This window comes from Candidatus Pelagibacter sp. PS_10_02, assembly GCF_059418005.1.
In genome coordinates this window covers 690,446-746,161 of record NZ_CM182076.1, presented here as the reverse complement: position 1 = coordinate 746,161, position 55,716 = coordinate 690,446, and the positions used below count along the sequence as shown (strand labels likewise).

Sequence of the window (55,716 nt, the reverse complement as noted above, 5' to 3'; positions counted from 1 at the left end):
ATCTAAAAATTGGACAGGAATAGCTAAAAGAGCACGAATAATTTATTACTCTCCAGAGAGAGTAAGTGACAATGATCTTAATGGATTGACTTATGAAGGTCTTGCTGATCCTAAGTGGAAAGGTAGAATTGTTATAAGACAATCTAATAATATTTATAATCAATCTCTAGTAGCTTCATTAATAGATAATAATGGAAAAGAGAGAACTACTATTTGGGCAGAAAATTTGGTTAAGAATATGGCTAGAGACTCAAAGGGAAATGATAGAGCTCAGATTTTAGCTGTAGCAGCTGGCGAAGCTGATATTGCTGTTGCAAATACTTATTATTACGCACTTATGCTTTCTGGTAGTAAAGGTGCAGAGCAACAAGAGGCTGCAAAAAAAGTATTACCATTTTTCCCAAATCAGGGTGATAGAGGAACACATATGAATATTAGTGGAGGTGGAATATTAAAATATGCTCCAAATAAAGATAACGCAATTAAACTGTTAGAGTTTTTATTAACTAAAGATGCTCAACAACATATTGTTAATAATACGTATGAATATCCAATGATTGAAGGTGTTGAGCCTCATGGATTAATTACACAAATGGGGTTTAATTTTAAACAAGACCTTAAAACTAAAGTAGCTAATTACGGAAAAAATCAAGCTATCGCATTAGAGATAATGCTTAACGCGAAGTGGAAATAAAGAGGTTATAACACAGCGCGCTTTTAATATTAAGTTAATTACCCTGCTTGATGTTATTAGTGCGTTGTTAAAAAATGGGTAATAAGATTAACATTTGGTATTTTAGTTCTTTTGTCATATCCATAATTGTAGCTGTACCCATTATAACTGTATTCAGTAGTTTCTTTGAAACAACTGGAGGCTATGTAACAGTTTTAAAAAATACTTTTCTTTTAGATTATATTTATAATTCATTAATACTTTTGACAGGTGTTTTAACCTTAACTTTTATTATAGGAGTTGGTTGTGCTTATTTAGTTTCATTTTATAAATTTCCTGGTGTTAATTTCTTTAAATGGGCTTTAATCCTATCTTTTGCAGTACCAGCCTATATTTATGCATATTCATTAACTGCTTTTTTTGAAAACTATGGAACGGCTTTTTCAATTTTAAAAAACTTATTGGGCGAGGGAAATTACAACGCTCATATTCCAAAGTTTGATGGAATGTTAGGCGCAATAATTTCAATATCATTTTCGTTATTTGGTTATATTTACGTATTAACTAGAGCATCATTTCATTATCAGTCACAAAACTTAATAGAACTTGGTAAAAACCTTGGCTTTTCTAAGCAAAAATCATTTTTTAAGATAATCTTACCTTCAGCAAGACCTGCAATAGTTGCTGGCCTTTCGTTGGTTGCGATGGAGACCTTATCAGATTTTGGTTCTGTTTCATTTTTTGGAGTGTCGACTTTAACAACAGGTATTTATAATGCATGGATATCTTTTGACGATCTTACTTTAGCAAACAGGTTATCATCTTACTTGTTAATTTTTATACTTGGACTTTTTGTTATAGAAAATCTATCTAGAAAAAAAGCTCAATATCACACATCATCAAAAGGTGGCCATAGAACAAAAACATTAATAAAGCTTAATGGTTATAAATCCTTCTTGGCATTTATTTTTTGTTTTACTATTTTTTTAATCAGTTTTTTATTTCCAGTCACTCAAATGCTTTATTGGACAATTATTTTTCCACAACATCTTGAAAATCTAGATGTCTTTAAACTATTTTTAAACACTATTAATTTAGTAATTATATCTAGCTTTTTTTTAATTATACTAGCTTTTATATCTAACTATGGAAATAGAGTTTCTAAAAGTAAATTACTCCAAATATTAAATATTATATCTATATCTGGATATGCAATCCCAGGAATTATACTGGCAGTAGCTTTTATCACTTTTATTTCATGGATGGATAGCAACATTATTAATTATTTTGAAATGGGTTCAATTAAATCTTTTTTTATTGGATCTACTTTAGGATTAGTTTTAGTTTATTTTATTAGATTTTATTCTTTAGCAAATAATGGAATTAAATCTGGTTATGCCAAGATAAATTATTCTATTGATGAGGGAGCTTATTTATTAGGATATTCGAAATTTAAAACATTTAAAAATATTCATGTACCTTATTTAAAGAACTCAATTTTTCTAGTTTCAATTTTACTTACTATTGAAATTATTAAAGAACTACCAATTACACTTATTTTAAGACCATTTAACTTTGAAACTTTTGCAACTAAAGCCTATCTTTTTGCTTCCCAAGATTTATTGGAGGCTGCAGCTGCGCCTTCTTTAATACTGATAATTATTGCAAGTTTTTTTATTTTAATTACATCTAGGTATATTCTTAAAGAATAAAAATATGAAAAAAAATTTTTTAGAAATTAACAACGTAACTTTTTCAGCAAGTTCTCAAAATAAAATTAATAATGTTTCGTTAACAATTGAAAATCAAGGAGACATTGTTTGTTTACTAGGTCCATCAGGTATTGGAAAAACAACAATACTCAGAACTATTGCAGGTCTTGAAAAAAATAATTCTGGCACAATTACTCTTAAGGATAGAATTCTTTCCTCGAAGGAAATCCAAGTTGAACCAGAAGATAGAAATATAGCTATGGCATTTCAAGATAATTCACTTTTTCCGCATTATAGTGTTTTTGATAATATAAAATTTGGTGCGGAGAGAAATAAAAACAAGAAAAAAGGTTTAGAAATTAATGATATTATTAAGCTACTTCATATTGAAAATATAAAGGATAAGTATCCTCATCAAATTAGTTCTGGCGAAGCACAAAGAGCTTCACTTGCTCGATCGTTATTGTCAAATCCCGACCTATTACTTCTAGATGAACCACTTTCAAATGTTGATCAAAACTTTAAAGAAGAAATTCAAATTAGGTTAAAACAAATTCTTACAGAACAAAAAATCACTACAATTATTGTAACACACGACTCTTACGAGGCTTTTTATTTGGGAAATAAGTGTGGAATTATATTAGATGGTCATTTAAAGCAATATGATGATCCTTATAATATTTACCACTTTCCTAATTCAATTGAAGTTGTTAATTTTTTAAATAGAGGAACTTTGATTGAAGCAAAAGTTACAGGAGAAAATAGTTTAGAAAGTAATGATTTAGGAAAAATTACTGGTGATTTTATAAAACATTATCCAAAAGGTTCTAATGTTAAACTTTTATTACAACCAGAGGATCTTGAGCACGATGACCTAAGTGATTTAAAATTAAAAGTTGTTGATAGAAAATTTAGAGGAACAAACTTTATTTACACACTTAAAACTAGCAGTGATAAGTTAATTTCTGTATTTGTTCATTCCCACCATATTCACCAACACGAAATTGAAGAAAAATTTGGTATAAAGAGACCTATTCATATTGATCATATAGTCTGTTTCTAATACAAAATCCTAAATTAAAATGAATAATAGATTTAAAACATTATCTAAAGGGATTATCGATGTAAGTCCTTTAATGATACCCGTGGTTCCATTTGGAATTATATACGGTGTTATTGGTATGGAGTTGGGTCTGAGTGCGTATATGACATTCGGTATGTCTATTATAATTTTTGGTGGAGCTTCTCAAATTGTTTTATTACAATTATTTTCTGGCGGCGCATCATCATTCGTTACAATCACATCAGTTACTGCAGTAAACTCTAGACATTTACTATATGGTGCGGTTTTTTCTGAATACCTTTTTCACTTAAAACTTAGATGGAAAATTATACTATCCTATGTATTAATTGATCAAGCTTTTGCTGTCTCAAACATTTATTTTAAAAAAAATAAAGAAAATAAATTTAAACACTACCATTTATTAGGAGCTGGTTTTACCTGTTGGACTATTTGGCAGATATCAACAATTTTAGGTATAGTTCTTGGATCAGTAGTACCTGAAGAGTTAGGTTTAAGTTTTACTATTTCTTTAACATTTTTGGCTTTGTTAATTAATGATTTTAGAAAGTATAAAAATATAATTGTAATGTTAGTGTCAGGAATTGTTGCAACTATTGGGTACAATACAATACCATTTCAAGCTTATATTATTGTAGCAACACTATCAGCCTTATCGGTTGCCACCATAATAACATTAATTGAACAGAAGAAAAAATAATGCATTGGACAACAATTATTTATTGTGGAATTTTGACTTACTTAACAAGATTTTCTATGATTTTTTTCTTAAAGAAAGACATCTTAAATGAAAAGACAAAAAAAGTTTTAACTTACGTTCCATCAGCCATTTTTCCAGCAATAATATTTCCTCCTATATTTCTTGATGCCACAGGATCTATAGATATTGATAGTAATCCTAAGATACTGGCAGCTATAATTGCGATAATTATTGGATATTTTAGTAAAAGTATTATTGCAACCATTCTAGTTGGGCTTGCCTTTTATTGGTTCTTGATTTTTGTATATTACCAATAAAAAAGCATATAACTAGCGCTTAATGTTCTCAAAAATCAAAATGAATAATGAATTATTAGGCATATTTTATATGCTTTTATGCCAATTTTCTTTCGCAACTAATGATGCTTTTGTTAAGAATATTTATGAACACTACGATGAAATATTTGTTTTAAATCAAATTATTTTTATTAGAGGAATTTTTACATTGCTTTTTATTCTATTATTTCTTTATTTAAAGAAGCAACTAAATTTAGGTCTAATTTTTAGCTCTAAAGAATTAACAATTAGAGGTTTACTAGAGGCCTTTGCAGCATTATTTTTTTTTATTGGAGTTGCTTTATTGCCATTTGCTAAAGTTTATATTCTATTAAGTATGGCACCAATTTTACTTACAGCATTTGGTGCTATTTTTTTAAATGAAAGAGTTAGATGGAAGAGATGGAGTGCAGTCATCTTAGGCTTTATCGGTGTTGTTATTGTTATAAATCCTGGAAAATTAGAATTTGGATACTATTTTATTTTTCCAATACTAGCTGCAGTAATGCTTTCTATACGTGACATGTATACTAAACAATTTAAGAAAGATTATCATAGTCTACAAACTGCTTTCATGACTTGTTTTGTTGTTACAATTTTTTTTGGTCTTTTAAGTATTTATAAATTTTATGATTTTACTTTAAAAGATGTTTTTATATTATTTATTTCTGCTTTTTTTTTAGCAATGGGATATATTTTTTCAATAGCTACAATTAAAGTTGCACTTGTATCTGTTACATCAACTTTTAGATACTCAGTGATTATATGGGGTATAATTTATGGATATTTTTTATTTGATGAAATTCCATCTTCAAATAGCTATATTGGAGCATTCATAATAATAGTAAGTGGTTTAATTATAATCACTAGACAAAAACAAATTGGAGCTATTAAATAAAACAAATCTTGTTAATCAATTTTGCAAGATATATATTACAAATATGAAAAAAGTATTAATAATAATTTTTACCTTAATATCATTAAAAAGTTTTGCGGTTGATAACAGCACAACATTTAACAATGATATTTTTCAAAAAGCACAATTGGAGGGCAAGATTGTAGTTGTTAATTCTTGGAATGAATTTTGTACTACTTGTAAAGCTCAAATAAAAATATTAGATGAAGCTGAAAAAGAATTTAAGAACATTATTTTTTTAAGTTTTGAGCAAGAAAAAGATAAAGCTATAGCTAAACAACTTGGTATTGATTATTGGACTACAATTGTGATCTATCAAAACAACAAAGAAATCTACCGTAGCATCGGACAGACAAGCAAGGAAAAGATCTACTTAGCTATAAAATCTGCAAGCAACTCATAATAGCTTACAAAAAATACTCAATTTTTAATCATTTTATTATCTTGTAAATTCCTATTTTAGGAATAGATATGCGAACAATAGCCTTTGTTTAAGGTTAATTTACATTAAAAAATATGAAGAAAAAAACAACTAAGGATAATTACATCATTAGAACAAAGAAAAGAATTCTAAGAGATACAGCTGACTGTCAAAAAAAATATATTACAAATTTTAAAGATATTAGAAATTACTTTAAAATTTTCAATAAATCATTGTTCAAAAATGAATTAAACCCCTTTAATGACGTAAAGATTAAAAGAATAGTAAGAGGCTCAGGTCAATGTGTTGAATATATTTCATACAGAAAAGGGACAAATTTTTTTGTACTTGAGATGATGCCAAAGTATAAAAATAAAATGGAATTTCTAAATACTTTATCTCATGAAATGGTTCATTTGTGGCAACAAACGATAAAAAAAGATACTGGTAATCATAATAAATTATTTTTTAGTTTTCGAAATAAATTTAAAAGATTAAATTTGAAGTTGAGTTATTAATAATAATTTTATAATTCCAAACCCTCTTTTTTCCAATTTTTAAGCCCACCTATTAAATGAAAACAATTAGTAAATTGATAAGATTTAGATAGTTGAACAGCTAGTGTAGATCTGTGGCCATGAGCACAATAAAATAAAATTCTTTTATTCTTGAGCATATCTTTATTCTTATGAAGATATTCATTTATTTCTGGAAAGCGCACTACTAAACTATTTTTAATCATACCCTCTTTATCAATTTCATTTTGTTCTCTAAGATCAATTAGAACAGACCGTTCATCTTTTTTTATTTCATTAAATTTTTCAGGTTCAATACCATTGTTTACTTTTTGTTTATTAAAATTTATTCCTAATTCTAAATTACTGGGAACTGCCACATCCATCATACTAGGATTAGGTAAATTTAAATTATTCATAATTTCAATATATTGATCAGCAGAACTTACTTGCAGTCTTGGATTGAACTTTTTTTCTTCAATTATAGTGCTGACCATTTCTCCTTTATAATCATGAGCTGGATAAACCAATGTTTCGTCTGGAAGTTTTAAAAGCTTATTGAAAATTGAATTGTAAGAATCTCTTGGATTACCATTTTGAAAATCAGTTCTACCTGTGCCCCTAATTAATAAAGTATCACCAGTAAAGACTCTGTCATCCATTAAGAAGCTAAAACTTTCAATTGTGTGGCCAGGTGTGTAAATAGCTTGTAATTCCAAACCATCTATTTGAATTTTTTCTTCATCAGCTACCTGCATTGCAACAACATCAGCAGGAGTTTTGTCGCCCATTACGGTAACACAATTTGTTTTATCTCTTAGTTCTGCAATACCTGAGATATGGTCAGCATGGATGTGGGTATCGATTACTTTTACTAACTTTAAATTTAGTTCATTAAGAAGTTTAATGTATTGTTCAACATTTTCTAGTACAGGATCAATAATAAGTGCTTCCCTTCCTTTTGCGGAAGCAATCAGATACGTAAATGTGCTTGAGGTTTTATCAAATAGTTGTCTAAATAACATTAATCTATAATAGCATCTTATTAGAGCTAGTTGAATTTATTTCCCAGTACGAAATCTTAAATAAATTTTGTCTAGATAATAAAACAAAGATAAGGCCCTTAACACCATGAATAAACTTAAAGATATCCAGACACCCGTATTGCCCATTAACTTTGTTAAATATAAAGACATTAATAAATAAGAAAATACAGAAAAAACCATAGCATTTCGCAGTTCTTTTGTTTGTGATGCACCAATAAATATTCCATCAAACTGATAACAAAATGATGAAATTAAAGGCATAAATATAAGCCATATTGCATAAGATGAACTTAGATTTCTAATACTTTCAATATCAGACATTAATGTAATGACGTAATTGTTAATAAAAAAATAAATTATTGAAATAATTAATCCAGTAAGTGTACTTAAAATAAAAGAGTTTTTAACAATCTTTTTAAACAAGCTTAAATCTTTTTTACCCAAAGAATATCCAACCATACCTTCAGTTGAAAACGCGTAAGCATCAAGAATGAAAGCAGACAAAAAGACTAGGTTAATCAAGATGGCATTTGCAGCAATATAGTCTTCACCAATTTGACTGCCAAGATAAGTGAACCAAAAAAATGAAAAGGTCAACAATATAGTTCTAATAAATATGTTTAGATTAATGTTAAAAATATTTTTAAGTTTATTAAGATCTATTAATTTATTAATGTTAACATTAATTTTAGACATTTTATTTAGATACCAAAATGTATAACCTAGAAAAGTTGTAGATATTAAAAGTGCTGAAAATAAAGTCCCATAAGCAACCCCTTTGATATTTAAATCAAATACTGAAACTAAAATAATACTTAAAATTATATTTAGAATTGAAAAAAGACCAACGGCCAAACTCGAGGTTTTAGTCTTCTGTAATCCAACAAATAAACCAGTTATAATGTAAAGTGTTAATTCACCAGGTGCTGAATAAATTCTTATTTGAAAGTAATCCTGATAAAATTGCTTAGTTGTGTCTGATAAATTAAAAATACCTACACTTAGATTGAATATATGACTTTGTAATAAAATTAAGATCAATGAAATAAGTAAAACAAAAACTAAATTTCGAACAACAATATTAAATATTTCTGAGTAATCTCCTTGACCATAAGCTTGTGAAACTAAACCAACAGTTCCCATTCTTAAAAAACCGAAGCTCCAAAAAATCATCGAAAATAAATTAGCAGCCACTGAAGTTGCTGATAAATATGACAAGTTACCAAGATTACCCATTAAACCAGTATCAATAATGCCAACAAGTGGAATAGCTAAGTTTGCAAAAAAAATCGGTATAGATAACTTTAAAATATATTTAATTGAAGGGTTTTGCATTTAAGCAATAAATTTTAGTATAGATTTGGCAGGATTGGTTTTTTTAATCCAATCTTGAGGAATACCCTTTAAGCCTTTGTGAGCTGCAAAGTAAGCACCAACAAAATTAGCACGAGAACAATTACATCCACCGGCTTTAATTGTTTTAATAACCGCTGTTTTAAAATTTTTAGAAGTAATAATTGCATGTATTGAACCATTAAAAGTGCCTGGATAACTACATGCTTTACCAAATTTCTTTACAACAAAATTGTGAGGTTTTGACTTAATTCTTTTAACTTTTTTGATGTTTTCAATAACATTTTTAAAATATTTATTTTTTATATTTTTTCTTAAAAAACTATTAACTGGATCCCTGTCTCCTTTATCAGCTAAATCAATAATCTTAAGTTTTGCTAAAGCAAATCGCTCACTGATTTTGCCATTAGCAACTGTTCTTATAATTTGTTTTGTTTTTTGGTCAGAATTGTTTGAAAAATAAAAGGGTAGACTTGCACAATAACCATCTGACTCGTTAACTTTAGTCCCACCCGTGATTGTTTTTTTTAGTTTAATATTTTTGATAGTTTCTAAAATATTTTGATGGATCCATGGACCTTTCATGGCTGTTTTCCATTTAATCTTTTTATATTTTTTTCTTAAGGATAAATTTTTCCAATATCTTGAGCCTAGCCCAAAATTTTTGACAATGTTCTTCTTAAAAAGTTTAATGACTTCTTTGTGATTAGTAGTTTTTGTTAATGTTTTAAACATTACTTGACCTACATCGTTGTAACCAGAAACTTCTCCAGTTTTAATAGAATAGAATGGAGATCTATTTTGCCTAAAGAAGGCAATATTCTTTTTTCCATTAATATAAGATTTTAGTTTTTTTTCATCATAGACCCAATGCAAAGGTCGTGATGCTGCATCTGCAACAGTTGCGCCAAGAAATATATGTAACTTTTTAATCATGCCTAACTAATACGTTATTTAAATAAAAGTTAAAATGTTTTAAATTGAATGATGCTAAGGATTAAAAATTGGGACAACAAAACTTGGATTTCTTCTACAAAATATATTCAATCCTTTATTAATTTTTTATTAAAACAAAAGAAACTGACTAAACACTCAAAAATTCTAGATATTGGTTGTGGCCGGGGTAAGATAACGGGCTCATTGTCCTCTAAACTCAAATTAATAAACAAGCCCATTGGACTTGATATTGAAAATCACAAAGATTTTGACAAAAGAATTACTTTTAAAAAAACAAATGCAATTAAATACCTTAAAGATAATAAAAAGAAATTTGATTTAATATTAATTAAACAAACTATTCATTTTTTTAATTTGAAGGATATTAAGAAAGTCTTAACTTACTCATACTCTAGTTTAAAAGTTGGAGGAATTATTTTGATTTTAACTTTAGATACAAAAAATAATGAAATACCTACTTTTTTTTTAATGAAGCAAAAACTTAAGCAATCGTTTAAAAGAGATAATCTTATTTGGAAAAAACTACTTCAACTTGATATTAAAAAAAAGCTCACCAAATTTAATTTTAAGGTTAATATTAAAAAAAGCATTTACTTAAAGATGATAAAACAACGTTATATATCAACTTTATTAAAGTTTAGCTCATTTCAAATTTCCAATGGCATTAAGGAGGTTGATCTTAAATATAAAAAAAATATTTCATTTAACGATAAACTCAAATGTATAATATTTTCAAAAGTTTAAAGAATTCTCTTTAAAATATTTTCTTTTAAAAAAAATTTATGAAACAATACCGCTAAAATATGAAGACTTATTAATCCAATTAGAATGTAGTTTGCCAATATATGAATTGAATAAAACTGCTCAGAAAACTCATAATTATAAGTTAAATTAATTTCTTTAAAAAAAATAACTAAGCTTTCACCATTAAATAGTTTTTTTAAGATACCTGATATGGTTATTGTTAATAAAGCTAAGTATAAAAAAAAGTGGTTCAAATTTGCTAAAATTTTTTGACCAGGAAAAGCATTATCATTGAAATTTGGTGAAGGTGACAATAGTTTGAATGTCAGTCTTATCAGAGTTACATAAAAAATGATTAATCCAAATAATATATGATAATTTTCTATATCAATTCTAGTTTGATCAAAATCTAAATCTACCAAATAAAAGCCTAGTGGTATCTGAACTATTAATCCTGCGGCAGTTAGCCAATGGAATAATTTGCTGAGTAATCCATATTTTGATTTATTATTTAATAAAGACATGATTAAATTAAACATATTATGACAATAATTAAAAATACTTTATTTTTTATCTTTATATTATTTTATAGTTTTAATGCTTTTTCTGAACAAACAGTTGAAGAGATTATTAAAGAAAGAAAATCTATTTTTAGTAAAAATTACAAAACTGCCAAAAGAGTCCAAGGTCTTGCATCTAATGGAAATTTAGATGAAGCAAAAAAACTAATGATTGAAATGAGTGATAATTATACAAGATTATTAGATCTTTTTCCTGAAAACTCAAAAGTAGGATTTAAAACAGAAGCTTTGCCAGCTATTTGGGAAAATAAAGATGAATTTAATTTATTAATGACAAAGGCTTCAAGCAATATGATTGAGTTAACGTTTGCTATTGATGAAGCGGAAGATGTGAAAGCAACACTTGGAAAATATATGTGGAGTAGTTGTAAATCTTGTCACTCTAAATTTAGAGCCGAACATTAACATTTAGTTGTTTGTATTTAAAAATTTTAATATTGTTTAAATATAAATGTCTGCTTTATTACCAAAATCATCAAAAGTAGTTGTTATTGGAGGAGGGATTGCAGGTTGTTCGGTCGCCTACCATCTCGCAAAATACGGTTGGAAAGACACTATATTATTAGAAAGAGATCAGTTAACCTCAGGAACTACTTGGCATGCAGCAGGACTTGTGGGTCAATTAGGGGCATCAGCTACCATTACACGGCTTAGAAAATATTCCTTAAATCTTTATAAAGAATTAGAAAAAAAAACTGGATTATCAACTGGATTAAAGCAAAATGGAGCAATCACAATTGCAAGTACACCTGAAAGATTACAAGAATTATTAAGACAAGCAACAGCTGCACAATTATTTGATGTCAATGTTGACAGCGTTAATAAACAAAGAATAAAAGAACTCTATCCTGTTATAAATGATGATGACATTTTGGGTGGAGTGTATATGCCTGAAGATGGTCAGGCAGACCCTATAGGAGTTACCAATGTATTAGCTAAAGCTGCAAAGATGGAAGGGGCTCAAATATTTGAGAAAACTCCGGTTGAAAAAATATTAATTAAAGACAAAAAAATTGTTGGTGTTCAAACTAAATTTGGCAAAATTGATTGTGAATACGTTGTAATTGCAACTGGGATGTGGTCGAGACAAATTGGAGAGGATATTGGTGTAAGTATTCCATTATATCCAAATGAGCACTTTTATATAATCACAGAACCACTAGATAAATTGCCTAAAAACTTACCAGTTTTAAGAGACTATAATTCTTGTCTTTATTTAAAAGAAGATGCTGGGAAAATGTTAGTTGGAATATTTGAACCCAATGCAAAACCTGCTTTTAAGGATAAAGGGGTGGTGCCACAGGACTTTTCATTTGGGGAGTTTCCAGATGATTTTGATCACTTTGAACCTTATCTAGAAAAATCATTTCAAAGGTTACCCATATTAGAAACTGCTGGTATTAGGAAATTTTTTTCAGGACCTGAATCTTTTACACCTGATACACAATACCTTTTAGGAGAAACACCAGAAGTGAATAATCTTTTTACTTGTTGTGGATTTAATAGCATAGGCATAGCAAGCTCAGGGGGTGCGGGTAGAGTTACAGCTGAGTGGATGATTAATGGATATATGAATGAAGACTTATTTTCACTTGATATTAAAAGATTTCAAAAATTTCATTCATCTAAAAAATTTATTATGGAAAGAGTAACAGAAACGCTTGGTGACTTATATGGGATGCACTGGCCTTACAAACAGCATAACACTTCAAGAAATCAAAGACTAATACCGTATCATGAGGAATTAAAAAAAGAGGGAGCGTGCTTTGGTGTATCAGGTGAGTACGAAAGACCTATGTGGTACGCAAGAAATAAAGAAAGAGCAGAATACAAATATAGTTTTGACTATCAAAATTGGTATCCTGCAGTTGAATTTGAAACTAAAAATACAGTTACTAATGTTGGTCTGTTTGAGCTTTCTCCTTTTTCAAAATATGAAATAAAAGGAGAGCAAGTACATAGTGAATTGCAAAGAATATGTACAGCAAATATTAAAAACGAAATAGGAAGAGCAACTTACACACAAATGTTAAATGAGGCAGGAGGTATTGAAACTGATTTAACTGTTATTTGTATTGATAAAGATTGTTTTAGAATAATAAGTTCAGCTGCAACAAGAACTCATGATAAGGCACATATTTTAAAACATTTATCACCAACTTTAGAATTAAAAGATATTACAGATGAACTAGTTTGTCTTGGAGTTTTTGGACCGAAAAGTAGAAACTTAATTACAAAAATCTCAAAAGATGATTTTAGTAATAAAACATTTAAATTTGGTTATGGAAAATTTATAACAATTAATTCAAAAAAAGTTTGGGCTCAACGATTATCTTATGTGGGTGAATTAGGTTTTGAACTTTATATAGAAAATAAAGATGCTAAAGAAATTTATCAATTAATTGTTGAAGAAGGAAAAAATCATAATTTATCACATTGTGGTTCTCATGCAATGGATACCATGAGAATGGAAAGTGGATTTTTACATTGGGGGCATGATATTTCACCAGAAGAAAATCAATATCAAGCAGGATTGAATTTTGCTATTAGCTATAAAAAAAAAACCAGCTTTGTTGGTAAAGAAAGTTTATTGAAAATAAAAGATCAAGAACAATTCAGAAGATTTATTATGTTGTCCTTGAAAGATAGTAAGCCGGGTTATCCTTTATTACTTCATGAAGAGCCAATTTATTTAAAAGGTGAAATTATTGGTAGAACAACTTCAGGTAATTATTCTTTTAATTTTAAAAAAAACCTGTCCTTTGGATATGTAACCTCAGACCATACTAATGAAGAGCTTTCTAAAATGGATCTATATATTGAGGTTGCTAAACAAAAATACCCAGCCATGGTAGAGATTACTCCTCTTAAAGATAAAAGTTCTAGATTTTTATAATTTTAGTTGCTGGGTTAAATAATTGATGTTTTAATGACTTATGCAAAAGATTTATTTTCACGACAATAAACATATCAGTGAAAAAAATGATCAAAAAAAAGCTATTTCAGTTGAACAAATTAACCAAAAGAGAAGAGTTGATATCAATAAATTATTGAACAGAGTAAGAATGGACAAAAAAAATGAAAATAAAAGAAAAATTATTTTTTATAGTTCAGTAATTTTATCTTTAGGTCTTTTTTCAACTCTTTTAACAATCATAAAATAAATACACAGATCAAAAGTTGATTGATCTAAATTAAAAACCTATTATAAATCAGCAATAATTAAGTGGCGGGGTAGCTCAGTTGGTTAGAGCGCAGGACTCATAAGCCTGAGGTCAGTGGTTCGATCCCACTTCCCGCTACCATTTCATAATTTTATTTAATTTTCTAACATTCATTGAAACGTTTTTTGGAAATAATTTTTTACCAGATTTTTTTTTGACACTTTTATTAGTTTTTTTAGCAAATGAATAAATCGATTGAATTTTGCCACCAATATTTATTATTCCTATTTTATCTAAAATTTTAGGTATTATTTTTACAACCTCTTCATGGAAAATAAAGTTGGCCTTAATATCATGAAAAGCATATTTATGTAAAAAGGGTTTTTCACACATTGTAATTCTTAATATCAAAGAATTCTTGTACATTGTAACCGCACATTCACCACCAAGTTTTGACCATGCGTAATTGTTAACAGGTAAAACAGGATCGACTTCTTTATAATTGCCAATTTTTCCCTCATAAACATAGCCAGTTGAAAAATAAATAAGTTTAATTTTTAGTTCAGAGCAGACTTTTACTATATTGGCTGTACCTATTATGTTTAAATCAATACTTTTAGATATTTGCCTGTCATGAATATTCATTGGTCTTGATAAAGCCGCCGCATGAATTAAATATTTTGGCTTATTTTTTTTTAAATATTTATTTATAGAATTAATATTTAAGATATTTAATTCTTTTTTACTTGGATAAAGTATATCTAATTTTTTATTATCTCTCTTTAAGACTTGGGCAAATCTTCCCTCACCACCCGTGATAACTATTTTTTTTTTCATTAAATTAAATTTTTAAGATATTTTGAATAATTACAGTTACCATAAAATTTAATTGATTTACTAATTTCTTTTTTTCCTATCCATTTATTATTTAATGCAATTTCTTCAATGCAAGCAATTTTAAATCCTTGTCTATTTTCAATTGCCTGTACAAAAGCAATTGTTTTATAATAATCATCAATTGAACCTGTATCTAACCAGGCACCACCTCTTCCAATAAAATCAGCTGATAATTTATTATTCTTTTTATATCTTAATAAAAGGTCAATAATTTCAACTTCACCTCTTTTAGAGGGCTTTAGTTCTTTTGAATATTGTACAACTTTATTATCAAAAAAATATAGCCCTGTTATAGCGTTATTAGATATAAATTTTTTTGGCTTTTCTTTTAATTGTATAATTTTGTTGTTTTTATCTACTTTTGCAACACCAAATAACTCGGGCGTTTGAACGTTATGTAATAAAACTTTAGCACCGTTTTTAATTTTTGCACATTCTAGTAATTTTGCAGTTAGGTTCTGGCCATAAAAAAAATTATCCCCTAAAATCATTGCAACGTTATCTTTACCAATAAATTTTTTACCTAAAACAAAAGCATCAGGTAATCCCCTGGGTTTGTCTTGTTCTACATAAGTAATTTTAATTCCTAGATTGTTGCCATTAGGAATTAGTTTTTTATATTGATTTAACTGTCCTTTATTTACAATAATTAAAATGTCTTTAATTTTTGCCAACATTAGTATTGAGAGTGGATAAAAGATAAGAGGCTTGTCGTAAATTGGTAAAAGTTGTTTATTAACAGCTTTTGTAAGAGGACTCATTCTTGTTCCCATTCCTCCAGCTAAAATTATCCCTTTTTTAATCATTTTGTACCCAGTCTTTTAACAATATCCTTTTTAGATATAGATTTGTAGTAATTATTATTATGAAGGTACCACAAAAAAGTTTTCTTCAAACCTTTGTTAAAATTAACTTTTGTCTTCCATCTCAAAGTTTTTAATATTTTTTTACTATCAAGTGCATATCTTATGTCGTGACCAGGTCGATCCTTAACAAATTTGATCTTAACATTTGAACCAATTACATGATTTTGTTTAGCAATTTTTATTAAAGCTTTACAAATCTCAAGATTATTCAAATTTTTATTTGAACCTATATTATAAAATTCACCAATTTTACCTTTTTGAAAAACTTTTATTAATGCCTCACAATGATCTTCAACATATATCCACTCTCTTGAATTTTTTCCATTTCCATAAATGGGTAAACTTTTATTATTTAAAATATTATAAATTAATTTTGGTATAAGTTTTTCAGGGTGTTGCTTAGGTCCATAGTTATTTGAACAATTTGTGACCATAGCAGGAATACCATAGGTTCTAACATATGAACTTATAAGATGATCTGACGCTGCTTTGCTAGCGGCGTAGGGCGAACTAGGTCTATAAGGAAAGTTTTCATGAGATCGCCCCTTTAATATATCTCCATAAACTTCGTCAGTAGAAATATGAATTAACTTACTTTTTTTAAATAATTTCGAATATTTTCTAAATATTTCAAGTAGATTAAAAACACCAATAATATTGCTGTCAATAAAACTTTTAGGACCATCTATTGATCTATCAACATGAGTTTCTGCTGCTAAATTAAAAATACCAATGGGTTTATGTTTAAAAATAATTTTATTAAGTTTATTTTTGTTATTAAGATCGCATTTTATAAATTTATAATTCTTATTTTTTTGATACTCTTTTGTATTATAAAAATTTGATGAGTAGCTAACCTTATCTAGATTTATAACTTTATATTTTTTAAGGAGTAATAGCTCGATTAGATTACTACCTATAAACCCAAGTCCACCAGTTACTAAAATATTCTGCATGATTTTATTTATAATAAACGTTATAGTAAGTATATAATAATTTACTTCAACAATGACTTTAAGTTTAAATAACCTAACATTTATTATTGTTACATTTAAAAGTGATCATGTAATTCATGAATGTATCGAGTCTTTACCAAAAGAATCTAGTATAATTATTATTGAAAATTCTAATGATCTAAAACTTAAAGAAAAACTTGAGACAAAAAATTCAAAAATTAAAGTTATTGTTCAAGAAAACAAGGGTATGGGCGCTGCAAATAATATTGGAATTAAATTATGTAAAACAGATTACGCTTTTGTAATTAATCCTGATGTAAAATTTTATAAAAATACTATTGATGAATTAATTACTTTGTCATCAAAGCATAATGATTATGCAATCTTAGCACCAATATCTGATGATATTCAATATCCAAATTATAAGATTAAAAATAAGAAATTACAAAATAATGACTTAGAGTTTTTAAGTGTCGACTCTGTAGATGGATATGCAATGCTGATAAATAAAAATAAATTTCAAGATAATTTTTTTTTTGATGAGAATTTTTTTCTTTATTTAGAAAATGATGATTTGTGTTTAAGGAAAAAAAAAGAAAACAACAAAATATATATATCAAAAAAAGCAAAAATAAATCACCTTGGAGGAAAATCTCATTCACCTATTTATGAAAAGGAAATTGAATTTTCACGAAACTGGCATTGGATGTGGTCAAAATTTTATTTTAATAAAAAACATTTTGGTTATTTAAGAGCTTTTTTAACGAGCATTCCTACACTGACTACTTCTATAATTAAATTTTTTTATTATTTTGTAACTCTCAATAAATTTAAAAAAAAGATTTATATGATGAGATTTTTAGGACTTGCTAATTCTATGCTTGGCAAAAAATCTTGGTATAGACCACAAATTTAATACTAGTGACCAGGAAAATCAATTAAGTTTTCTATTTTGTATCCTCTTTTAACTAAATTATTAGATCCCCCTAAATCATAAAGATTAATTGCAAAAATAAATGCTGCAACATTACCTCCTGAAATTTCTATAAGTTTAGCAGCAGCTTCAGCAGTACCACCCGTTGCAATTAAATCATCTATTATCAGAACAGAGTCATCTTTGTTTATTGAGTCTTTGTGAACCTCAATTGTAGCAGTTCCATATTCAAGCTCGAAATCAATTGAATGAACATCAGCTGGTAATTTATTTTTTTTTCTAAGCATTATAAATGGTTTTTTTAAAATATAAGAAACTGCTGAAGCAAAAACAAAACCTCTAGACTCAATTGCAGCAATTTTATCAATTTTATATTTTTTTGATCTTTCTATTATCTGGTCAATACATTCTCTGAAAGCATTTTCATCTTTAATTAGAGTTGTAATATCTCTAAATAAAATTCCTTTTTTTGGATAATCAGGAATTGATCTAATAAAATCTTTTAAATTCATAATATTGATATATTTATATCTTTGATAAGAAAAATCTATGGACAAATTATTCGTTGCAGCGATAAAAGAAGAAACTGTTGGCTTAGACTATTTTAAGCACATAGGAGTTGGTAAAATTAATGCTACATACAATACTCTTAAGTTAATACAAATTTATAAGCCCAAGATTATTGTTAATTATGGAACTGCTGGTGCAATCAATACTAAATTAAAAGGGATTGTTGAATGCACAAAATTCTATCAAAGAGATATGGATGTTAGAGGTCTTGATTTTAAATTAGGCGAAACACCATTTGATAAAGTTAAAGAAATAATAATTTCTAACAGTGGCTATTCTTGTGGCACAGGAGATAGTTTTGTTAATCAAAAAATTGAAATGGAAGTTGATGTTGTTGATATGGAAGCTTATGCAATTGCTAAAGTTTGTATGTTGGAAAATATAGGATTTAAATGTTTTAAATATATATCAGATAATGCCGATGAAAATGCTAACAATGATTGGAACACTAATCTGGCATTAGGTGCTGAAACTTTTGCTAAAATGATTAATAAAAAATTTTAACTTTAATGATAAAAAAATTGCTGATATTTGCCATTATAGTCGTTGCTATGAGTGCAGTTCTGATACTAAGTAAGTAAAATATTAATAGATCAATCAATGCGTGTGTTGAGAAAAAAAAATATCTACTAATTTTGATATAGAAGAAGCAATAATTCTTTGTGAGAAGAAGTTAAATCTATAGTAATTGATTAAGTATTGAAAATTGTTCTTACACGTATATAAAACTTTTAAGTTTAATAATAACAAAAATTATAAGAGGAATAATTTTTATGACTAAAGTAGGTGAGCATATAACTTTAGACATTATTGGTACCACTCAAGAGTATGACCCCTCAGTCTACGAAAGTGTTATTCGTCAAATTGCAAAAGCTGCCGATGTTACAATTCTTGAGATTTCCAGATATAAATTTGAACCTCAGGGCTTTACAATTTTAGCTTTATTAGCAGAAAGCCATATTAGTTTTCATACCTTTCCTGAAAAAGGAATTATTAGTTTTGATTTTTTTACCTGTGGAAAAATTAGTCCTTCAATCGCTCTAGACATTGTTAAAAAAGAATTCAAACATAAAAGAATTGTTAAAAAAGAATTTAATAGAGACACGAAGTCTCTGTATCATGATATTTATAGCTCGCCTGGCTTACAAAAATCATATGTAGTGAATGAAGTTTTGGAAGATTTTAAATCAAAAGTTGGTCAACACATTGAAATATTAGATTTAGAACAATTTGGTAAGTCACTTTTCATAGATAACGAAATTCAAGTCGCAACTAATGATGAAGTTTTATATAGTTCAACGTTTGTTAATGCTGCTTTAAAATTAAACAAAAATTTAGGTACTGCTGCAATCATTGGCGGTGGTGATGGTGGTGTCGCTAGAGAATGTATCTCTCAAGGTTTTGATTTTATTGATTGGTATGAACTAGATCCAGAAGTGGTTGAAGTTTGCAATAAACATCTTGGAAGCATTAGTAATAAATCTACAGAAAAAAATTCAGTTAAATGCGTTTGGGGTGATGCATTTGAAAGTATAAAATCTGTCGAAGATGATAAATACGATAAAATTTTTGTTGATCTAAATGATGATCAGTTTTGCATAGATCTTGCAGCAAAAAATATGGATACTTTAATTAGAATATTAAAACCAAGTGGAGTGATAACTGCACAAGTTGGTAGCCAAGATAAAAAACCAGAGCAGGTTGAAAAATGGCTAGATGTATTCAATAAGAATTTTGGTAATACAACTTTGGATAGGGTTTATATTCCAAGTTTTGACTGTTCTTGGAACTTCTCATCATCAATTAATCACTAAAATTTTCTTTTTAAATTATTAAATTTGTGAAATAAATCCTACATAAATCTATGGAGAAAAAAATGAATATATTTAAAAAAACAATTTTAACTGTTCTTGCTTCTTTATTGTTAATTGGAAATGCTTATTCTGATACAATAAAAATTGGAACAGAAGGTGCTTACCCTCCTTGGAACTCTAAGGATGCATCAGGCAATCTTATTGGTTTTGAGGTTGAATTAGCTCAAGAACTTTGTGCAATTATGGAACGTGAATGTACAATTGTTGAGCAAGATTGGGATGGAATGATTCCAGCTTTATTAATGAGAAAGTTTGATGCGATCATGGCAGGAATGTCAATTACTGCTGAAAGACAAAAAACAATTACTTTTTCACAAGGTTATGCAGATGAAGTTGCAGCCCTTGCGGTAATGAAAGGTTCAAGTTTAGAGAGCATGGATACACCAGAAGGTATTAATTTAACTTTAGGTGGAAGTGCTGTTAAGAAAACTCTTAAGACTTTAACTGCTGCGCTTGCTGGAAAAACTGTGTGTACACAAACTGGAACTATTCACCAAAACTTTTTAGAATCTGGTGATGTGGGCAAAGTAAATGTTAGAACTTACAAAACTCAAGATGAAGTAAATTTAGACTTAACTTCTGGTAGATGTGATGTTGCATTAGCAGCAGCAGTTGCATTCACTGATTATGCGGATAAATCAGGAAAACCAGTAGTATTAGTTGGACCTACTTTTTCAGGTGGTGCTTTTGGTAATGGTGTTGGTGTTGGAATTAGACAAGGTGGAGATGATGCAATCGGTACAAGAGATGCAAAACTTCTTAAAGATTTCAACAAAGCAATTAACACTGCTAGAAAACAAGGAATCATCAGCAAATTAGCGATCAAGCATTTTGGCTTTGACGCTTCTATGTAAATAATATTTTGAAAAGGCGACTATTTATTTAGTCGCCCTTTCGATATGGATCTTTTATCATTCGGAAAAACAGGCTGGGGAGACGAGTTGTTTTATGCAACTCTAATGACAATAGCAGTAGCAGTTACTGCAATGTTAATTGGTTTTTTATTTTCATTAATTTTTACACCTCTCAAATTATCAAATAACAAAATTTTAAATTTTATTGGAAATATTTACACAACAGTAATAAGGGGAGTACCAGAATTACTTGTAATTTACCTTTTATTTTTTGGTGGTAGTGGAGCCATAATGTATGTTGCATCAATATTTGGCTACTATGAATATATAGAAATTAATGCATTTATTACTGGATCAGTTGCAATTGGTACTATTTCAGGGGCATACTCAACAGAGGTTTTTAGAGGTGCCATTCAATCAATTGATAAAGGTCAATTTGAAGCTTGTAGGGTTTTAGGTTTTAAAAAATATATTTATTTTCTGAAAGTAATTTTACCTCAAGTGTTAAGACTAGCCATTCCAAATTTAAGTAATGTTTGGCAAATTACTTTAAAAGACACATCATTAATATCAGTTACTGGTTTAGTAGAAATCATGAGACAATCTTATATTGCGGCAGGTTCAACAAGAGATCCATTATTCTTTTATTCTTTTGCTGCAGTTTTATATTTAATGTTAACCTTTATAAGTATGAAGTTAATCAATCGACTTGAAGTTAAATACAGTAGGGGCTTTTGATGGATTTAGATTTAATGCTTACTAGTCTACCAAAACTACTTAGCGCTGCTTTAGTTACTTTAAAATTGCTATCAATTTCATTAATTATTGGTTTATTTATTGGATTTATATTTGCAGTTTTAAGACTTAATAAAAATCCATTCATTAATAAGTTTGCTTATGGCTATTCTTATTTATTTAGAGGAACACCATTATTAGTTCAAATATTTATAATTTATTTTGGCCTTGGACAAATAGAGTGGCTTAGAGAAACTTTTCTCTGGGTTATATTAAAGGAACCTTATTGGTGTGCAATTATTGCATTCGCTTTAAATACAGGTGCTTATACTTCTGAAATATTAAGATCTGCTTTTGAGACAATAAAACCTGGAATAATAGAAGCGGGTAAAAGTCTTGGGATAACTAACAAAATAATTTTATATAAAATTCAAATTCCAATTGCAATAAGACAGTCGCTGCCAGCTTATGGAAATGAAATTATATTAATGATGAAAGGCACATCACTTGCAAGCACTGTAACCTTAATGGATATTACTGGTGTTGCTAAACACATTGTCTCAACAACTTATAAACCCTTGGAGGTGTTTTTTTTAGCGGGTGGAATTTATCTATTTATGACTTTTATCATTCATAACTTGATAAAGTATTTAGAAAAAAAATATAGCTTTCAATAAGATGTATATTCTTTAATTTCTTTTATTTTAGAGCCTGTATGATTATTCATCTCTAGCTTAATTTTTGCACGATCATCATTTAAAAAATGAACATCTCTTGAAAGTTTAATAAATTTTTCAGTAAAATCAGAATTTTTTTCACACAATCTTTTATCATCTTCAATTACCCATAATTTTGCATTTATATCTTTTAGTGATTTAAAAAGTGTATTGAGTTTTTCATCAGATTTAACATTGTTATCTAATTGATCTTTTAAAATACTGTGTTCAGTATTAATAAATTTTAGTTTTTCAGGATCTTTAATTTTTTCTTGTTTAATCTCTAAAATAGAAATTTTGTCTAAAAGTTCACCCACAGATACTTCAACTAGAATTTTATTCATAAAAATTTATACTATGTTAAGTTGTTAGAAATATGTCTAATATTTTAGTTATCAAACATGGTTCTTTAGGAGATATAGCCCAAGCATGTGGGGCAATTCAAGATATTTCTGAAAACCACCCACAAGATCAAATCCATATATTAACAACAAAACCTTATTTTGAATTATTTAAAAAAAACTCATTTATACATAATGTTATTTTAGACAAACGTAAATCAAGATTTAATTTAATTTATCTATATTTGTTAATGGGAAACTTGAAAAAGAAGAGTTTTAAAAAAGTTTATGATTTGCAAAACTCATCTAGAACAAAATTTTATAAAAATATTTTATTTCCAAAAGCAAATTTTAATATTTGGTCTAGTTCAGAGACTACCTTACCAAGTAATATTTCAAAAGAGGAGTTTGATAAAAATCCAGTTTTGAATAGATTTGATCATCAACTTAAAACTTCTGGAATTAAAACCGAACACACTATGAAACCAGACTTTAATTGGGCTGTAACTAATATTGATAATATTAAACAAGAATTTAATTTAGATAAATATATTGTTTTATTTCCTTTTTGTTCAGCTCATCTAGCTCATAAAAAATGGCCCCATTACAATGAGCTAATAGAGTTAATTAAAAATAAATATAAAGACCAAGTTAAAGTTATTGTTGCACCTGGACCATCTGAAATCGATGATGCAAAAAATATTAATGCTGTTTCAATTTTAGATAAAGGTAAAGCTATAGATATTTCTCAACTTGCAAGTTTGATTAAAGAAAGTTCATTTGTTGTTGCAAATGATACAGGTCCAGCTCATATCTCAGCCCATCTTGGTGTAAAAGGTTTGACCTTATTCGGTAAACACACAACAGCTTTTAAAGTTAGCATTGAAAGAGAAAATTTTAAAGCAATACAAGTGGATGATTTAGAAAAATTAAGTGCAAGCAAAGTGTTAGAAAAAATATTAATTTAATATTTTTTTATATTCTTCAATAATTGAACTCCATTTAAATTTAGTAGAATTTTCTTTGGCAGCTTTTCCATACTCATGGAATTTATTATTCTCTAACATCAAATTAATTGATGAATAAACTTCATCTAATTCATTGCCATCACAGATTAAACCCGTTTTTTCATGTTCAATTGCATCTGCCGCACCTCCATCTTTTCCTCCAAGAGAAGGCAATCCATATTGAGCCGCTTCAACATAGGCAATACCAAATCCTTCAACAGATTTTTTGTGAACAACTGAAGGCATGACAAAAATATCTGATTTAGCAACTAATGCATTTTTTAATTCATTAGAGATATCTTTAAAAAACATCACTTGAGGCTGAAGGCCGAGTTCTGCTACTAATTTTTTAATATTTTCCTCCTCATCTCCATAGCCTACACAAATATAGATAATACTAGGGTAGATTTGTTTTAAATTTCGAAGAGTCATGATTACTTTTTCATGATTTTTTCTTTTATCAAATCTTGATACAGTAATAAGTCTTGGTGATTTATGTTTTAATAAATTCTCCACTTTGTCTAAATTTTTTTTATCTAATTCTTCAACTGGATCAACACCAGGATTAATAACTATAATTTTATCTTGATTAACTCCCAATGAAATAGCTAAATTTTTAGTATACTCAGAATTTGCAACAATCGTTTCAATATTATTTAAAACTTGTAATACTCTTTTATTAAGAGAAGTGCCTTTTTCATGATTAATCTCTTTACCGTGGATCAAACAAATCTTTTTTTTATTTGTTTTAAGATGTTCTAGACTTTTCCAATGATCAGCAATTATACCATCAACCTTATTTTCTCTAATAAATTCATTAATAAGCTGAGCTTTTCTAAATTTTCTAAGAAGTTTTATGCCACCTACACGCTCTATTGAAAAAGATACCTCTTCATCAAAAAAATTGTGATTTTCATAAAAATCAGCAAAAACTTTTATCATGTGATGTTTTGAAAGTTCATTTGCTAAACCCCACATTAAGTTTTGCATGCCTCCCACCTCTGGAGGAAATGTTTTTGTAACAATTAAATACATTAACTATCCAACCATTTAATACCACAACCTATACTTGGAATTTGTTTTTCTGGACCTTTGCCTGTTTCAGCTATTTGTTTCATTGCTACAAATAAATCACTATCACCAGCTCTTACTGGTTTTAAATTTTCTAACTCTCTTATTCTACCTCTATATTGTAATTCTAGGTTATGGTTAAATCCAAAAAAGTCAGGGGTACAAACAGCATCATAACTTTTTGCAACTTTTTGAGTTTCATCAAAAAGATATGGAAAATTAAATTGATGTATCTTTGCAAATTCAATCATATTTTCAAAACTATCTTCAGGGTAATTAATCGTGTCATTAGCAGAAATAGCTACTGATTTTATTCCAAGTTTTTCTAATTTTTTACAGTCATCAACAATGTCTTTAATGATAGCCTTTACATAGGGGCAGTGGTTACAAATAAACATTATTAAGGTCCCAGCATCACCCTTAATATCACTTAAAGAAATAAGCTTATGGTCGGTAGACTTTAGTTTAAAATCTTTAGCGTTTGTTCCAAAATCACATATTGGTGTTTTTAGTGGAGGCATGATAAACATTATATAGTTATGTTTTACGATTTGGAAAATAAAAAAATTAAAAATGTAGGTGAAAATTGGGTAGCTCCAAATGCAACTATAATAGGTGATGTTACTTTAGAAAAAAATACCAGTATTTGGTTTAATGCAACTTTAAGAGGGGATATTGAAAACATTTATGTTGGTGAAGGATCAAATATTCAAGATGGAAGCGTACTTCATACTGATCCAGGTTTTCCTTTAAAAATAGGTAAAGATGTAACTATCGGTCACCTAGTAATGTTGCATGGCTGTATAATTGAAGACAATTCTTTAATTGGAATTGGTGCTGTCATTTTAAATGGTGCAAAAATTGGGAAAAATTGCATCATAGGAGCCAATGCATTGATCACAGAAAATAAAATTATCCCAGACAATTCTTTAGTTGTTGGATCTCCTGGTAAAATTGTAAGACAAGTTTCAAAAGAAGAGACAAAATTAATTACTGAAAACGCTATTCATTACCAAGATAATTGGAAAAAATATTCTAAATCAGTTTTTTAAGGAATTAACCAGGTATCCTTGTTATTTTCTAAATCAAATCTAGCTCTACGGTGACCCTTAGCTGCTAAGTAAAGCCATTCCATACTTTTAATTTTACATTGAATAACAGTAAAGTTTTTATAACCCACCTCACTTTGCTCCATTGTAAATTCAAAATTATCCAGTTCAGGCTTTAGTCCTGAAGTAGGGGTTTCAGATAATGTTCCTGGTCCGTTATCAACTAAATAACATTTTCTACTCATGTGTCCTGTTTTTAACCAAGACTGTTTTGTAATATCATTTTCATGATTAATGGTGCATTCAACTTTAAGTCTAACTTGTATCTTATCATCCTTGTCATAAAACAGCATTGCTGCATTCTTGTTTGCTTTTAATTTAGCAATTTTATCTGATCTGATATCGCTATGGTATTGGATAATATTATTTTCTCTATCTGATTTTCTAAGGACTACAATTCTTCCATCAAAGTCATCTTGACCACCACAAATAAATACAGGAATTCTAAAAGGAGACCCTCTATCTTTGATAGCATTATCCAGCATGGACCAGATTTTATTTTTGATCTCTTCAAAATCTTCGTAGTACGCTGGTTGCATACGAGATTATTTGCTTAGTCTTCTAATCAAACTAGAAGTATCCCAACGGTTTCCACCCATCTCTTGAACTTCACCGTAATATTTATCAACGATTTCAGTTACAGGAAGTAATGAACCATTATTTTTAGCTTCATCCATTGCAATTTTTAAATCTTTTCTCATCCAATCAACTGCAAAACCAAATTCAAACTGATCATCAATCATCGTTTTGTATCTGTTTTCCATTTGCCAAGATTGAGCAGCACCTTTAGATATAACTTCAATTACATCTTCCATATTCAAGCCTGCTTTTTTTCCAAAGTTAATTGCTTCTGATAAACCTTGAACAAGACCTGCAATACAAATTTGGTTAACCATTTTTGCTAATTGACCATTACCAGCACCACCTAATAATTTCATCTTTTTGCTGTAACAATCAATAATGTCTTTTGCTTTATCAAAGTTTGCTTGGTCTCCACCAATCATAACAGTTAGAGCACCATTTTCAGCACCAGCTTGTCCACCTGATACCGGTGCATCTAAGAAACCAAATTCACTTTTTAATGAATGCTCATAAATTTCTCTAGCAATCGTTGCAGAAGCGGTTGTGTTATCAATGTAAACTGAGCCTTTTTTAATTGTTTTAAAGATACCGTTGTCACCGAAAGTTACTTCTCGTAAATCATTATCATTACCAACACAGGTAAATATAAAATCTGCACCTTCTGCAGCTTTTGCAGGAGTATCTGCTTTTAACCCTTTATATTCAGCAACCCATTTATCAGCTTTTGCAGCAGTTCTATTATAAACAGTTACATTGTGACCTGCTTTTGATATATATCCTGCCATTGGATAACCCATGACACCTAAACCTATAAATGCAACATTGCTCATAATTTCTATTTCCTATGTTTAAAAGTTTGAATTTTAAAGTAATTTTATTTGGATTTATATTTACATTTTTTTCAAGCTTTGGACAGAGTTTTTTTCTAGGACTGTTTAATTCAAGCATAAGAGACGCGCTTTCTATCACGCATGGTCAGTTTGGATCAATTTATGCATCTGCTACTTTGTTAAGTAGTTTTACACTTGTTTGGGTTGGTAAAAAAATTGATGATTTTAATATTTTAAAATTTGCATCTTATGTTATTGCGTTACTAGCGATCTCTTGTTTTTTATTTTCTAAAATTTCATCAGTCGCTTTCCTATTTTTATCAATTTTCTTAATGAGGTTATCAGGTCAAGGACTAATGTCTCACACTGCAACCACAACAATATCAAGATTTTTTGAAAAGACTAGGGGACGCGCACTAAGCACAACTTGGCTTGGTTTATCGTTAGCTGAATTTATTTTACCCTTATTAATTATTTTTTTATTAACTTTTATTGATTGGAGAAATATTTGGATAGCTATTTCAATTTCAGTTATTATCATTTTACCTATTGTCATCATTACATTAGTTAAAAATGTTAAATTAGATTCAAGAGAAACATCTAGTGCCATAAATATTAAAACTAAAGATATAAAACAATGGACGAGAGGTGAAGTTTTAAAAGATTATCGCTTTTATATTATATGTTTAAGCATGTTAGCGATGCCTTGGATTGCAACGGGTACATTTGTTTATCAATCTTTTATAGTGTCATCTAAAGGTTGGGGACCTTATGTTATTGCCCAATCCTTTATGGTGTATTCAATTTTATCAGTGATTACTTTATTTTTAACAGGCTTTTTAATTGACAAGTTTAGTAGTCGAAAATTGATAATTTATATGAACATTCCTTTATTGGTCTCAACGTTTGTGCTTTATTATTTTAACTCACCAATTTCATCATTTGTATTTTTAGGTTTAATTGGAATTTCAAATGGACTAGCAAATGTTCTAGGTTCAGCTACATGGGCTGAAATTTATGGTGTAAAATACATTGGTTCAATTAAAGCCCTAACGACCGCTTTAATGGTATTTTCAACAGCCTTTGGAACAGCACTTTTTGGAATACTTATAGATGATGGATTTTCTATAGAACAAATTGCTCTAGTTTCAGGATCTTATATTTTAATAGCTATATCACTGCTATTTCTCATTAAGAGTAAGCTTAATCCTCAATCTTTACAAAATTAACCTTGATTTTTTTTTAAGCACTGTATAGATACTGCGCATGGCTAGAGTAACTGTAGAAGATTGCATAGATAAAGTAGAAAGTCCTTACGAATTAGTATTAGTTGCTAAAGAAAGAGCCGTTCAATTAAATTCAGGATTAGAACCTACTCTAGATAGAGATAATGACAAAAATACAGTTATATCTTTAAGAGAAATTGCAGAAGGCACTATTCAAGTTTCAGATTTAACTGACAGTGCTGTTCATAAACTTAGAAAACATGTTGAGCAAGTTGACGATGGTACCGATGATGATGAAATTATTGGTGATGATTTTGAAAGTATGTACAAAGGTGAAATTTCTAAAAGTGGAACTCCTATTTTACCATCTAAAAGAGCTAGAAAAATTCCTGAAAAAATTCAAGTATCCTCTGATGATTTAGAAGAATTAACTGCAAAGGCAGACCCAGAAGTTGATGTTGATGCTGAGTTAGAAGCGGGAGACGAGGAGACAGCAGTTTCTTTAGATCAACTAGCTGAAAGTGAAACTACAGAAGATAGCTCAGAAGAAACTGAACCTAACAGTTAATTACTAAATTCCTTTAAGATTTTTTCTCTGTGTTCATCAAGATCAGGAATATCTCCACGTGTTTTTTCATCTTTATAGTTAGACATTTTAATTGGATTACCTGCTAGTTTAAAATCACCAATAACTTTATGATGAGCTTTAACAATCATATTCCGAGCTTCAATTTGAGGATTTTCAACAGCTTCTTTAATATTAAAGATAGGACCACATGGTATTTTTTCTTTTTCCATTTTACTAACCCAATCACTTGTATTTTTCGAACCAAGTTTGTCTTCAAGTATTTTTTTAAGAACTTCCATATTTTGAGATCTTAAAGAGTTAGTATTAAATTTTGGATCGTGAGCAATTTCAGAAATATCTAAAACATTACATAGTTTTTCAAATAATTTTTCATTGCCTGCAGCAATTATGATGTAACTATCTTTTGTTTTAAATGCTTCAAACGGTGCAATCGAAGGGTGACGTGATCCCATAGGTTTTGGTATTTCATCTTTTGCAAGATACCTTGCAATAGCATTTTCTAAAATTGCAATTTGACAATCTAACATTGAAACATCAATAAAAGTTCCCTTACCAGTTTTTTCTCTATCATAAAGGGCTGCATTAATTCCAACGGTTGTAAATAAGCCCGCAGTAATATCTCCAATAGATGTACCAACTCTTGTTGGTTCAGAGTTTGGTTGACCTGTTACACTCATTAAGCCACCCATCCCTTGAACAACCATATCATAAGCAGGTAATTCTTTTAACGGACCTGTTTGTCCAAAGCCTGATGCCGATGCATAAATTAGTCTTGGATATTTTTTACAAACATCTTTCCAGCCATAGCCCCATTTTTCTAAAGTACCTGGTTTAAAATTTTCAACTAAAATATCTGCTTTAGCTAAAATTTTATCAAATATTTTTTTATCATCTTCATTTTTTAAATTAAGAGCGATACTTTCTTTCCCTCTATTTAGTGACATAAAGTATGCTGAATAGTCTTCAATAAAGGGTCCAAATTTTCTAGAGTCATCACCAACTTCTGGTGCCTCAATCTTTATTACGCGTGCACCCAGATCTGAAAGCATCATCGTGCAATAAGGACCAACTAGTACTCTAGTTAGGTCAAGAACAAGTAAGTTTTTTAAAGGACCATCCATATTTTGTACTGTAATTATGTAGTCTTGACTCTTATCAATATCTCTAATTAAATACATCACTTAATTAATAATAGAGGAGAGAGTAATGTTAAAAAAAGTATCTTTATATTTTACGGCATTAGTTTTGGTTTTATCAACTGTTGGTTCTGCTTATGCGGTAACGTTAAAAGCAAGTCATCAATGGCCTGGTACACCTAGAGCTGATGGATCTTTTGACCCACGTCATGAGATGGTTCAAATTATTGCTGATGAGGTTAAAAAAGCTAATGTTGATATTGATATTAGAATTTATCCAGCAAAATCTTTATATAAACCTAAAGAGCAATGGAAACCTATGACTACAGGTCAACTAGATATTTCAGCTTTTCCATTAGGATATGCTTCGAAATTTCATCCTGAATTCAGTGCAACATTAATGCCTGGAACAGTTAAAAATCATGATCACGCATTGAGATTTAATAAATCTCCAATGATGAAAGAGATAAAAAAGATCATTAACGATGCAGGTGTAGTTGTTTTATCTGATGCTTGGTTAGGTGGTGGTTTTGCCTCAAAAACTAAATGTATTAGAAACCCATCTGATGTTAAGGGACAAGTAATGAGAGCAGCTGGAAAAGCATTTAACCAAATGTTAGAAGGTGCAGGAGCAGGTATACAAAGTATGCCATCTTCAGAAATCTATACTGGTCTACAAACAGGTGTATTAACAGGTGCAAATACTAGTTCTGGAAGTTTTGTTAGTTACAAAATTTATGAACAAGTTAAATGTGCAACACCTCCAGGAAAATTTGGTTTATGGTTTATGTATGAACCAATCCTTATGTCTAAGAAATCTTTTGATGCTTTAAGTAAAAAGCAACAAAAAGCTCTTATGAAAGCTGGAAAAAAAGCTGAGAAATACATGACAGCACAAGTAGCAAATTTAGATAAAAAATTTGAGGATGCTTACAAAGCTGCTGGCGTTGAATTAGTATATATGTCTGAGGCAGATCATGCTGCGTGGATAGAAATAGCTAAGAAAACTTCTCATAAAGCATTTGCTGAGCAAGTACCAGGTGGTGCTAAGCTTATGGAAATGGCTTTAGCAGTTAAATAAAATAATATATAAAGAACCCCTATTTATGAAAATAACTAGGGGTTCTTTTTTTATGAAAAAAAAATATCTTAATTTTTGTCATTATGCTTCTCAAGCCTGTGGTGCTTTCGCAGTAGGAGCTTTAATTTTATCTATTTTAGTCATTGTTGAACTTGTTTTTGAAAGATATTTTTTTCAACGTGCTATTACTTGGCAAACTGAATTAGTTACAATGTTACTTGTTGCATCTACTTTTATTGGTAGTGCTTATGTTTTAAGCGAAAAAGCGCACGTAAGCATGGAATGGATTTACGATTTTTTATCAAACAGAAATATTATTAAATTGAAGATTTTTACTTCATTTATAAGTTTGGGTTTTTTTTTAATACTGTTCTACTTTGGTTTTTTGATGGTTGAGGAAGCTTTTGTTAAAAATTATACTACAGGAACAGTTTGGGATCCTCCTTTGTGGATACCTTATTCTTCAATGTTAATAGGCTCAATATTAATGATACTTCAATATATTGCTGAGATAATTAAACTGTTTGATGAAGGAGATTTAAGATAATGGATCCTTTAATGATTGCACTAATAGTTGCTATCTTTACTTTAATAGTTTTGTTCTCAGGAATTCCAATTGCTTTTGGTTTAAGTTTTGTCTCAATTGCTTTATTAATCGCTTTTGAAGGATTTCAAATGCTAGATGTTTTTGCAGAAACATTTTATGCAGGCTTAAATTCATTTGTTTTACTATCAATCCCAATGTTTATTCTTATGGGAATGGCTGTAGCCAACTCTCCCGCAGGAAAAGATCTTTATACTGGTCTTGATAGATGGTTATGGAGAGTTCCTGGTGGCTTAGTAATCTCTAATATTGGAGCGTGTTCAATTTTTGCAGCATTAAGTGGGTCAAGTCCTGCAACGTGTGCTGCTATTGGAACTATGGGAATTCCTGAAATGAGAAAAAGAGGATATTCAGACCAAATAGCTACCGGTACAATTGCAGCTGGAGGAACGCTTGGGGTTTTAATTCCACCAAGTATAGTTTTAATTGTTTATGGAATGGCAACAGGTACTTCTATTGGAAGATTATTTTTAGCAGGTATTGTTCCTGGTTTTATGTTGGCCAGTCTTTTTGCTGTTTGGGCACTAATACACAGTTACTTTATTGATAAAAATGCAGCTAAATTATTAAGAAACAGAAAACCACCAACGTTGAGAGAAAAATTTGAAGTTCTTCCTAAAATTTTTCCGTTCTTAGCTATTATTGTTGGAGTTTTATACGTTCTCTATGGAGGTGTAGCCACACCATCTGAAGCATCTGGTGTTGGAGCATTCTTAGTTTTTGTAATGATTGCGGTTGTTTACAAAATTTATCAGCCTAAAAAAATATGGAATATTGTTAAAGTTTCAATGAAAGAGAGTGTTATGATAATGTTTATTATTGCAGCCTCTTATCTTTTTGCATTCACATTATCTCAACTTTACGTAACCCAATCGCTTGCTCAAAGTATGATTGAGTTAAGTAGTAATAAATGGATGATCTTTTTAATTGTTAATGTGTTTTTACTTGTTGCTGGATTCTTTTTACCACCAGTTGCAGTCATTGTAATGACTTCAGCTATATTGTTACCAGTGATAACTACATTGGGTTTTGATCCGTATTGGTTTGCAATAGTATTTACAATAAATATGGAAATAGGCTTAATAACACCACCTGTTGGATTAAATCTTTATATAATTAAAGGAATAACGCCTGATGTAAGTCTATCTACAATCTTAAGGGGATCATTTCCATTTATGATGATGATGGTTTTATCTATAGTAATATTATGCATCTTCCCTGAGATAGTAACATGGTTGCCTGATAAACTAATGGGTAAACCTCTTGGATATTAAAAAAAAAATTAATAGAAAAATTTCAGTAGCACCCATGATGGATTGTACAGATCGTCATGATCGTTACTTTCTAAGATTGATGAGCAAAAATGTTATGCTGTATTCAGAAATGGTTGCAACAAAATCTGCAATTCATGGAGATCGAAAAAAAATTCTATCTTATAGTTCAGAAGAAAAACCTTTAGCATTACAAGTGGGTGGATCTGATAAAGTAGAATTAGCTGAAGTTGCCAAAATTGCAGAAGACATGGGTTATGATGAAATTAATATTAATTTAGGTTGTCCTAGCAAAAAGGTTCAAAAAAATATGTTTGGCGCTTGTTTGATGAGAGAGCCAGATCTTGTTGCTGAATGCATCGACTCAATGGTTAATGCTTGCAATATTCCAGTTACTGCAAAAACTAGAATAGGATTTGATGACACTGAAGAATTTAATTATTTAAATAATTTTATACTAAAGATGAAAAGTGCTGGATGTAGAACTTTTATATTACATGCTCGAAAGGCTATTTTAACTGGAATGTCACCAAAGCAAAATTTAAATATTCCAAAACTGAACTATGAAATGGTTTATAGAGTTAAAGAAGAAAATCCAGATTTAGAAATTATTATTAATGGAGGGATTTCAAAGATTGATGAAATTAAAAACCATTTAACTTTATGTGATGGAGTGATGATTGGTAGGTCTATCTATCAAAACCCTTATTCTTTAGTTGAGATTGAAAACGAAATTTTTGGAACAAAGGAACAGCCAACAAGAGAGGAAATAGCTGCAAAACTACTAGAATACCTTGAGAAAGAAGTTAAGCTTGGCACAAAAGTAAATCATATTATGAGACACACAGTTGGATTATATCACGGTCAAATAGGTTCAAAAGAATGGAAGAGATATTTAAGTGATAATATGATGGCAAGAGACTCTGATTTTCAAAAATCAAAACATATAATGACCATTGTGCAAAATAACGAAAAAGCCAACCAAGCTAACTCATAATGGAAAACTTAAACTATGGTGAGATAATTAACCTACTATCAGTCCTTGCAATATCTGCAGCTGTTGCAGGATTTATGGCTGGATTACTTGGTGTTGGTGGTGGAATTATAATGGTTCCAGCTTTGTATTATGCTTTTACAGTTTTAGATTTTGATTTAGCAACTAGAATGCATTTAGCTGTTGGAACTTCTTTAGCGATTATTATTCCAACTTCAATAATTTCAACCAAAACACATATGGAATATGATGCAGTAGATTTCAAGATGGTAAAATCTTTTGGTATATTTATTTTAATAGGTGTTATTGCTGGAACTTTTTTAGCAGTTAATTTAAAGACACCAACTTTAGTATTATTCTTTTCAATATTTGCTTTTATGGTGGGTTTATTTTTTATTTTTCTTAGAGAAAAACTTGTTGAAAATCCTAAAACAATTTCAGACATTGTCAAAAATATCTCAGGGATTGTGATTGGTTTTATTTCAGTTCCTCTAGGCATTGGTGGAGGATCTTTAATGGTACCATTTATGAGAACTTTTGGTTATGACATAAGAAAATCCATTGGTACAGCTGCAGCAGTTGGCTTTTTGATTTCACTTAGTGGAACGATCACAATGATTATGGGTGGAAAGATAATTGATAATATCAACACACCTTTTAGTGTAGGTTATATAAATTTATTAGGGTTTGCAGTATTTGTTCCAGTTACAATGATTATGGCTAGGTTGGGAGCAAAAGCTGTTTATAAAATAGATAAAAAATTATTAAGTAAAATTTTTGGTACTTTTTTACTTATAGTATCCATAAGATCTTTCGTTGAATATCTAAATATTATATAATTAATTATGTTTAATTTTAAAGAGATAATTTCATCCATTGCTGATGCAGGTCAAAAACTTTTTAGTATAAAAAAGATTAAAAAAAATGACTTAGAATCTATTTTTTCTTTATGTGATGATTTGATTTCACACAAAGGTGCAGCATTTGGAATAACTGTAGCTAGAGATATTACTGAACTATATCAATCACTATCTCCAGAAAATAAATTATTATTTTTTAAAAAAATTAATGAGAAATATAAGCCTAGCTTTACAAAAGTTAACGAAGCAATTGAAAAATATACCAAATCTCAAAACGAAAATACTTTGTCAAATTTATTTAAAGTTTCTGAAGGTAAGAGAAGAGAACTTTTTAGAAGAATGAATATGGCGCCAAATGGAACAGCGATTATAGTTGCATTAAGAGAAGATTTAATAAGAATATTAAAAGACAACAAAGAACTTTCAGAATTAGATAATGATCTTAGACATTTATTTAGAGCTTGGTTTAATCCAGGATTTCTTAAACTTTCTAAAATCACATGGGATACAAAGGCTGCAGTTTTAGAAAAAATAATTAAATATGAAAGAGTTCATCATATAAAAGATATGAATGAACTTAAAAGAAGATTAGGAGAAGATAGAAGGTTTTTTTCTTACTTTCATCCAGCTCTTGAAGATGAACCTATTATTTTTGTTCAAGTAGCCCTTACAAAAGGTCTTGGTAGATCTATTCAAGAATTAATGAAGCCGACTGATAATGAAGGAAAATCTTATGATACTGCTACTTTCTATTCAATTAGTAACTGTCAAGAAGGCCTATCTAGAGTCACTTTGGGTAATTTTTTAATAAAGAGAGTGGTTTATGAAATACAAGAAGAGCTTCCTCATATTAAAAACTTTGGCACCTTATCACCTATACCAGGGTTTGCTGATTGGTTTAGTTATTTAGAAGAAACTAAGATTAAAAATATTTTAGGCGATCTAAAAGATCAAGATGTTATCTTTTTAAAATCTCAAGACTTAAAACTAGGTGATGGTAGAATTGTAAAAAATAAAGAAGCAATAACGAAATTAGTTGCACATTATATTGTTAATGAAAAAAACCAAAAAGGGTTACCTGTTAATGATGTGAGTAGATTTCATTTAGGTAATGGAGCTATTGTAGAAGATATTGTAATTAATGCTAATATTTCAGAAACTGGCTTTAAAAGATCTTATGGTGTGATGGTCAATTATCTTTATGAATTAAAAAATATTGAAAAAAATCATGAAGATTACATGAATAGCAATAAAGTAATTGTCTCTGATAAAATAAAGAAATATTTATAAATATAATCTTTGAATTTTAATTAAGACCCCATTTAACTTTATTCCAAATTCTTTCATGAAAATAATAAAAAAAAAGAGGAATTATAGAGCCCAGTCCCAATATTCCAGCTCCTTTAAAACTACCAGTAAAAATATATCCAAATATTACCCAGTAGATAAAAATAAAAAGTCTCCATGAAAATGTTTTAGCAACGGATCGTATTTTTTTGTCAGCCATAATTAATTTAGCCTATAATAATTTTTGCTTATAGAACACATTTATATTAATGTTTAACAATGGCAAATAAAGTAAGTAAAAGTTTTCTAAAAGATTCTCATTTAATAACTGAATTAAAACTGTGTAGTATTCGTTTAATTGATAACGCTAAATTTCCTTGGATCATTTTAATTCCTAAGCGAAAAAATATTACTGATATTTCTGAACTTAACTCAAAAGACCAAATGCTATTAATGAAGGAAATTGTTCATTGCAGCAAGTTAATGAAAAAAATATTTAAAACAAAAAAACTTAATGTTGAAAAAATTGGTAATATTGTTCCCCAATTACATATTCATATCATTGCAAGATCTACTAAAGACAGTACGTGGCCACTTTCTGTTTGGGTGGTAAAGGGAAAACCTTATTCAAAAGTTCTATTAACGAAAACTATTTCAAAAATTAAAAAGTATTTTTAAAAGGGTAAGGACAGAGGTAGTTTTAGTCTCCCGCCACTACCTCTTAATCATTATGTATATGATTCGTCTCAAATTTGTTAACACGTATTAATTGAAACTAGACTTTATCAACTGCTTGCTTTACTAAATAGATAACACACCTACTTATAAATAATTAAAATTTAAACACATTGATTAAAACCACACTCTCATCATTTGCTAAGTCTATTGGCTTTAACTCACAAAATTATATTCCAAAGGAAGGGGCATCCTTTTCTTTATTTAGAATTGAAGTTTTATCTGGTTTAACAGTTGCTTTAGCGTTAGTTCCAGAAGCTATTGCCTTTGCTTTTGTTGCAGGAGTTGCACCTTTATCAGGGCTTTATGCAGCTTTTATTGTTGGTTTAATTACCGCTGTGTTTGGTGGAAGACCTGGAATGATTTCAGGAGCAACCGGTGCTTTAGCTGTAGTTATGGTGTCCCTTGTTATGGATCACGGTGCACAATATTTGTTTGCAACGGTAGTGTTAATGGGAATTTTACAATTACTAGCGGGTATCTTTAAACTTGGAAAGTTTATTAGAATGGTACCCCAACCGGTAATGTTAGGTTTTGTTAATGGCCTTGCAATTGTTATTGGTATTTCACAACTTAGTCAGTTTAAAACTCTTAATGCAATGGGGCAATTAGAATGGATTTCAGGAAACACTTTATATTATTCAATAGGGTTCGTTGTTTTAACCATGTTAATTATTTGGTTATTACCAAAGATTACTAAAGCAGTGCCAGCAACTCTTGCTGCAATTTTAGTTACATCTTTATTAGTTTTAGCATTAAAGATTGATATTCCAAGTGTTGGAGATCTTGCAAGTGTTAAAGGGGGATTACCAATGTTTTCGATACCAAGTGTTCCTTTAAACTTTGAAACTCTAAAGATTATTTTCCCTTATGCATTTATATTGTCTGCAATTGGCTTAATTGAAAGCTTGTTAACCCTTAACTTAGTTGGTGAAATTACTAATAAAAGAGGTGGGGCTAGTCAGGAATGTCTAGCACAAGGGTTTGCAAACACAGTTACTGGTTTTTTTGGGGGTATGGGTGGATGTGCGATGATTGGTCAATCTATGATTAATGTAAAATCAGGTGGTAGAACAAGGATTGCAGGAATAGCTGCTGCATTATTCTTATTAATTTTTATTTTATATACATCAAACTATATAGAGATGATCCCAATTGCAGCATTAGTTGGAGTAATGTTTATGGTCGTGATTGGAACCTTTGCATGGAACTCTTTAAAGATATTATTTTTTGTACCAAAGAGTGATGCGTTAGTAATTGTCCTTGTAACTATTGTAACTGTTTTAGAAGATTTAGCTGTCGCTGTAATTGTCGGAGTAATTGTATCTGCATTAGTTTTTGCCTGGAAATCTGCATCAAGAATTAGAGCCGTAGAGAGACCTTCTGTTAGAGAAAAAGGTGCTAAGGTTTATGAAATAGAAGGACCATTATTTTTTAGTTCAACGGATAGCTTTTTAGAATTATTTAAACCAGAAGAAGATCCTGAAGTAATTATTATAGATTTTGCAGGATCAAAAGTAATTGATCAATCTGCATTAAAAGCCATTGAAGACATTGCTGACAAATATAATAGTTTTGGAAAAAAAGTTAAATTAAGACATTTAACTAAAGATTGTCATAGATTATTAAGTAGAGCAGGCCAATTAGTAGTTGATAGTGATGATGATCCTGATTATGGAATTGCAGTTGATTATGATGTTAAATTAGGTATTTTTGGCAGATAAGATGAGCAAAGAGATAAAAGCAGATGATGTTATTTTCAATTTCTTCAAGCAAATTTGTGATGAGAAAGATGATGTTAAATGTGTAGAGCTTGGCAATAGTTGGATTAATGCAATGAAGACCAATCTTACTAACATGGAAAAAAATCTGGATGAAGTGGATAAAGCTAAACATCAAGAAAATATAGATAGCAACATGAGCCACCTTAATAACCTTAAGGATAAATCTGCTGTGGAATGGCGTGAATACGCAACTCAGTGTATGATTGAGATCTTAGATCATAAAACTAAATCGTGAATTTCTTTAAGAAACTATTCTCAAGTAGCAATCTAGAATTACAAATCAATGATGGAGGCAGAGCGGCTGCCGGATATAAAGGAAAAGCAGGAGACTGTGTAGTTAGATCTATTGCAATTGTAACAGGTCTTCCTTATCAAAAAATTTATGATGATCTTTATAAGGCAAATGAAGAATTTAGAACTACATCAAGAACAAGACTTGCAAGAAGTTTAAAACAAAAAAATGACAGCCCAAGATCAGGTACTCATAGGGTAGTTGTTAAGAAATACCTTGAAAAACTAGGTTGGCAGTGGACGCCGACTATGTTTATTGGTCAAGGCTGCAAAGTTCATTTGAAAAAAGATGAACTTCCAAGTGGGACGTTAATTGTATCATGTTCAAAACACATAACGGTTGTTAAAGATGGTGTCTTGCATGATACATATGATTGTTCAAGACGGGGCACACGTTGTGTTTATGGTTATTGGAAAAAAATAAATTAAAGATATAATAATTATTAATGAGCTTTAAAGATAACGTTAATTTACATGTAGATAAATCAGCTAAATTACTAAATTTTAGTGATGACTTACTTGAACATTTAAAATCTATTCATTCATTAATTAAAGTAAATGTAGGTGTTGTTCTAGACGGTAAAATTAATAATTTTACTGGATGGAGAGCTGTTCACTCAGAGCACATTCTTCCAACTAAAGGTGGACTAAGATATTCAGAAACGGTTGATCAAGATGATACAGAAGCTCTAGCATCTTTGATGACTTACAAATGTGCGATAGTTAATATCCCTTTTGGAGGTGCTAAAGGGGGGTTAAAAATTAACCCTAAGAATTACACCATGCCCCAACTTAGAGAAATTACTAAAGCGTTTGCTAGTAAACTAATTAATAAAGGTTTTATTTCTCCAGCATTAAATGTACCGGCTCCAGATGTTGGAACGTCTGAAAGAGAAATGGAATGGATTTTAGAGACTTATAAAACACTTAAACCAGATGATATAAATTATAGAGGTTGCGTAACAGGTAAACCCTTACACAGAGGAGGTATTGCTGGCAGAACTGAGGCTACCGGTAGAGGTATTGAAGAAGTAGTTAGAGAAATATTTAGGCATGAAGATGTTGTTAAAGAAGCAAGATTGAAAAATGAATTAAAGGATAATGAAATTATAGTTCAAGGTTTTGGTAATGTTGGAAGTAATTTAGCCAAACATTTATATAATAGAGATAATGCAAAGATTATAGCCATAGGAGAGTTTGATGGTTATTTATATAATAAAAAAGGCATTGATATAAATGCACTAATTGAATTTTATAAGACAAATAAAACTATCAATAATCCTAAACTTGGAGAATTTAAAAATAATCCAAGTGAACTTTTAGAATTAGATTGTGATATTTTAATTCCAGCTGCATTAGAAAATGCAATCACTGTTGATAATGTAGATAAAATTAAAACGAAATTAATAATTGAGGCTGCAAATGGACCCATTTCATTTGAGGCGGATCAAAAATTATTTGAAAAAGGCGTTATGATTATTCCTGATATCTATGTCAATGCGGGTGGTGTTGTGGTTTCTTATTTTGAGTGGGTAAAAGATATTTCTCATATACGTTTTGGTAGAGTTGAAAAAAGATTTCAAGAACAAAAAATATTAGACATTATTGATTTGATAGATAAAAAAACTAATACTAAAACTGACTTTGATACCATTAAAAGAATTGTTCATGGTGCTGATGAAGAGGACTTAGCTTTTTCAGGACTAGAAGACAGTATGAGAAATGCATTTATTGAAATTTATAATGCTAAAAAACAAATAAAAAAATCCTTTAGAGAAAGCGCTTATTACGTATCTCTAAAAAAGATAAGAAACTTCTATACCGTAGAAGGCTTCCCAAAACGATAATAGCAGCTTAATTTTATCTATAATTAAATTAATAGAAGACTCTCAATCTATGATTTGTTAGCATTTAATATGAGAAAGATATTGCGGACTAGCTTTATTAAGCTTTTGACCATTTTAGTTTTAAGTTTATTATTAACTAGTGGTGCTAAAGCTGGTTGTGATGATGCTCCAACTGATGGAGTGGATTATTCTAATTGCCAATTTTCAGAAGGCCAAGATCTAAGTAGAGCTTATATACCAAACTCTAATCTTTCCTTTATCAGCTTTATTAAAGTTACCTTTGATAAAGGGGTAATGATGAATGCAACATTAGCTAACGGTAATTTTGTAGAATCTTCTTTTATTAGAACTAATTTATATGAAGCAAATCTTGAAGGGGGTATCTTTGAAAAAGCTAACTTTTCAAGTGCTAATTTAACAAGAGTAAACTTTAAAGGAGCTTCATTAATTGAGACTAACTTTACTAACAGTAATCTTTTTGAAGCAGATTTAACGGGTGCTAATATTTTAAATGCTAACTTTGAAGGCGCTAATCTTAATAACGCAGTTTGGATTGATGGAACTAAATGTTTACCAGGTTCTATTGGTAAATGTAATAAATAAAAAATTCTTAAGAATTATTTTATTGGTTTAATTTTTTGATTAATAACGAGCACTGCTCCAATTATTAAAATAGGTAAACCTATTATTAAATCTTGTTGCCATTCTAAGTTTTCAAATATTGTTGAGATTAATAAAGCAAGTACAGGCATTACAACTCCTACATAACCCGCTCGACCAGCTCCAACTTTTTCTAATAATCTTAAGTAAAAGATAAAAGCAAATATCGAGCCAATAATAGATAGATAAGCAAGGGATGCGATGTAACTGAAGGTATATTCAAATAATAATTCAGTACCTTTTATCTGGGTGATTAATAGTGTGACCAGTGATCCATAAAGCATTGAATACGCAAGTGTTGGTATTAATTGAAAGTTATTATTTAAGTTTCTTTGATGAACCATGTTACCTGTTGATGCACATAGTGTACCAAGTAAGGCTAAAAATAATCCAACATGGGTTCCATTAGCAAAGCTGAAATTGAAAATCTCATCATTGAAAATAATTATAATTCCAATCATTCCAATAGTTGCACCAAGTAAAGTTTTTAAAGAAGGTTTCTTTTTAAAGTAAAAGCCTTCTCCTAAAATATTCATAATGACGACCGTTGAAAAGACAACTGCTGGAAATGCGCTTATTAAATAAGTGTTTGATAGATAAAAGAAAACGTAATTTAAAGAGTAAAGACAAACACCAAAGAGTAAAAACCAAAGATGTTGATTTAAAGAAAACTTAAGATTTTTCTTCTTATAAATTAAATAAACAAAAATAACTATTGCAGCTATCAAAAACCTATAGAACACGGACACTAAAGGATCAACGTAGCCTAATTGAAACTTGATGACATACCAAGTCGGAGACCAGCAAAAAAGTGTGACAATAAATAATAAAAAATTGTTCATTAATAAACACTTATAATCAATCAATCTTAAAAAAATATAAGATTAATCTAACAATTTTAATATATAAGTTTAGTTGTTATGAAAAAGATACTTTTAATTTTAACTCTGTTTATATCATTAAGTAGTATTTCTTATTCAGATAATCATTTTCCAATTACCAGAGATTCTGAGTTAATGATTGCTAGAGGTAAAATTGTATACCAAAATAATTGTGCTAGTTGTCACCAAGTTAATTTATCAGGAGCTGAAAATTGGAAGGGTTTAGATGAAGATGGTCATCGTAAAGCTCCCCCTTTAAATGGAACGGGTCATACTTGGCACCATGATGATGAGACATTACATAAAATTATTAAATATGGCTTAGTTGGAATAATTAGTGACTATGAAGGTAAAATGGGTGCTTTTGGAGACAAATTAAATGACAAAGATATAGATTCAGTTTTAGCCTACATTAAAAGTTTTTGGCCAGATGATTATTACAAACATCAAATAAATTTAAGTAAATAAATTAAATGGCAACAGACACATTTCATTGGTCGTGTAAACACACGTGGCGAAAAAGTGCTAAGAATACGATGTGGTGTGTTATCGGTTGTGCAATTGGTGACTTTGGAACCATACTATTTTTTCAATTAAGTAAAATTCCTTTTCCAGTATTGGGCATTATGACTTTAGCAATCATAAATGGTTTATTAACTAGCATTATGCTTGAAACTTTTATTTTAATGAGACAAAATTTTAAATTAATTAATGCTTTAAAGACCGCCTGTGGAATGAGTTTCATCTCAATGGTTAGTATGGAAATTTCTATGAACGCTACAGATTATTTTTTAACTGGTGGAGCGATGCTAACTTGGTGGGTGGTACCTATTATGTTAACTGCGGGATTTTTAACACCATGGCCTTATAATTATTGGAGACTTAAAAAATTCAATCAAGCCTGTCATTAAATATTAAATGGTTACAACTTCTGAAATTATATTAGCAATTATTATTGTTGCCTTATCTGTTGTTATGCCTATCTATTATTATTACCAAAGGAAGAAAAACCCTAAGCAAGATAATAAAGCTCAAGATAACCCTGAGATTAAAAATTATATTGATAGAATTAATGAAATTACCCGCAAAAAACATAAATGAAAAAACGTTTATCAGGGTGCAGTGAGTGTGGAGATGATACAGCCATCTTAACACAAGTAAGCTCAGGACCAGAGGTGATCTTACTTTGCACAGATTGTTATAACCTGAAACATTCAAACGAAACACAAAACCATATTGGCTATGAAGAAGAAAAAAGCTAAAAAATTAAAGACTAAAAAATCTGCACCTAATTTCTACGGTCTTGGTAAATTTAATTACCTTATCTTTAAATTTCTCTGTTCACGGTTTAAGCTTAAATAAATAATTTTTTAACTCTCGGTTTATTAGTCAAAACAGAATTACATAAATACCAAAGGTTATAGATACCCTTGGTATTTGAATGTTTTAATTTTAATTTACAGGAATAACAAAGCTTGGAGGATAAATTCTAGATTTATCTGTAATTGCATCTGTAATACCTAAATCAAAAAAGAAAACGCTAGCAGCAACTTTACCACCTTCCATTCCACTTGGAATACTGCCATATCCTTTTTTTCCATTTTCAGATTCACAATCAAATCTCAACGCATCATCAGATCTTCTGACCATGGTTGTAGAAGGGATGTTTACACTGTACGAAGCTCTTTTGTTGTTCAATTTACATTTACCATCAGATCCATCACTAAATGATAATGACACCGGAACATTTGGATCGTTAACAATAGTTCCACAAGATGCTAATGCAAAAATTGAAAATAAAATAATAATTATGTTTTTCATATTTCTCCTCTTTTTTTTAGTTATATTATGATTTTATATATATAATTTAAAGCAAAATCATTCAGCCCTAAGCAATAAATTAAATGCTTAGAGCTAATAATTAAATGTTAATTGTCTTAAAACTTAAAACCAATTATTTGGAATTATGATGTAGTGAATTGCAAGCACAATTGCAACTGACACCGTCAATCCTATAGTCATTTTAAGAAAGTCTTTACCAATTAGTGGAAACACATATTTGAATTTATAATCACTATTCATTGATGCGATTGCTAATTCTCTTCCACACAATAGTCCAACAAACACCCAAGTTGTTGACATTGGTAAGTCATTAAGTTCTTTAAAATAATAAAGAACCGCAGCATAAATAATATTGATTATGGTTGCTGATCTTGCGTACCTTGTGCCAGTTTTCTCTAAGACAACCTTTTGAATAGTTCCACCATGAATGTAGAAGATATAAAAAAGTAGTGCTGTAAAGTAAGCTAGTACAATTAATAATAAGTTAACATCAATTTGTCTTGGAAGATAAACTGCAATGTTAGCTACATCATGAGATAACCAAACCCACCATAACCAAGCAGAAGTTACCCAAACAGAGTTACGCCAAAAGCCAATCCATTTGTCTTCAACTTCATCTAGTTTTTCATTAATAAATTTTGAAATAACGACCCAGCAAATATAAGCAGCCGTTGCAGCTAAACCATAGCCGACAACACTTTTCATAAGCATCTTCTCAAGCACCACCGTTGATGCAAAAGCTGATAAAACTAAGAAGGTTGTTGAAACCGGTATTCCTATTCTTGTTAATATTAGAAGTATTCCTGGTGCCACTGCGTGATACCATTGTATTTCTTGGAAAGGTATTCTTGTTAGTCTGCCGTAAGAGATATCTCCATCATTACTGTACCAGCCCCAAGTAATAGCAAGTATCATTACAAATGATGCTGCACTAGCAAGAGTGTACCATTTAAACCATTTTTGTTTTGACGCGATAAAAGTTCCCAATGTTTGAATTGAGTCATTTGCAATAACACTGTACCCCGCTAAAGCAAAGCCGACGATTGTATAAAACAGTGTAAGAGTCATTAAAACTTTCTATATAATTAATTATTAATTACAAATTTATTTTTAGAGTTATAATACTACCTCTGGTTTTAAAATTATGAGCTCTGATATTAAAATAAAAGATCAAAAAATGATATTTCTTGATGAGATGATGGATCAAGTAATTATCCTTGATAAATTTAAAAATGTTTTTTTTGCAAATAAAAGCGCTGTTGCTAGATTTGGTAATGATATTATTGGTAAAAATATTTCATTAATTTTAAGAGATGCTAATTTATTAGAAAGTATTGATCTTGCAATTCAGGATAAAAGTTCACAAGTTTTAGATGTGGAAATTAAACTTCCTATTTTTCAATTCTATAATGTAAATATTATCCCAGAGTCTTTAAATGAATCTGAAGATGAACATTCTGTAATAATATTTTTAAAAGATTTAACTGAAATATATAAGACACAACAATTTAAATCAGATTTTGTTGCTAATGTTTCTCATGAGTTAAGAACACCCTTACAGTCAATTAAGTTAGGATTAGAGACAATAAATGATGGTCATGCTTCAAATGATTTTGAAATGCAAAAGAAATTTTTACCCATTATGATGCAACAAACGGAGCGTATGGAAAATTTGATTAATGATTTACTTTCATTGTCAAAAATCGAATTACAAGAACATATTAGACCCACCACTGAGTTAGATTTAAAAGAAATAATAACTCACGTGATTAAATTGAATTCAGAGCTTGTTAAGAAAAAAAAGATAAAAATAGAAAACAATATTACAGATGATACTTATAAAATTTCTGGAGATAGAAATAGATTAATAGAAATTTTTACTAATTTAATTGATAATGCTTGCAAGTATAGCGATAGTGATACTGTCATTAAAATTTCCTTGGTTAAGAAAATGGACACTATTTTGTTTTCTATTAAAGACCAAGGGGTTGGAATTCCTAAAAAATATTTATCCCGAATCACTGAGCGTTTTTTCAGAGTAGATCCTGCAAGAAGCAAAGATGCAGGGGGTACTGGTTTAGGTTTGGCTATTGTTAAACATATAGTAAATCAACACCGTGCAACTATGGATATTATCAGTACTGAAGGAAAAGGTACTGAATTTACCATTGAATTTCCAAAAGTATAAAATTTTAGAAGATAATAAAATATTCTTTGTCATAAAAGTTTCATAAACTTGTAATAAAATTGAAACAAAGAAATTTTATAAGAATTAAATATAAATAAACAAAGGAAAAATAAAAATGAAAAATGTTAAAATTATTTTATCAATCTTGACGGTGATGCTATTTGCGTCAAATGTTCAAGCAAGAGATCAAATCCGGATAGTGGGGTCATCAACTGTTTACCCATATGCAACTGTTGTTGCTGAAAATTTTGGTAAAACAGGAAAATTTAAAACGCCCGTAATTGAAAGCACTGGAACGGGTGGGGGTATGAAATTATTTTGTGCTGGTGTTGGCACTGATCACCCAGATATTACTAATGCATCAAGAGCTATAAAATCTAAAGAAAAAGCATTATGTGAAAAAAATGGTGTAACTGAAATTATAGAAATTATTGTAGGAAATGACGGTATTTCTTTAGCTCACGCAGTAGATTCTCCAGATTCAAATTTTACTAAAGAACAACTTTGGAGAGCACTAGCAAATGAAGTAGATGTAGATGGTAAATTGGTTGCTAATCCATATAAACAATGGAGCGACATTGATCCATCACTTCCTTCTAAAAAGATTGAAATTCTTATTGCCCCACCAACATCAGGTACAAGAGATGCATGGAATTCTTTAGTAATGAGCAAAGGTTGTTCTAAAGAGGCAAAAGCACTTTTTGGTGACAAAGCTAGTAGCGAATGTACTAAAATCCGTGAAGACGGTTATGCAGTAGAAGCAGGTGAAAACGATACTCTAATTGTTCAAAAACTAGCATCAAATCCTGACGCATACGGCTTTTTTGGTTATAGCTATTTAGTTGGCAATAAAGACAAGGTAAAAGCTGCAGCTATAGAAGGAGTTAAACCTAGTCTTGAAGGTATTCAAGATTACTCATATCCAATAGCTAGACCTTTATTCTTTTATGTAAAAAAAGCACATATTGGAGTAGTTCCTGGAATTGACGCATTTATTAAAGATTTTACGTCAAAAAAAGCAATGGGACCAAGAGGTTACTTAGCTGAGATCGGTTTAGTACCTTTAGCTAAAGCAAAATATGATGTTGTAAGAACTGCAGCAGTCGAATTAAACACTATTAGCATCAAGTAATTTAAATTCCTCAAACATAATCAAGGCCAGAATAAACTTCTGGCCTTTTTTATTAGTACAATTTGAAGTTTAAAATTGTAACAAATCTGTAACATTAAAACTGTAATACATAAGCTCATGAATATTATAATTTTATTATTAGTTACAATATTTAGCTATCTATCATTTTTATATGGTCGCTCTAGAATAAGAAAAATTACATCAACACAATCTATAAAGATTAACGCTCTACCAAATTATTATGGTTATTATCTAGCTTTATGGTGTGCGTTACCAGCATTAATTATATTATTATTTTGGTCTATATTTGAACCAGCGATTATTAAATATTTGATCTCACAAACTTTAATTCAAAACGATTTAAATTATTCGGGTGACCAACTTAATTTACTTTATCAAAAAATTAGATCACTTTATGAGGGTAATTTTTCAGGAACCTTAACTGAAGAAATTAAAATAGGTGTTAAGAATTATGAAAATTTACAAACAATTGCTCAAAATTCTAAAATTGTTTTATTATTATCAACTTTTATTGCTGCTATCTCATATGGGATTTTTAGAATTTCAAAAAATAATAAAGCAAGACATGATGTTGAAAAAATTTTAACAGGATTACTTTTTGTATGTTCTCTAGTTGCTATATTAACAACAATGGGAATTATTTTCTCTCTTTTATTTGAAAGTTTAAAATTTTTTTCAGCAATTAATATTTTTGATTTTTTGTTTGGAATGAATTGGAGTCCTCAAAGAGCTTTCGTTAGTGATGCCTCAGCAATTACAGCTTTAGAATATGAAAATTTAAAAGGTGCTTTTGGTTCTGTTCCTTTATTTGCTGGTACAGCATTTATAGCTCTCATTGCAATGCTTGTAGCTGTTCCTATTGGATTATTTTCTGGAATTTATATGGCAGAGTACGCAAGTTCTAAAGTTAGAAAATATTCTAAACCAATTATTGAAATCCTGGCTGGAATTCCAACAGTTGTATATGGTTTTTTTGCAGCGCTTACTATCGGCCCCTTTTTTAGAGAATTAGGTGAAAAGTTAAATTTAGAGGTATCTTCTGAAAGTGCTCTTGCTGCAGGATTGGTAATGGGGGTTATGATTATTCCTTATGTGTCTTCATTATCTGATGACGTGATTAATGCAGTCCCTCAATCTTTAAGAGATGGATCTTATGCAATTGGAGCAACTAAATCAGAAACTATTAAAAATGTTGTAATTCCTGCTGCATTACCAGGGATTGTGGGTTCTGTCTTATTAGCTGTATCAAGAGCCATTGGTGAAACAATGATTGTGGTAATGGCTGCTGGTTTAGCCGCAAATCTAACCATTAATCCACTTGAGTCTACCACTACCATCACCACTCAAATTGTAATGTTATTAATTGGCGATCAGGAGTTCGATAGTCCAAAAACACAATCTGCTTTTGCATTGGGCTTAACACTTTTCTTTGCAACATTAATTTTAAACTACATAGCCTTAAGATTTGTTAAAAAATATAGAGAAAAATATGAATAAAGAGCAACGATTAAAAAAACGACATAATGCTGAAAAAAGATTTAAGCTCTATGGATTAACTTCTATTTTACTAGCAATTTTTTTTGTAATCTTTTTATTAAATGCTATCTTTTCAAAAGGCAGTGGCGCATTTTTAAAAACAACTATCGATGTTGAGGTAAATTTTGATGCTGACACTTTAGAATTAAGTGAATCGCCTCCACTAGAAGATTTAGAAAATACAGATTACTATGAACTAGCAATTGATAGTATTCTTAGAGTAAAAAAAGTTAATGGTTTAACTGAAGAAAAGTTATTAATTAATTTATTTAGTCCTGATTATGAATATGAAATAAGAAACTTTTTACTTGATAATCCAAAAGCTTTAAATCAAACCACTGTATTAAAACTAACTGCATCAGATGATTTTGATCAATTGCATAAAGGTAATTACCCTAGAGAACTTCCAGAAGAGCAAAGACGGATTAATAATTTTCAATTAAATCTTTATGACGAATTAGTTAATGAAGGAAAAGTTAATAAAATATTTAACTCATATTTGTTTACTAAAGGAGATTCAAGAAACCCTGAACTTGCAGGAATTGGTGGAGCCTTAGTAGGTTCATTTTTTACCATTGTAATTACTTTATTATTATCTTTTCCAATCGCTATTGCAGCTTCAGTTTATTTAGAGGAATTTGCTCCTAAAAATAAAATTACTGATTTTATAGAAATTAATATAAATAATTTAGCAGCAGTACCTTCCATTGTATTTGGATTATTAGGTTTGGGTATTTTGCTTGGGACCTTTCATCTACCAAGATCAACTCCATTAGTTGCAGGAATTACTTTAGCCTTAATGACTTTACCAAGAATTATTATTCCATGTAGAGCTTCCTTAAAAGCAGTACCTCCTTCAATTAGAGAAGGAGCGCTTGCAATTGGCGCATCTAAAGTTCAATCAGTTACGCATCATGTTCTGCCTTTAGCAATTCCAGGCACTTTGTCAGGAACTATTATTGGTTTGGCCCAAGCGCTTGGGGAAACAGCGCCCTTAATATTGATTGGTATGGTTGCTTTTGTGGTCGATATTCCATCTATTCCAACGGATCCATCAGCTTCGTTGCCAGTACAGGTTTATTTATGGTCTGAACAAGCAGAAAGAGGGTTTGTAGAAAAAACATCAGCAACTATTATGGTTCTTTTAAGTTTTTTAATTACATTAAATTTTATAGCAGTTTACTTACGACAAAAATTTGAAAGGAAGTGGTAATGAAAAATAATAAAATAAAAATTAAAAGCAGTAATTTAAATGTGCATTATGGAGAAAAACAAGCACTCTTTGATGTAGATTTGGATATCTATGACAAAGAAGTTACAGCTTTAATCGGTCCTTCTGGATGTGGAAAATCAACCTTCATAAGATGCATAAACAGAATGAATGATGTTATTGATATTTGTAAAGTTGAAGGATCAATTACAATAGATGATGAAGAGATCATTGACAAAAATCTGGATGTTGTAGGACTTCGAGAGAAAATTGGTATGGTTTTTCAAAAACCCAATCCTTTTCCAAAAAGTATTTATGATAATATTTCTTATGGACCAACCATTCATGGTTTAGCAGAAAATAAAACAGATATGGATGAAATTGTTGAGAATAGTTTAAAAAAAGCAGCTTTATGGAACGAAGTTAAAGACAGGTTAAATGAAGCAGGCACAGGTTTATCTGGAGGTCAGCAGCAAAGATTATGTATTGCAAGAGCCATATCAGTAAATCCTCAAGTTATTTTAATGGATGAACCGTGTTCGGCACTAGACCCTATTGCCACTGCTAAAATTGAAGAATTAATTGATGAACTTAAAAAAAGTTATACAATAGTCATTGTTACTCATTCAATGTCCCAAGCTGTAAGAGTTTCTCAAAGAACTGGCTTTTTCCATTTAGGAAAAATAATTGAAGTGGATACAACAGAGAAAATATTTAAAAACCCTGGAAATAAAATGACCCAGGATTATATTACAGGGAGGTTTGGTTAATCATGTCAGATATTACACATATTGTTAAATCCTACGAGGATGAATTACAAAGTTTAAATGATAACTTAATTAAAATGGGTAGCTTAGTTGAAGCTCAGTTGACAGACTCAATGGAGGCCATCATCAAAGTTGATAAAGAAGCTGCTGAAAACATTATTAAAAATGATGAAAAAATTAATGAGTTAAGAGCAACTATTGAAGAGCAGATTGTAACAGTACTTGTTAAAAGAGCCCCGATGGCAATTGATTTAAGATTAACTATTTCAACTTTAAAAATTTCAAGTGATCTTGAACGTATTGGTGATTTAGCAAAAAGTGTTGCTAAAAAGATCAAACCTTTACCACGCGATCTTCCAGAAGAGTTAATTGCCAGTTTAAAAAGATTAGGGGAGTTAGTTCAAAGACAATTGAAAGATGTTTTGGATGCTTATCTTAACCAGTCAAAAGAAGCTGCTGTTAAAATTTGGAAATCAGATGAGAGAGTAGATGATTTAACACATATCGCAATGAACGAAGTTGCAAATTTCTTAAGCAAAGATAAAAAAAATTTAGATCTAGCAACACACTTATTGTTTGTGACTAAAAATATTGAAAGAGCAGGAGATCATATTACTAATATCGCTGAAGCTTTATTTTATCTAATCGAGGGAGAGCATATTGAAGGAGCAAGACCTAAAGGTAAAGATTTTGATCCAAACTAATGACCGTTAGCATTCATATTGTAGAAGACGAACAACCCATTATCACTTTAGTTAAATATAACCTTGAAAAAGAAGGTTATAAAGTTTCATCATCAGACAATGGCAATGAGGGTATTGAAGATATTAAAAAATTATTTCCTGATCTTGTTTTATTAGACTGGATGTTACCTGATTTTTCTGGCGTAGAAATTTGTAAAATTTTAAAAAAAGAAAAAAAATTTAAAGAAATTCCAATCATAATGCTTACTGCTAAGGGTGAGGATGAAGATAAGATTAAAGGGTTAAACTCTGGTGCAGATGATTACATCACCAAACCCTTTAGTTTCCCAGAATTACTTGCAAGAATAAAAGCGCTACTTCGAAGATCTAAGCCCTCATTAGTTTCTGATATTATTGAATTCGAAGACCTTAAGGTGGATAGATTAACACGACGTGTTTTTAGAAAAAACAAAGAAATTCATTTGGGACCTAAGGAATATGATTTAATCAATTTTTTTATTAAAAACCCTAAACGTGTTTACTCAAGAGATCAAATTCTAGAGAATGTTTGGTCTGATAATATCAATGTTGAAACAAGAACAGTTGATGTTCATATAAGAAGACTTAGACAAAGTATTAATATTGATGGATTTAAAGAATTAATTAGAACCGTAAGATCAGCTGGCTATTCATTAAATTAGTAATGACTGTAGAAGCATAAAGACTTAAAATAATAATAATAAACTGAACATAGACACCCGATTTAGGACTTGTTAAGGTCTGATTATGAAAGGTTATAGATTTATTACAAGTGACGACACTTCAGAATTTTGCCATCGTGTAACGGAGGCCATATCCAATGGATGGAAATTGTATGGTGAACCCAAAATGACTTTTGATAAAAAAAGAGGGGTCATGCGTTGTGCTCAAGCAGTTATAAAAAATTCACCTCAGAAAAAGTATTCCAAAAAGATGAAGCTATCATCGATATAAATGGCAGATCAGATAATACCCTTTGTTTATATGCTAGGGATACTCTTATTAGTACTCCCAGCTTTTCTACAATCTAATTCTAAATTAAAGCAGTTTTTAACTAATCTTAGTATTTGGATTGTCATTATTCTCATAATTTTAACTATTATTTATTTTTTCAATTGACAGTTTGAGAGAAAGTTGATTATATTTAGTTGCGCTGAGTTAAGTTAAATTGCAGAGCGCGTTATAAATCCTGCTAAAGCGACGCTTCAACCACCGCTTTAGACAGGTGGTTTTTTTTTATCTTTCATAAAATTAAGCCGGGCAGTTGAACCATATTGTGCGCCCTGCATTTGCTTAAGCACTAAAAAGGAGAAAAGAGGCCTATGAATATAACCTCTGATTATTTTGTGACCTTTTTTCTCCAAAACAAGAGGAAAAAAAATGAGCACAAATAAATTAAAAGAAAGATTAGATAAAGGACCTGTTATATGCGCAGAAGGTTTTTTATTTGAGATAGAAAGACGTGGCTATATGTCATCAGGGGAATTTGTTCCAATGGTGTCATTAGATCATCCTGAAGTTTTAGAAAATTTACATAGAGAATTTCAACACGCAGGATCTGATGTAGTTGAGGCCTTTACTTATAATGGACACAGAGAAAAAATGCGTGTTATTGGTAAGGAAGAACTTCTCGAACCACTAAATCGTTCAGCATTAAAAATTGCTAAAAAAGTAGCACTAGATACTCCTAAAGGATCAAAACCAAATTTGATGGCAGGTAATATTTCAAATTCAAATATCTGGAAACATAATGATCCACAATCTCAAAAAGAAGTTGAAGGAATGTTTACAGAGATGATTGGTTGGGCCGTTGAAGAAGGTGCTGATATGTTAATTGGTGAAACTTTTTATTATGCTGAAGAAGCTTTTAAAGCTTTAGAGATAATGAAAAAAACAGGTTTACCAACTGTATTAACCATATCCCCAATGGGTGAAAATAAAATGAGAGATGGAAAATCAGTTGTTGATACCTGTAAAGAGCTAGAGCAATTAGGGGCCGATGTTGTTGGTTTAAATTGTTTTAGAGGACCTGCTACTATGTTTCCTTTTTTAAAAGAAATTAGAAAAGCAGTTAAATGTCATGTTGGAGCTTTACCTATTCCTTATAGAACCACTGAAGATTACCCAACATTTTTTAATCTACCAGATAGAAGCGATTGTCAGTGTCCATCACCTCATGGAAGAACGTTTCCAACAGCATTGGACCCACACTTTTGTAATAGATATGAAATAGGTAAATTTGCAAAAGACGCTTATGCCCTAGGCATTAATTACCTTGGAGTATGTTGTGGAGCAAACCCAATGTTGATTAGGGAAGTTGCTGAGTCAATTGGTTTAACTGTTCCAGCAAGTAAATATCGAGAGAACATGGAAAATCATTTTATGTATGGAAAAAATAAAAGAATTCCAAAACATATGACTGAATATGGAGACAAAGCGTAAATAAATTAAGAAGGGCATTTAACTAAATTGTGCGCCTGACATATGTCGAAGCACTAAAACAGGAGAAAACAAATGAGTAACAATCTAAAAGAAACAATAAGTAATCTTCAGAAGGATTTTACAGCCAACCCCAAAAATGCTTTGGTCCAATATGAAAGCAACTCAATTCTTAAAGAAGGACTTCAATCTGTAGTCACTCTTAGAGAGCATAAATTAGTTGTTGATGAACCCAAAAGTTTTGGTGGAAAAGATGAGGGACCCAGCCCAGTAGAGTTAATATTAGCAGCGTTAGCAACGTGTCAGGAGATAACCTATAAAGCATTTGCTACAGCAGCGGGTATTAATATTGAGAGTGTTAGTGTTAAATTAAAAGGTGAATTAGATCTTCAGGGTTTTTTAGCTTTAAATAAAAACACTAGACCTGGCTTTCAATCCATCTCTGGTACTGTTGATATTAAATCTTCATCACCTAAAGCAGAAATAGATAAATTGATTGATACGGTAAATACACATTGCCCGGTATTAGATATTTTATCAAAAGGAGTTCCTATTAAATTGTTTCAAAAGGTTTCTTCAAGTTCTAATAATAAAGAGCACATAGAGCAAAGAGCAAGTGCTGCTTAACTAATCTAATTTAAGCCCTATGAAAATAGGGCTTAAGTCTTTTAAGTTCATTTCAAATCCTAAAAAATTAGAAGTTTGACTAGAATTAAGTATTAATTGCGTGCTAGGGTCTTGTTAATGAAAAATATTTATCATTCCGATATTTATCAATTTAACACCCCAGTTAATAGTTACTGGGAAGATCATTCAAGCGAAAATTTAAATCTAGAAAAACTTAATAAAGATATTAGTTCAGAAATTGTTGTAATAGGAGGAGGGTATACTGGTTTATCCTGTGCAATTAATTTAATAGAAAATCATAATTTAGAGGTCATTTTAGTTGAAGCTGGAAAAATAGGTTGGGGGGCTTCATCTCGTAATGCAGGTTTTTGTTGTCTGCCACCAAGTAAGATGTCTTTTAAAAAGATGCAAGCTATTTACGGCAATGATGAAACTAAAAAGTTCTT

67 protein-coding genes, 1 tRNA gene and 2 riboswitches (2 of these 70 only partly in view) are annotated in these 55,716 nt (G+C 29.9%); of the genes, 50 read left to right on the top strand and 18 right to left on the bottom strand.

The window, feature by feature from the left end:
* The 8 genes from AC5SL1_RS04165 to AC5SL1_RS04130 all read left to right on the top strand — a co-directional run.
* On the top strand, positions 1-694 hold the 3' portion of the coding sequence (locus AC5SL1_RS04165; protein WP_011282242.1) for a Fe(3+) ABC transporter substrate-binding protein. Its footprint begins 326 nt before the window's first position; only the last 694 of its 1,020 coding nucleotides appear in the window; its start codon lies off the left edge, out of view; the stop codon is at positions 692-694.
* A 74-nt stretch (positions 695-768) separates the two neighbouring features.
* The gene (locus AC5SL1_RS04160; protein WP_271517050.1) at positions 769-2,385 is read left to right on the top strand and encodes an ABC transporter permease; all 1,617 of its coding nucleotides are present in this window, start codon (positions 769-771) and stop codon (positions 2,383-2,385) included.
* 4 nt (positions 2,386-2,389) lie between these two features.
* Entirely contained in the window at positions 2,390-3,448 is a 1,059-nt protein-coding gene (locus AC5SL1_RS04155) for an ABC transporter ATP-binding protein (RefSeq protein ID WP_494599234.1), read from the top strand.
* Positions 3,449-3,467: 19 nt separating this feature from the next.
* Positions 3,468-4,166 carry an AzlC family ABC transporter permease gene (locus tag AC5SL1_RS04150; RefSeq protein ID WP_494599233.1) on the top strand — a complete coding sequence of 233 codons (699 nt, stop codon included), beginning with the start codon at positions 3,468-3,470 and terminating at the stop codon, positions 4,164-4,166.
* A complete protein-coding gene (locus tag AC5SL1_RS04145; protein WP_271517057.1) occupies positions 4,166-4,483 on the top strand; it encodes an AzlD domain-containing protein in 318 nt (105 codons plus the stop codon). The genes AC5SL1_RS04150 and AC5SL1_RS04145 overlap by 1 nt, the downstream gene beginning before the upstream one ends.
* A gap of 22 nt (positions 4,484-4,505) precedes the next feature.
* Positions 4,506-5,399, top strand: a complete 894-nt coding sequence (locus AC5SL1_RS04140) for a DMT family transporter (RefSeq protein ID WP_271517060.1) — start codon at positions 4,506-4,508, stop codon at positions 5,397-5,399.
* A 43-nt stretch (positions 5,400-5,442) separates the two neighbouring features.
* On the top strand, positions 5,443-5,820 hold the full coding sequence (locus AC5SL1_RS04135) for a thioredoxin family protein (RefSeq protein WP_271517062.1): 378 nt from the start codon (positions 5,443-5,445) through the stop codon (positions 5,818-5,820).
* Positions 5,821-5,933: 113 nt separating this feature from the next.
* Positions 5,934-6,356, top strand: coding sequence for a SprT-like family protein (locus AC5SL1_RS04130; protein WP_494579142.1), 423 nt, complete (start codon positions 5,934-5,936; stop codon positions 6,354-6,356).
* 8 nt (positions 6,357-6,364) lie between these two features.
* Here AC5SL1_RS04130 and AC5SL1_RS04125 read toward each other — a convergent pair whose 3' ends face one another.
* From AC5SL1_RS04125 to AC5SL1_RS04115, 3 genes are read right to left on the bottom strand one after another with little or no spacing between them, the layout of a single operon-like run.
* Complete coding sequence (locus tag AC5SL1_RS04125) at positions 6,365-7,378, bottom strand: MBL fold metallo-hydrolase (RefSeq protein ID WP_494599232.1); 1,014 nt, start codon at positions 7,376-7,378, stop codon at positions 6,365-6,367.
* Between the two features lie 36 nt (positions 7,379-7,414).
* Complete coding sequence (locus AC5SL1_RS04120; RefSeq protein WP_494599231.1) at positions 7,415-8,734, bottom strand: MATE family efflux transporter; 1,320 nt, start codon at positions 8,732-8,734, stop codon at positions 7,415-7,417.
* Positions 8,735-9,688 (bottom strand): ADP-ribosylglycohydrolase family protein, encoded by a 954-nt coding sequence (locus AC5SL1_RS04115; RefSeq protein WP_494579137.1) that lies wholly within the window; start codon positions 9,686-9,688, stop codon positions 8,735-8,737.
* A gap of 48 nt (positions 9,689-9,736) precedes the next feature.
* Here AC5SL1_RS04115 and AC5SL1_RS04110 point away from each other — a divergent pair, with 48 nt between their 5' ends.
* The gene (locus AC5SL1_RS04110; protein ID WP_494579136.1) at positions 9,737-10,453 is read left to right on the top strand and encodes a class I SAM-dependent methyltransferase; all 717 of its coding nucleotides are present in this window, start codon (positions 9,737-9,739) and stop codon (positions 10,451-10,453) included.
* Here the strand turns inward: AC5SL1_RS04110 and AC5SL1_RS04105 are convergent.
* Entirely contained in the window at positions 10,450-10,992 is a 543-nt protein-coding gene (locus tag AC5SL1_RS04105; RefSeq protein ID WP_494599230.1) for a cytochrome b, read from the bottom strand. The genes AC5SL1_RS04110 and AC5SL1_RS04105 overlap by 4 nt on opposite strands.
* Positions 10,993-10,995: 3 nt before the next feature.
* Here AC5SL1_RS04105 and AC5SL1_RS04100 point away from each other — a divergent pair, with 3 nt between their 5' ends.
* The 4 genes from AC5SL1_RS04100 to AC5SL1_RS04085 all read left to right on the top strand — a co-directional run bounded on the left by AC5SL1_RS04100 (position 10,996) and on the right by AC5SL1_RS04085 (position 14,339).
* Positions 10,996-11,439, top strand: a complete 444-nt coding sequence (locus AC5SL1_RS04100) for a cytochrome c (RefSeq protein ID WP_494599229.1) — start codon at positions 10,996-10,998, stop codon at positions 11,437-11,439.
* A gap of 46 nt (positions 11,440-11,485) precedes the next feature.
* Positions 11,486-13,930 (top strand): GcvT family protein, encoded by a 2,445-nt coding sequence (locus AC5SL1_RS04095; protein WP_494599228.1) that lies wholly within the window; start codon positions 11,486-11,488, stop codon positions 13,928-13,930.
* Positions 13,931-13,970: 40 nt separating this feature from the next.
* A complete protein-coding gene (locus AC5SL1_RS04090; protein WP_494599227.1) occupies positions 13,971-14,198 on the top strand; it encodes a hypothetical protein in 228 nt (75 codons plus the stop codon).
* Between the two features lie 64 nt (positions 14,199-14,262).
* Positions 14,263-14,339 (top strand) — tRNA-Met (locus tag AC5SL1_RS04085).
* Here the strand turns inward: AC5SL1_RS04085 and AC5SL1_RS04080 are convergent.
* The 3 genes from AC5SL1_RS04080 to rfbB are packed head-to-tail and all read right to left on the bottom strand — an operon-like array spanning position 14,334 to position 16,917.
* Positions 14,334-15,035: a sugar nucleotide-binding protein gene (locus tag AC5SL1_RS04080; protein ID WP_494599226.1), complete on the bottom strand. Its 702-nt coding sequence runs from the start codon at positions 15,033-15,035 to the stop codon at positions 14,334-14,336. The genes AC5SL1_RS04085 and AC5SL1_RS04080 overlap by 6 nt on opposite strands.
* Positions 15,035-15,901 (bottom strand): sugar nucleotidyltransferase, encoded by an 867-nt coding sequence (locus AC5SL1_RS04075; RefSeq protein WP_494599225.1) that lies wholly within the window; start codon positions 15,899-15,901, stop codon positions 15,035-15,037. The genes AC5SL1_RS04080 and AC5SL1_RS04075 overlap by 1 nt, the downstream gene beginning before the upstream one ends.
* Positions 15,898-16,917: a dTDP-glucose 4,6-dehydratase gene (gene rfbB / locus AC5SL1_RS04070; RefSeq protein WP_494599224.1), complete on the bottom strand. Its 1,020-nt coding sequence runs from the start codon at positions 16,915-16,917 to the stop codon at positions 15,898-15,900. The genes AC5SL1_RS04075 and rfbB overlap by 4 nt, the downstream gene beginning before the upstream one ends.
* 52 nt (positions 16,918-16,969) lie before the next feature.
* Between rfbB and AC5SL1_RS04065 the strand changes: the two genes are divergently transcribed.
* Positions 16,970-17,833, top strand: coding sequence for a glycosyltransferase (locus AC5SL1_RS04065; protein WP_494599223.1), 864 nt, complete (start codon positions 16,970-16,972; stop codon positions 17,831-17,833).
* Positions 17,834-17,835: 2 nt separating this feature from the next.
* Here the strand turns inward: AC5SL1_RS04065 and AC5SL1_RS04060 are convergent, their stop codons facing one another.
* Complete coding sequence (locus AC5SL1_RS04060) at positions 17,836-18,363, bottom strand: adenine phosphoribosyltransferase (protein WP_494599222.1); 528 nt, start codon at positions 18,361-18,363, stop codon at positions 17,836-17,838.
* Positions 18,364-18,400: 37 nt separating this feature from the next.
* Between AC5SL1_RS04060 and AC5SL1_RS04055 the strand changes: the two genes are divergently transcribed.
* The 5 genes from AC5SL1_RS04055 to AC5SL1_RS04035 all read left to right on the top strand — a co-directional run bounded on the left by AC5SL1_RS04055 (position 18,401) and on the right by AC5SL1_RS04035 (position 22,561).
* Positions 18,401-18,925 (top strand): 5'-methylthioadenosine/S-adenosylhomocysteine nucleosidase, encoded by a 525-nt coding sequence (locus AC5SL1_RS04055; protein ID WP_494599221.1) that lies wholly within the window; start codon positions 18,401-18,403, stop codon positions 18,923-18,925.
* A gap of 269 nt (positions 18,926-19,194) precedes the next feature.
* Positions 19,195-20,235, top strand: a complete 1,041-nt coding sequence (gene speD, locus AC5SL1_RS04050) for an adenosylmethionine decarboxylase (protein ID WP_494599220.1) — start codon at positions 19,195-19,197, stop codon at positions 20,233-20,235.
* A gap of 62 nt (positions 20,236-20,297) precedes the next feature.
* Positions 20,298-21,149 carry a transporter substrate-binding domain-containing protein gene (locus tag AC5SL1_RS04045; RefSeq protein ID WP_494586870.1) on the top strand — a complete coding sequence of 284 codons (852 nt, stop codon included), beginning with the start codon at positions 20,298-20,300 and terminating at the stop codon, positions 21,147-21,149.
* A 45-nt stretch (positions 21,150-21,194) separates the two neighbouring features.
* The gene (locus AC5SL1_RS04040) at positions 21,195-21,887 is read left to right on the top strand and encodes an ABC transporter permease (protein WP_494599219.1); all 693 of its coding nucleotides are present in this window, start codon (positions 21,195-21,197) and stop codon (positions 21,885-21,887) included.
* Entirely contained in the window at positions 21,887-22,561 is a 675-nt protein-coding gene (locus AC5SL1_RS04035; RefSeq protein WP_494599218.1) for an ABC transporter permease, read from the top strand. The genes AC5SL1_RS04040 and AC5SL1_RS04035 overlap by 1 nt, the downstream gene beginning before the upstream one ends.
* Here the strand turns inward: AC5SL1_RS04035 and AC5SL1_RS04030 are convergent.
* Entirely contained in the window at positions 22,555-22,944 is a 390-nt protein-coding gene (locus tag AC5SL1_RS04030; protein ID WP_494599217.1) for a DUF6165 family protein, read from the bottom strand. The genes AC5SL1_RS04035 and AC5SL1_RS04030 overlap by 7 nt on opposite strands.
* A 32-nt stretch (positions 22,945-22,976) precedes the next feature.
* Here AC5SL1_RS04030 and AC5SL1_RS04025 point away from each other — a divergent pair, with 32 nt between their 5' ends.
* Positions 22,977-23,909, top strand: coding sequence for a glycosyltransferase family 9 protein (locus AC5SL1_RS04025; RefSeq protein WP_494599216.1), 933 nt, complete (start codon positions 22,977-22,979; stop codon positions 23,907-23,909).
* Here AC5SL1_RS04025 and AC5SL1_RS04020 read toward each other — a convergent pair.
* Both AC5SL1_RS04020 and AC5SL1_RS04015 read right to left on the bottom strand, forming a co-directional pair.
* Complete coding sequence (locus AC5SL1_RS04020; RefSeq protein ID WP_494599215.1) at positions 23,901-24,983, bottom strand: glycosyltransferase family 4 protein; 1,083 nt, start codon at positions 24,981-24,983, stop codon at positions 23,901-23,903. The genes AC5SL1_RS04025 and AC5SL1_RS04020 overlap by 9 nt on opposite strands.
* Positions 24,983-25,540, bottom strand: a complete 558-nt coding sequence (locus AC5SL1_RS04015; RefSeq protein WP_494599214.1) for a thioredoxin family protein — start codon at positions 25,538-25,540, stop codon at positions 24,983-24,985. The genes AC5SL1_RS04020 and AC5SL1_RS04015 overlap by 1 nt, the downstream gene beginning before the upstream one ends.
* Before the next feature lie 18 nt (positions 25,541-25,558).
* Between AC5SL1_RS04015 and AC5SL1_RS04010 the strand changes: the two genes are divergently transcribed.
* Entirely contained in the window at positions 25,559-26,071 is a 513-nt protein-coding gene (locus AC5SL1_RS04010; RefSeq protein ID WP_494599213.1) for a gamma carbonic anhydrase family protein, read from the top strand.
* Here the strand turns inward: AC5SL1_RS04010 and AC5SL1_RS04005 are convergent.
* Positions 26,068-26,667 carry a flavin-binding protein gene (locus AC5SL1_RS04005; RefSeq protein WP_494599212.1) on the bottom strand — a complete coding sequence of 200 codons (600 nt, stop codon included), beginning with the start codon at positions 26,665-26,667 and terminating at the stop codon, positions 26,068-26,070. The two genes, AC5SL1_RS04010 and AC5SL1_RS04005, sit on opposite strands and share 4 nt — an antisense overlap.
* Before the next feature lie 6 nt (positions 26,668-26,673).
* On the bottom strand, positions 26,674-27,540 hold the full coding sequence (locus AC5SL1_RS04000) for an NAD(P)-dependent oxidoreductase (RefSeq protein WP_494599211.1): 867 nt from the start codon (positions 27,538-27,540) through the stop codon (positions 26,674-26,676).
* 14 nt (positions 27,541-27,554) lie between these two features.
* Between AC5SL1_RS04000 and AC5SL1_RS03995 the strand changes: the two genes are divergently transcribed.
* Together AC5SL1_RS03995 and rpoZ are read left to right on the top strand one after the other, a co-directional pair.
* A complete protein-coding gene (locus AC5SL1_RS03995; protein ID WP_494599210.1) occupies positions 27,555-28,769 on the top strand; it encodes an MFS transporter in 1,215 nt (404 codons plus the stop codon).
* A gap of 37 nt (positions 28,770-28,806) precedes the next feature.
* Positions 28,807-29,334 carry a DNA-directed RNA polymerase subunit omega gene (gene rpoZ / locus AC5SL1_RS03990; RefSeq protein ID WP_494599209.1) on the top strand — a complete coding sequence of 176 codons (528 nt, stop codon included), beginning with the start codon at positions 28,807-28,809 and terminating at the stop codon, positions 29,332-29,334.
* On the opposite strand, the gene AC5SL1_RS03985 is transcribed toward rpoZ, so the two are convergent.
* On the bottom strand, positions 29,331-30,476 hold the full coding sequence (locus AC5SL1_RS03985; protein WP_494600292.1) for a CaiB/BaiF CoA transferase family protein: 1,146 nt from the start codon (positions 30,474-30,476) through the stop codon (positions 29,331-29,333). The genes rpoZ and AC5SL1_RS03985 overlap by 4 nt on opposite strands.
* An 85-nt stretch (positions 30,477-30,561) precedes the next feature.
* Here AC5SL1_RS03985 and dctP point away from each other — a divergent pair, with 85 nt between their 5' ends.
* The 6 genes from dctP to AC5SL1_RS03955 are packed head-to-tail and all read left to right on the top strand — an operon-like array spanning position 30,562 to position 36,591.
* Positions 30,562-31,572, top strand: a complete 1,011-nt coding sequence (dctP, locus tag AC5SL1_RS03980; RefSeq protein ID WP_494599207.1) for a TRAP transporter substrate-binding protein DctP — start codon at positions 30,562-30,564, stop codon at positions 31,570-31,572.
* Positions 31,573-31,624: 52 nt separating this feature from the next.
* Positions 31,625-32,119, top strand: coding sequence for a TRAP transporter small permease subunit (locus tag AC5SL1_RS03975; protein ID WP_271766511.1), 495 nt, complete (start codon positions 31,625-31,627; stop codon positions 32,117-32,119).
* The gene (locus AC5SL1_RS03970; protein ID WP_494599206.1) at positions 32,119-33,450 is read left to right on the top strand and encodes a TRAP transporter large permease; all 1,332 of its coding nucleotides are present in this window, start codon (positions 32,119-32,121) and stop codon (positions 33,448-33,450) included. Before AC5SL1_RS03975 ends, AC5SL1_RS03970 begins: the two co-directional genes overlap by 1 nt.
* The gene (gene dusA, locus AC5SL1_RS03965; RefSeq protein ID WP_494599205.1) at positions 33,440-34,444 is read left to right on the top strand and encodes a tRNA dihydrouridine(20/20a) synthase DusA; all 1,005 of its coding nucleotides are present in this window, start codon (positions 33,440-33,442) and stop codon (positions 34,442-34,444) included. Before AC5SL1_RS03970 ends, dusA begins: the two co-directional genes overlap by 11 nt.
* A complete protein-coding gene (locus tag AC5SL1_RS03960; protein WP_494599204.1) occupies positions 34,444-35,280 on the top strand; it encodes a sulfite exporter TauE/SafE family protein in 837 nt (278 codons plus the stop codon). The genes dusA and AC5SL1_RS03960 overlap by 1 nt, the downstream gene beginning before the upstream one ends.
* Before the next feature lie 6 nt (positions 35,281-35,286).
* Entirely contained in the window at positions 35,287-36,591 is a 1,305-nt protein-coding gene (locus tag AC5SL1_RS03955; RefSeq protein ID WP_494586890.1) for a malonyl-CoA decarboxylase domain-containing protein, read from the top strand.
* 16 nt (positions 36,592-36,607) lie between these two features.
* Here AC5SL1_RS03955 and AC5SL1_RS03950 read toward each other — a convergent pair whose 3' ends face one another.
* Entirely contained in the window at positions 36,608-36,808 is a 201-nt protein-coding gene (locus AC5SL1_RS03950; protein ID WP_168606116.1) for a DUF2061 domain-containing protein, read from the bottom strand.
* Between the two features lie 59 nt (positions 36,809-36,867).
* On the opposite strand from AC5SL1_RS03950, the gene AC5SL1_RS03945 reads away from it, so the two are divergent.
* The 6 genes from AC5SL1_RS03945 to AC5SL1_RS03920 all read left to right on the top strand — a co-directional run bounded on the left by AC5SL1_RS03945 (position 36,868) and on the right by AC5SL1_RS03920 (position 41,848).
* Complete coding sequence (locus AC5SL1_RS03945; protein WP_494579095.1) at positions 36,868-37,266, top strand: HIT domain-containing protein; 399 nt, start codon at positions 36,868-36,870, stop codon at positions 37,264-37,266.
* Positions 37,267-37,436: 170 nt separating this feature from the next.
* Positions 37,437-39,047, top strand: coding sequence for a SulP family inorganic anion transporter (locus AC5SL1_RS03940; protein ID WP_494599203.1), 1,611 nt, complete (start codon positions 37,437-37,439; stop codon positions 39,045-39,047).
* Position 39,048: 1 nt separating this feature from the next.
* Entirely contained in the window at positions 39,049-39,342 is a 294-nt protein-coding gene (locus tag AC5SL1_RS03935; protein ID WP_494573543.1) for a hypothetical protein, read from the top strand.
* Positions 39,339-39,827, top strand: a complete 489-nt coding sequence (locus tag AC5SL1_RS03930) for a hypothetical protein (protein ID WP_494599202.1) — start codon at positions 39,339-39,341, stop codon at positions 39,825-39,827. The genes AC5SL1_RS03935 and AC5SL1_RS03930 overlap by 4 nt, the downstream gene beginning before the upstream one ends.
* Before the next feature lie 17 nt (positions 39,828-39,844).
* Positions 39,845-41,245, top strand: coding sequence for a Glu/Leu/Phe/Val family dehydrogenase (locus AC5SL1_RS03925; protein WP_494599201.1), 1,401 nt, complete (start codon positions 39,845-39,847; stop codon positions 41,243-41,245).
* 69 nt (positions 41,246-41,314) lie between these two features.
* Entirely contained in the window at positions 41,315-41,848 is a 534-nt protein-coding gene (locus tag AC5SL1_RS03920; RefSeq protein WP_494599200.1) for a pentapeptide repeat-containing protein, read from the top strand.
* A gap of 14 nt (positions 41,849-41,862) precedes the next feature.
* Here the strand turns inward: AC5SL1_RS03920 and AC5SL1_RS03915 are convergent, their stop codons facing one another.
* Complete coding sequence (locus AC5SL1_RS03915; RefSeq protein ID WP_494599199.1) at positions 41,863-42,747, bottom strand: DMT family transporter; 885 nt, start codon at positions 42,745-42,747, stop codon at positions 41,863-41,865.
* 78 nt (positions 42,748-42,825) lie between these two features.
* Here AC5SL1_RS03915 and AC5SL1_RS03910 point away from each other — a divergent pair, with 78 nt between their 5' ends.
* From AC5SL1_RS03910 to AC5SL1_RS03895, 4 genes are read left to right on the top strand one after another with little or no spacing between them, the layout of a single operon-like run.
* Positions 42,826-43,254, top strand: coding sequence for a c-type cytochrome (locus tag AC5SL1_RS03910; protein WP_494599198.1), 429 nt, complete (start codon positions 42,826-42,828; stop codon positions 43,252-43,254).
* A gap of 5 nt (positions 43,255-43,259) precedes the next feature.
* Positions 43,260-43,697 carry a DUF4396 domain-containing protein gene (locus AC5SL1_RS03905; protein ID WP_018414244.1) on the top strand — a complete coding sequence of 146 codons (438 nt, stop codon included), beginning with the start codon at positions 43,260-43,262 and terminating at the stop codon, positions 43,695-43,697.
* Positions 43,698-43,704: 7 nt separating this feature from the next.
* Entirely contained in the window at positions 43,705-43,887 is a 183-nt protein-coding gene (locus tag AC5SL1_RS03900; protein ID WP_494578570.1) for a hypothetical protein, read from the top strand.
* Complete coding sequence (locus tag AC5SL1_RS03895; protein WP_006996709.1) at positions 43,884-44,048, top strand: hypothetical protein; 165 nt, start codon at positions 43,884-43,886, stop codon at positions 44,046-44,048. The genes AC5SL1_RS03900 and AC5SL1_RS03895 overlap by 4 nt, the downstream gene beginning before the upstream one ends.
* A 190-nt stretch (positions 44,049-44,238) precedes the next feature.
* On the opposite strand, the gene AC5SL1_RS03890 is transcribed toward AC5SL1_RS03895, so the two are convergent.
* On the bottom strand, positions 44,239-44,607 hold the full coding sequence (locus AC5SL1_RS03890; protein ID WP_494599197.1) for a hypothetical protein: 369 nt from the start codon (positions 44,605-44,607) through the stop codon (positions 44,239-44,241).
* A 123-nt stretch (positions 44,608-44,730) separates the two neighbouring features.
* Positions 44,731-45,696: a hypothetical protein gene (locus AC5SL1_RS03885; RefSeq protein ID WP_494599196.1), complete on the bottom strand. Its 966-nt coding sequence runs from the start codon at positions 45,694-45,696 to the stop codon at positions 44,731-44,733.
* A 76-nt stretch (positions 45,697-45,772) separates the two neighbouring features.
* Here AC5SL1_RS03885 and AC5SL1_RS03880 point away from each other — a divergent pair, with 76 nt between their 5' ends.
* The 11 genes from AC5SL1_RS03880 to AC5SL1_RS03830 all read left to right on the top strand — a co-directional run.
* Entirely contained in the window at positions 45,773-46,816 is a 1,044-nt protein-coding gene (locus AC5SL1_RS03880; RefSeq protein ID WP_020169521.1) for an ATP-binding protein, read from the top strand.
* A 115-nt stretch (positions 46,817-46,931) separates the two neighbouring features.
* On the top strand, positions 46,932-47,948 hold the full coding sequence (locus AC5SL1_RS03875; protein WP_011282196.1) for a substrate-binding domain-containing protein: 1,017 nt from the start codon (positions 46,932-46,934) through the stop codon (positions 47,946-47,948).
* Between the two features lie 117 nt (positions 47,949-48,065).
* Complete coding sequence (gene pstC / locus AC5SL1_RS03870; RefSeq protein WP_494599195.1) at positions 48,066-49,466, top strand: phosphate ABC transporter permease subunit PstC; 1,401 nt, start codon at positions 48,066-48,068, stop codon at positions 49,464-49,466.
* A complete protein-coding gene (gene pstA / locus AC5SL1_RS03865; RefSeq protein WP_494599194.1) occupies positions 49,459-50,718 on the top strand; it encodes a phosphate ABC transporter permease PstA in 1,260 nt (419 codons plus the stop codon). The genes pstC and pstA overlap by 8 nt, the downstream gene beginning before the upstream one ends.
* The gene (gene pstB, locus AC5SL1_RS03860) at positions 50,718-51,485 is read left to right on the top strand and encodes a phosphate ABC transporter ATP-binding protein PstB (protein WP_020169518.1); all 768 of its coding nucleotides are present in this window, start codon (positions 50,718-50,720) and stop codon (positions 51,483-51,485) included. The genes pstA and pstB overlap by 1 nt, the downstream gene beginning before the upstream one ends.
* Before the next feature lie 2 nt (positions 51,486-51,487).
* Positions 51,488-52,186, top strand: coding sequence for a phosphate signaling complex protein PhoU (phoU, locus tag AC5SL1_RS03855; protein ID WP_011282192.1), 699 nt, complete (start codon positions 51,488-51,490; stop codon positions 52,184-52,186).
* A complete protein-coding gene (phoB, locus tag AC5SL1_RS03850; RefSeq protein ID WP_494599193.1) occupies positions 52,186-52,866 on the top strand; it encodes a phosphate regulon transcriptional regulator PhoB in 681 nt (226 codons plus the stop codon). Before phoU ends, phoB begins: the two co-directional genes overlap by 1 nt.
* Before the next feature lie 85 nt (positions 52,867-52,951).
* Positions 52,952-53,158, top strand: coding sequence for a DUF1737 domain-containing protein (locus AC5SL1_RS03845; RefSeq protein WP_006996714.1), 207 nt, complete (start codon positions 52,952-52,954; stop codon positions 53,156-53,158).
* A gap of 295 nt (positions 53,159-53,453) precedes the next feature.
* A riboswitch (SAM riboswitch) is annotated at positions 53,454-53,518 on the top strand.
* Between the two features lie 66 nt (positions 53,519-53,584).
* Entirely contained in the window at positions 53,585-54,646 is a 1,062-nt protein-coding gene (locus tag AC5SL1_RS03840) for a homocysteine S-methyltransferase family protein (RefSeq protein WP_494599192.1), read from the top strand.
* 3 nt (positions 54,647-54,649) lie between these two features.
* A riboswitch (SAM riboswitch) is annotated at positions 54,650-54,714 on the top strand.
* Between the two features lie 4 nt (positions 54,715-54,718).
* Positions 54,719-55,270 carry an OsmC family protein gene (locus tag AC5SL1_RS03835; protein ID WP_494574628.1) on the top strand — a complete coding sequence of 184 codons (552 nt, stop codon included), beginning with the start codon at positions 54,719-54,721 and terminating at the stop codon, positions 55,268-55,270.
* Positions 55,271-55,387: 117 nt separating this feature from the next.
* Positions 55,388-55,716 carry the beginning of an NAD(P)/FAD-dependent oxidoreductase gene (locus AC5SL1_RS03830; protein WP_494599191.1) on the top strand. 1,018 nt of this gene lie beyond the right edge of the window, so the window shows 329 of its 1,347 coding nt (coding positions 1-329); its start codon is at positions 55,388-55,390; its stop codon lies off the right edge, out of view.

Bases quoted from the DNA above. Each gene is read 5' to 3' on its own strand.
- AC5SL1_RS04160 (WP_271517050.1), top strand. From the start codon at position 769: ATGGGTAATAAGATTAACATTTGGTATTTTAGTTCTTTTGTCATATCC.
- AC5SL1_RS04155 (WP_494599234.1), top strand. From the start codon at position 2,390: ATGAAAAAAAATTTTTTAGAAATTAACAACGTAACTTTTTCAGCAAGT.
- AC5SL1_RS04150 (WP_494599233.1), top strand. From the start codon at position 3,468: ATGAATAATAGATTTAAAACATTATCTAAAGGGATTATCGATGTAAGT.
- AC5SL1_RS04145 (WP_271517057.1), top strand. From the start codon at position 4,166: ATGCATTGGACAACAATTATTTATTGTGGAATTTTGACTTACTTAACA.
- AC5SL1_RS04140 (WP_271517060.1), top strand. From the start codon at position 4,506: ATGTTCTCAAAAATCAAAATGAATAATGAATTATTAGGCATATTTTAT.
- AC5SL1_RS04135 (WP_271517062.1), top strand. From the start codon at position 5,443: ATGAAAAAAGTATTAATAATAATTTTTACCTTAATATCATTAAAAAGT.
- AC5SL1_RS04130 (WP_494579142.1), top strand. From the start codon at position 5,934: ATGAAGAAAAAAACAACTAAGGATAATTACATCATTAGAACAAAGAAA.
- AC5SL1_RS04125 (WP_494599232.1), bottom strand. From the start codon at position 7,378: ATGTTATTTAGACAACTATTTGATAAAACCTCAAGCACATTTACGTAT.
- AC5SL1_RS04120 (WP_494599231.1), bottom strand. From the start codon at position 8,734: ATGCAAAACCCTTCAATTAAATATATTTTAAAGTTATCTATACCGATT.
- AC5SL1_RS04115 (WP_494579137.1), bottom strand. From the start codon at position 9,688: ATGATTAAAAAGTTACATATATTTCTTGGCGCAACTGTTGCAGATGCA.
- AC5SL1_RS04110 (WP_494579136.1), top strand. From the start codon at position 9,737: ATGATGCTAAGGATTAAAAATTGGGACAACAAAACTTGGATTTCTTCT.
- AC5SL1_RS04105 (WP_494599230.1), bottom strand. From the start codon at position 10,992: ATGTTTAATTTAATCATGTCTTTATTAAATAATAAATCAAAATATGGA.
- AC5SL1_RS04100 (WP_494599229.1), top strand. From the start codon at position 10,996: ATGACAATAATTAAAAATACTTTATTTTTTATCTTTATATTATTTTAT.
- AC5SL1_RS04095 (WP_494599228.1), top strand. From the start codon at position 11,486: ATGTCTGCTTTATTACCAAAATCATCAAAAGTAGTTGTTATTGGAGGA.
- AC5SL1_RS04090 (WP_494599227.1), top strand. From the start codon at position 13,971: ATGCAAAAGATTTATTTTCACGACAATAAACATATCAGTGAAAAAAAT.
- AC5SL1_RS04080 (WP_494599226.1), bottom strand. From the start codon at position 15,035: ATGAAAAAAAAAATAGTTATCACGGGTGGTGAGGGAAGATTTGCCCAA.
- AC5SL1_RS04075 (WP_494599225.1), bottom strand. From the start codon at position 15,901: ATGATTAAAAAAGGGATAATTTTAGCTGGAGGAATGGGAACAAGAATG.
- rfbB (WP_494599224.1), bottom strand. From the start codon at position 16,917: ATGCAGAATATTTTAGTAACTGGTGGACTTGGGTTTATAGGTAGTAAT.
- AC5SL1_RS04065 (WP_494599223.1), top strand. From the start codon at position 16,970: ATGACTTTAAGTTTAAATAACCTAACATTTATTATTGTTACATTTAAA.
- AC5SL1_RS04060 (WP_494599222.1), bottom strand. From the start codon at position 18,363: ATGAATTTAAAAGATTTTATTAGATCAATTCCTGATTATCCAAAAAAA.
- AC5SL1_RS04055 (WP_494599221.1), top strand. From the start codon at position 18,401: ATGGACAAATTATTCGTTGCAGCGATAAAAGAAGAAACTGTTGGCTTA.
- speD (WP_494599220.1), top strand. From the start codon at position 19,195: ATGACTAAAGTAGGTGAGCATATAACTTTAGACATTATTGGTACCACT.
- AC5SL1_RS04045 (WP_494586870.1), top strand. From the start codon at position 20,298: ATGAATATATTTAAAAAAACAATTTTAACTGTTCTTGCTTCTTTATTG.
- AC5SL1_RS04040 (WP_494599219.1), top strand. From the start codon at position 21,195: ATGGATCTTTTATCATTCGGAAAAACAGGCTGGGGAGACGAGTTGTTT.
- AC5SL1_RS04035 (WP_494599218.1), top strand. From the start codon at position 21,887: ATGGATTTAGATTTAATGCTTACTAGTCTACCAAAACTACTTAGCGCT.
- AC5SL1_RS04030 (WP_494599217.1), bottom strand. From the start codon at position 22,944: ATGAATAAAATTCTAGTTGAAGTATCTGTGGGTGAACTTTTAGACAAA.
- AC5SL1_RS04025 (WP_494599216.1), top strand. From the start codon at position 22,977: ATGTCTAATATTTTAGTTATCAAACATGGTTCTTTAGGAGATATAGCC.
- AC5SL1_RS04020 (WP_494599215.1), bottom strand. From the start codon at position 24,983: ATGTATTTAATTGTTACAAAAACATTTCCTCCAGAGGTGGGAGGCATG.
- AC5SL1_RS04015 (WP_494599214.1), bottom strand. From the start codon at position 25,540: ATGCCTCCACTAAAAACACCAATATGTGATTTTGGAACAAACGCTAAA.
- AC5SL1_RS04010 (WP_494599213.1), top strand. From the start codon at position 25,559: ATGTTTTACGATTTGGAAAATAAAAAAATTAAAAATGTAGGTGAAAAT.
- AC5SL1_RS04005 (WP_494599212.1), bottom strand. From the start codon at position 26,667: ATGCAACCAGCGTACTACGAAGATTTTGAAGAGATCAAAAATAAAATC.
- AC5SL1_RS04000 (WP_494599211.1), bottom strand. From the start codon at position 27,540: ATGAGCAATGTTGCATTTATAGGTTTAGGTGTCATGGGTTATCCAATG.
- AC5SL1_RS03995 (WP_494599210.1), top strand. From the start codon at position 27,555: ATGTTTAAAAGTTTGAATTTTAAAGTAATTTTATTTGGATTTATATTT.
- rpoZ (WP_494599209.1), top strand. From the start codon at position 28,807: ATGGCTAGAGTAACTGTAGAAGATTGCATAGATAAAGTAGAAAGTCCT.
- AC5SL1_RS03985 (WP_494600292.1), bottom strand. From the start codon at position 30,476: ATGGATGGTCCTTTAAAAAACTTACTTGTTCTTGACCTAACTAGAGTA.
- dctP (WP_494599207.1), top strand. From the start codon at position 30,562: ATGTTAAAAAAAGTATCTTTATATTTTACGGCATTAGTTTTGGTTTTA.
- AC5SL1_RS03975 (WP_271766511.1), top strand. From the start codon at position 31,625: ATGAAAAAAAAATATCTTAATTTTTGTCATTATGCTTCTCAAGCCTGT.
- AC5SL1_RS03970 (WP_494599206.1), top strand. From the start codon at position 32,119: ATGGATCCTTTAATGATTGCACTAATAGTTGCTATCTTTACTTTAATA.
- AC5SL1_RS03960 (WP_494599204.1), top strand. From the start codon at position 34,444: ATGGAAAACTTAAACTATGGTGAGATAATTAACCTACTATCAGTCCTT.
- AC5SL1_RS03955 (WP_494586890.1), top strand. From the start codon at position 35,287: ATGTTTAATTTTAAAGAGATAATTTCATCCATTGCTGATGCAGGTCAA.
- AC5SL1_RS03950 (WP_168606116.1), bottom strand. From the start codon at position 36,808: ATGGCTGACAAAAAAATACGATCCGTTGCTAAAACATTTTCATGGAGA.
- AC5SL1_RS03945 (WP_494579095.1), top strand. From the start codon at position 36,868: ATGGCAAATAAAGTAAGTAAAAGTTTTCTAAAAGATTCTCATTTAATA.
- AC5SL1_RS03935 (WP_494573543.1), top strand. From the start codon at position 39,049: ATGAGCAAAGAGATAAAAGCAGATGATGTTATTTTCAATTTCTTCAAG.
- AC5SL1_RS03925 (WP_494599201.1), top strand. From the start codon at position 39,845: ATGAGCTTTAAAGATAACGTTAATTTACATGTAGATAAATCAGCTAAA.
- AC5SL1_RS03920 (WP_494599200.1), top strand. From the start codon at position 41,315: ATGAGAAAGATATTGCGGACTAGCTTTATTAAGCTTTTGACCATTTTA.
- AC5SL1_RS03915 (WP_494599199.1), bottom strand. From the start codon at position 42,747: ATGAACAATTTTTTATTATTTATTGTCACACTTTTTTGCTGGTCTCCG.
- AC5SL1_RS03910 (WP_494599198.1), top strand. From the start codon at position 42,826: ATGAAAAAGATACTTTTAATTTTAACTCTGTTTATATCATTAAGTAGT.
- AC5SL1_RS03905 (WP_018414244.1), top strand. From the start codon at position 43,260: ATGGCAACAGACACATTTCATTGGTCGTGTAAACACACGTGGCGAAAA.
- AC5SL1_RS03900 (WP_494578570.1), top strand. From the start codon at position 43,705: ATGGTTACAACTTCTGAAATTATATTAGCAATTATTATTGTTGCCTTA.
- AC5SL1_RS03895 (WP_006996709.1), top strand. From the start codon at position 43,884: ATGAAAAAACGTTTATCAGGGTGCAGTGAGTGTGGAGATGATACAGCC.
- AC5SL1_RS03890 (WP_494599197.1), bottom strand. From the start codon at position 44,607: ATGAAAAACATAATTATTATTTTATTTTCAATTTTTGCATTAGCATCT.
- AC5SL1_RS03885 (WP_494599196.1), bottom strand. From the start codon at position 45,696: ATGACTCTTACACTGTTTTATACAATCGTCGGCTTTGCTTTAGCGGGG.
- AC5SL1_RS03880 (WP_020169521.1), top strand. From the start codon at position 45,773: ATGAGCTCTGATATTAAAATAAAAGATCAAAAAATGATATTTCTTGAT.
- AC5SL1_RS03875 (WP_011282196.1), top strand. From the start codon at position 46,932: ATGAAAAATGTTAAAATTATTTTATCAATCTTGACGGTGATGCTATTT.
- pstC (WP_494599195.1), top strand. From the start codon at position 48,066: ATGAATATTATAATTTTATTATTAGTTACAATATTTAGCTATCTATCA.
- pstA (WP_494599194.1), top strand. From the start codon at position 49,459: ATGAATAAAGAGCAACGATTAAAAAAACGACATAATGCTGAAAAAAGA.
- pstB (WP_020169518.1), top strand. From the start codon at position 50,718: ATGAAAAATAATAAAATAAAAATTAAAAGCAGTAATTTAAATGTGCAT.
- phoU (WP_011282192.1), top strand. From the start codon at position 51,488: ATGTCAGATATTACACATATTGTTAAATCCTACGAGGATGAATTACAA.
- phoB (WP_494599193.1), top strand. From the start codon at position 52,186: ATGACCGTTAGCATTCATATTGTAGAAGACGAACAACCCATTATCACT.
- AC5SL1_RS03845 (WP_006996714.1), top strand. From the start codon at position 52,952: ATGAAAGGTTATAGATTTATTACAAGTGACGACACTTCAGAATTTTGC.
- AC5SL1_RS03840 (WP_494599192.1), top strand. From the start codon at position 53,585: ATGAGCACAAATAAATTAAAAGAAAGATTAGATAAAGGACCTGTTATA.
- AC5SL1_RS03835 (WP_494574628.1), top strand. From the start codon at position 54,719: ATGAGTAACAATCTAAAAGAAACAATAAGTAATCTTCAGAAGGATTTT.